Origin of the sequence: Lentzea sp. NPDC051208, assembly GCF_040682435.1 — a bacterium.
GTDB classification, from domain to species: Bacteria; Actinomycetota; Actinomycetes; order Mycobacteriales; family Pseudonocardiaceae; genus Lentzea; species Lentzea kristufekii.
The window spans coordinates 115344-168344 of record NZ_JBFBAW010000018.1 but is presented as its reverse complement, the minus strand read 5'-3'; the positions used below and the strand labels follow the sequence as shown (position 1 = coordinate 168344).

The following is a 53001-nucleotide window of genomic DNA, read 5'->3' as shown; positions in this document are numbered from 1 at the left end:
GATCCACGGCGGCGACTGACCCCTCCTCACGACCAAACATGATCCACATCGGACGCGCTGCCCGCCAGCAAGTTGATCATTCTGTTAGGACCTCTAAGCCAGAAGGCGTTGCAACTGACGGGTTTCGGCGCTGTCGAGGCGCGGATCGGACGTCAGGATCGCGTGCTGCAGTGACTGCAGGCGCGACGAGGGCTCGACGCCGAGCTCCTCGATCAGGGTGTTGCGCAGGGCTTTGAACGAGTCGAGCGCCTGCCACTGCCGGCCCGCGCGGAACAGCGAGATCATGTACTGCGCGCACAGGTTCTCGTTCATCGGGTTCTGCACGGTCAGCACGGACAGCTCGCTGAGCAACGCCTTGTGCTTGCCCATCCGCAGCTCGGCGTCGATGCGTGCTTCGAGCACGCCCAGCCGTGCTTCCTCCAGGCGCACGATCTCGATGCCGAGTGGCATGCCGGGCCGCACGTCCACGACCGCGGCGCCGCGCCACATCTCCAGCGCCTGGCGCAGCAGCCGGGAGGCCGAGGCGTAGTCCTCGACGTCGTAGGCCTGCTGGCCCGCGCGGGAGAGACGTTCGAACTCGTGCACGTCGACGGCCTCCGGCGGCACGTCGAGCAGGTAGCCGCCGTACCGGGTGACCAGCACTTCCTTCGCCTCGCCCGCACCGGACGTCGCCAGCGCGTCGCCGATGAGCTTGCGCAGCTGCAGGATGTAGGTCTGCAGGGTGGTGCGGGCGCTGCGCGGCGGGCGGTCGCCCCACAGCTCCTCGATCAGCGTGGGAACGGACACCACCTGACCGGAGTGCAGCGCGAGCAGCGCCAGGATCTGCCGTGGCTTGGCCGCGGTTGGCGTCACCGAGCGACCGTTCACCTTGGCCTCGACGGGCCCCAGGACCTTGATCTGCATCGCGACCCCTCCTTCGGTTCCAAGCACGGGATTAGTCTGCTCGGCCCAACGGCGCCGCGTTAGTGCACAGGCCATCGATGTCAGGTGAGTTCTGCCCGTGCCGGGTATGAAAACTTCATACGAAGGCGCATTAGCCGGTAACTACCGATCCATTAGCGCTGGTCCGCATCATTACCCACAACAAATCACACGCAAACATCGGAGCTGAACATGTACCCCACCGTCACCGTGGAGCACTTGTCTTCCGTCACCACCACCCTCGACGACTCCGACGACATGAAGATCTACCAGTTCGACCGTGAGGCCTCGGCGGACTTCGCGATCGACTTCGCCTGGACCTCGTGCCGCCCCGGCACGTTCTGCGAGTCCACCGAGGCTCTCGCGGCATGAGACCCGAACTGGCCGAACCGGACGAGCGACGCATCGGTTTCCGGCGCCACCTCAGACCGCAGATCGTGCGCGGCGAGGCCGTGTACCTGATCGGCGAGTCCGGGGTCACCGCGATCCAGGGCACGCACGTCGAGTCGCTGGCTCCGCTGCTCGACGGCACACGTGATCTCGCCGCCGTGCTGCGCGACCTGCCCGCCGGGCTGACCGAGGACACGGTCAGCCGCATGCTCACCAAACTCGCCGCGGCCGGCCTGATCGGCCGGCGCTGCGAGGAGGACGGTTCGGCCACGACCGAGGCCACGCTCGCGTACTGGGACGCGGCCGGCCTCGACCCCGCGGACGCGGTGTCGGCGACAACGACGTCGCTGATCTCCGTCGCCGCGATCGGGGACATCGACCGGGACGCGCTGGTCGACGCCCTGCACCGCAACGAACTCACGGTCACCTCGGGGAGTGGCGACCTGACGGTCGTGGCGTGTGCCGACTACCTGGCGCCCGAGCTCCGCGACATCGACGACGCCCACCGCAGCGCCGGCAAGCCCTGGCTGCTGGTCAAGCCCGTGGGTGCGGAGGTGTCGGTCGGTCCCTTCTTCACGCCGGGCGACGGCCCGTGCTGGCGTTGTCTCGCGGCCAGGCTGTCCGCCAACCGCAAGGCGGAGGCGCACGTGCGACGCAGGTGCGGGCAGCAGGGTCCCGCGCCGCGGCCGCTCATCGGACTGCCGTCGCTCACCGCGATGGCACTGGAGATCGCGTCCGTGGAGACCGCCAAGTGGCTCGCCGGCATCAGGCAGGACACGCAGGGCTCCATCTGGAACTACGACAGCCTGACCATGAAGGTCACGCAGCACGAGGTGCGGGTCCGCCCGCAGTGCCCGGGCTGCGGCGACCCCGGCACCGTCGCGCGCAGGGCGTTCGAGCCGGTCGAACTCGCCAGTCGCGTGAAACACTCCTGCGACGGCGGCGGCCACCGGTCGTCGCCGCCGCAGGAAGTGCTCGACACCTACCAGCACCTGATCGGCCCGGTCACCGGGATCGTGAAGGAGATCCGCCGCAACGACAGCGGTCCCGACTTCTTCAACTCGTTCCGGTCCGGCTCGAACATCGCCGCCGGCGAGGGCATCGAGGGGCTGCGGTCGGCGTTGCGCGCGGACACCGGCGGTAAGGGCGTGTCACCGCTAGATGCCCAGGTCGGGGCCCTGTGCGAGGCCGTGGAACGACGCAGCGGCGCGTTCGTCGGCGAGGAGGCGCGGGTCTCCGGCAGCTACCGGTCGCTGACGGACCGGGCGATCCACCCCGACACCGTGCAGCAGTACCACCCGCGCCAGTTCGCGGGCCGTGCCGGGTGGAACGCGGCGCACTCGAACTTCCAGCACGTCACCACTCCGTTCGACGAGGACGAGGTGATGGACTGGACGCCGCTGTGGTCGCTCACCGAACGACGGCACAAGCTCCTGCCCACCGGCATGCTGTACTTCGGCGCCCCCTGCCCGCCGAGCGTCACGGCCAACTCCAACGGGTGCGCGGCCGGCAGCAGCCTCGAAGACGCTGTGCTGCAAGGGCTCCTGGAACTCGTCGAACGCGACGCGGTCGCCATCTGGTGGTACAACCGCACTCCGTTGCCGGGCATGGACCTGGACTCGTTCCGCGACCCGTGGATCACCCAGAACCGCGACGTGCACGCGGGCCTCGGCCGCGAGGTGTGGCTGCTCGACGTCACGGCGGACCTCGGCGTGCCGGTGATGGTCGCGGTGTCGCACCGCACCGGCGGGCCGCGGGAGGACATCATGCTCGGCTGCGGGGCGCACCTGGACCCGCGGATCGCCGCACGGCGAGCGCTCACCGAGCTCAACCAGTGCATGCCGATGGTGTGCGGGGCCTCCGACCTGAACGGCCTCGACGTCGACGTCCGGAACTGGTTCGAGAACACCAGGATCGCCGACCACCCGTGGCTCGCTCCCGACCCCTCACGCCCGGCGCGCGACGTCCTGCACCACGGCTACACCCACCGGGCGGACCTCGTGGACGACGTCCGCGCCATCCAGGGCACTCTCGAAGCCAAGGGGATGGAGGTGCTCGTCCTCGACCAGACCAGGCCGGACATCGGGCTTCCCGTCGTCCGGGTGGTCGTCCCGGGACTGCGGCACTTCTGGTCGAGGTTCGCTCAAGGGCGCCTCTACGACGTACCTGTACAACTGGGGAGACTGCCAAGGCCGCACAGGTTCGACGAGCTCAACCCCATCCCACTGTTCATGTGACTGCCCAGAGCGGAGGCGCTGTGGTGCCCACCCAGTCGCACATCCCGGCCGGCCGGCCGCTGTGGTCGTTGCTGGAGGACACGTTCGTCGACGAGGGGACCGAGCACCTCACCGTGTACGGGAGGTGGGGCGCGATCGAGATCGCGGACACCAGCCCTCTCGTGCGCGAGGCGTTGCACCGCATGAGCCTGGGCCCGGTGGCGCTGGAGAACATCTCCGCGCTGCACGAGAACTTCGTGCGCTGGAAGACGGGCTCCGGGCCGTGCCTGATCTGGCGCAAGCTGAAGAGCACCCTCGACCAGCTGGGTGGCTGCGTCGTGCCGTCGCTCGGCCTCAACGACGGCGCCGGGCCGATCCTGTCGGTCGTGGCGGTCACCCGTGACGCCGTGTTCGCGTTGCCGCGCATCGAGGACGACGAGGTCGTCACCATGCGGCCGCGCACCGAGATCGAGCGGCTCAACGGGGACCAGGCGCTCGCCTGTCCCGGACTCGCCTACCAGGCGATCCTGCACAGCGCCCCGGCGACGGAGATAGCGAAGTCGTTGCTGCACACCGAGACCACGGTCACCCAGGTCGCGGATGCGTTGCAGGTGGAGAAGACCCTGGTGGGAGATGTCGTCGCCTACCTCGCCGGAGCCGGGCTCGCCGTCGTCCAGAGGCGTTGAGCCGCCGCCATGTTGCTCCGATCGAGGATCGCAAAACACGAGACTTCCCAGGAAGCGCCCGTATCATGGCCGCGTCCCGACCCTCGTGTGGGAGCTGCCGCTGTGACGCTACGACAGGAACACTCGTCCGTGTCCCGTCGGTTGGCATACGTCGTCATCAGCGTGGTCTTCGCCAACTACCTCGGCAACGCCTTCTCGTACGTGCTGCAGGCCGGCGCGACCCCCGTGCGCATCGCGACCTCGCTCGCCTGCCTGATCACGATCGGGTTCCTCCAGCTGGGGGTCTTCAGCCGGCCGGGGGCGGACCTGCGCTCCGGCCGGGCGTACCTGGCGCTGGGCGTGATGGCCGGACTGGTCTACGTGCCGTTCTCCTTCTTCCCGAACGCCTGGCACGGCATGCCGGGGTTCCTGGCGGGCAGCGCCTTGCTCGTCCTGCCGGGCCGCGTGCGGTGGTTCGTGTTCGCGGCGGTGGCCCTCAGCAACGGCCTGATCAGGGCGCAGTACGTCGACGACCCCGCCCAGCTGGCCTACTACGTGGTGTCGGCGATGGTCGCCGGCATGGTCGTCTACGGCCTGTCGCGGCTCCCGTCGCTGGTCAAACAGCTGGAGACGGCCCGTTCGGAACTCGCCGACCTCGCGGTGTCGCAGGAACGGCTGCGGTTCGCCCGCGACCTGCACGACCTGCTCGGCTTCAGCCTGTCGGCGATCACGCTGAAGGTCGAACTGGCCATCAGGATGCTCGGCACCCAGACCGAACGCGCCACGCGGGAGCTGGTCGAGATCCTCGGCATCGCGCGCGAGGCCCTGGCGGACGTGCGCGCGGTGGCGTCGAGCTACCGCGAGCTGTCGCTGACCGACGAGATCGAGTCGGCGCGGTCGGTGCTGACCGCCGCGGGCGTGCGGACCACGATCGAGGCGGACCAGCTCGACCTCTCACCCCGGTCCCGCACGGTGCTCGCGACCGTGCTGCGCGAAGGCGTGACGAACCTGCTGCGGCACAGCGACGCGACCCGCTGCACGATCACGATCTCCGGCACCGACCGGCTGGCGTCGATCGACATCGTCAACGACGGCGCCCCCGCCGAAGCCGGTGCCGAGCGCGGCAGCGGCCTGACCAACCTGGCCACCCGCGCCACCGCCATCGGCGGATCCCTGCTCGCTCAGACGACCTCGGGCGGCGGCTACCGGCTGCACGCCGAGGTGCCGGTCGACCCGGCACCGGAGAAGCCGGCGAAACCACCGCGCTTCGCGGGACCGCTGATCGCGACGCGGTTCGCCCAGGTGCTGCTCACGGCCGTGGTCATCGGGTACGCGGCGATGGCGATGACGCTCGTGACGTACTACCCGATCGGTGTCGCCGGCATCGAGGCCGCGGCGGCCGGCATCGTCGGCACCGTCGCGCTCGTGCTGGGCGTGGTGGTCCGCCCGCACCTGCGGCTGAGCCTGCCGCTGCGCGTCGGGGTGCTCGCCGGGCTGGCGGTGTGCGTCTACGTGCCCCCGCTGGTGTTCGGCAACCCCTACCTCGCGGGCGTGCCCGGATTCCTCGCCGGAGCGGGACTGCTGCTGCTCCCCCGCCTGGCCGGGTGGATCGCGTTCTTCTCCGTCGTCGTCCTGCAGGGGACGATCTACAGCCTGCTCGGTGAGAACACCGTGGCCATCTTCTACGCCGTGATCGCGACGACGAACCACGGCCTCGTGCTGTACGCGCTGACCCGGCTGCGGTCCATGGTGAACCAGCTGCACGAGGCGCGCGAGGAGCTGGCGACGGCGGCGGTGACGCAGGAACGCCTGCGGTTCGCCCGCGACCTGCACGACCTGCTCGGCTACAGCCTCTCGGCCATCACGCTCAAGAGCGAGCTCACGCACCGGCTGGCCACGATCGACCCCGGCCGGGCACGTCAGGAGCTCACCGAGGTCCTGGAGATCTCCCGGCAGGCGCTCGCGGACGTCCGCTCGGTGGCCCTGAGCTACCGCGAACTGTCCTTCGACGAGGAGACCCAGTCGGCGCAGGCGCTGCTGTCCGCGGCCGACATCGACGTCACCGTGCGGATCGACGCGTGCGACCAGTTGCCCACGGAGGTGAAGGTGACGCTCGCGACCGTGCTGCGCGAAGGCGTCACGAACCTCCTGCGGCACAGCAAGGCCGAGCACTGCGAGATCGTGCTCTCCAGCTCGCGGCACCTCGTCACGATGGACATCACCAACGACGGGATCCCCACGATCGAGCGGAAGTCCCGTGACGGCAGCGGAATCGGCAACCTGACCACCCGCGTCCGCGCGCTCGGCGGCGACCTGCAGGCCGGGCTCACGCCCGAGCACACCTACCGGCTGCGCGCCGAGATCCCGTTGCCGCTCAACTGAGGTCCGCGAGCGCCACCTGAGTGCCATCATGCGCACTCGTGGGGGCGGCGGAGGTGACGCGACGACAGGGACACTCGTCGGTGTCCCGCCGTTTGGCGTACGCCGTCATCAGCGTGGTGTTCGTCAACTACCTCGGCAACGCGTTCATCTACGTCCTGGAGGCCGGCGCCACGCCCGCGCGGATCGCCGGCTCGCTCGCCTGCCTGGTCGCGATCGGCTACCTGCAGCTGGGGGTGTTCTCCCGGCCGGGCACCGGCCTGCGGTCTCCCAGGGCGTACCTGGCGCTGGGCGGGCTGGCGCTGCTGGTGTTCGTGCCGGTGCCGTTCTTCCCCACCGCCTGGGGCGGTATGCCCGGCTTCCTCGCGGGCAGCTCGCTGCTGGTGCTGCGCGGCCGCGTGCGGTGGGTCGTGTTCGCCGCGGTGGCGCTGGCCAACCCCGCGACCAAGCTCGGGTACGGCATCCCGCCCGGCGTGCTGGCCTACTACGTGGCGTCCTCCGCGACCGCGGGCCTGGCCGTCTACGGCCTGTCGCGGTTGCCCTCGCTGGTGGGGCAGCTCGAGGCCGCCCGCTCCGGGCTCGCCGACCTCGCGGTGGCGCAGGAGAGGCTGGGGTTCGCCCGTGACGTGCAGGACCTGCTCGGCGTCAGCCTCGCCGCGATCACGATGAAGGCGGGCCTGGCCCGCGGGATGATCGGTGAGCACACCGGCAGGGCGTTGCGGGAGCTCACGCGGATCCTCGGCATCTCCCGCAAGGCCCTGGCGGACGTGCGCGCGGTGGCGTCGAGCTACCGCGAGCTGTCGCTGGCCGACGAGATCGACTCGGCGCGGTCCGTGCTGACGGCGGCGGGCGTCGCGACCACGATCGAGGTGGAGGACGGCGACCTGTCCCCCGGGACGCGGACCGCGCTCGCGAAGGTGCTGCGCGAGGGCGTCACGACCCTCCTGCGGCACAGCCGGCCGACCCGCTGCTCGATCACCGTCCGCAACACCGGCCGGCTCGTGTCGATCGACGTCGTCCACGACGGCGCACCCGCCGAGGTCTCTGCGGACGGCACGTTCCGGCTGCACGCCGAGGTGCCGGTCTTCCCGGCGGAACCACCGCGGCTCTCCGGTCCCCCGATCGCCACGCGGTTGCTGCTCACGGCGGTGGTGATCGGGTACGCCGTCATGGCGACGCTGCTGGCGTCGTACGACCTGACGACCGGTCTCGGCGAGCTCGCTGTCTGCGCGGCGAGTGGTGTGGTGATCGCGGCCCTGGTGCTGGGCGTCGTGAGCCGCCCGCGCGTCCGGCCGGTGCCCGGTCACGCGGCACTCGCCGGGATCGCCGTCTGCGTGTACGTCCCGCAGTTCGCGTTCCAGGACCCCTTCCTGGGCGGTGTCCCCGGCTTCCTCGCGGGTTCCGCGCTGCTGGTCCTGCCCCGGTGGCCCGGCTGGGCCGCGTTCGCCGCCGTCGTCGCGGGGCAGGGCGTCCTGCAGGCCGTGTGGGGCTTCCCGTCGACCGACGTCGTGTGGGGCGTGATGGCGGCGATGAACCACGGGCTCGTGCTGTACGCGCTGACCAGGTTGCTGTCGATGGTGAGCGAGCTGCAGGATGCGCGCGAGGAGCTCGCGACGGCGGCGGTGACGCGGGAACGGCTGCGGTTCGCCCGCGACCTGCACGACCTGCTCGGCTACAGCCTGTCCGCGATCACGTTGAAGAGCGAGCTCGCGCACCGGCTGGCCACCGTCGACCCCGGCCGGGCACGCCGGGAGCTCACCGAGGTCCTGGAGATCTCCCGGCAGGCACTCGCGGACGTCCGCTCGGTGGCCCTGAGCTACCGCGAGCTCTCGTTCGACGAGGAGACCCGGTCCGCGCAGGCGTTGCTGTCCGCGGCCGACATCGAGGTGACGGTCCGGATCGAGACCTGTGACGAGTTGCCCACGGAGGTGAAGGTGACGCTCGCGACCGTGCTGCGCGAAGGCGTCACGAACCTCCTGCGGCACAGCAAGGCCGAACACTGCGAGATCGCGCTTTCCGCCTCCGCGCACCTCGTCACGATGGACATCACCAACGACGGGATCCCCGCCGCTGAACGGAAATCCCGCGACGGCAGCGGAATCGGCAACCTCACCGTGCGCGTCCGGGACCTCGGCGGCGACCTGCACGCCGGGCTCACGCCCGAGCACACCTACCGGCTGCGCGCCGAGATCCCGCTGGCCGTCACAGCATCTCGATGACCGCGCAACCCCAGCTGTACCCGGCGCCCACGCCGAACATCACGATCCGCTGACCGGACTTCGCCTTGCCGGTCTGCACGAGGTGGTCGAAGCTCGCGAACTGGTCGCCGGCGCCGAGGTGCCCGACCGTGCGGCTCCACGCCCACGTCGTGCGCTCCGGCTCGATGTCGTACGGGCGCAGGTAGTTCACGTCCAGCCGGCGGCGGCCGAAGTGCGGCAGGATGATCCAGTCCGCGTCACCGATCTTCATGTCGGCGTCGGACAGCGCCTGCTCGACGGCGAGCGCCTGGCCCGCGTTGGCCTTGTTGATGCCGTAGGAGAGCCCGAACTCGCGGCTGAACGTGTGCTTGGCCTCCTCGAAGTCCACCGGGATGCGGTGCGAGAACGGCGCGAGGCCGAACGGCACGTCGCCGCGGTGCAGCGGCTCCAGGTCGGAATCCGCATTGATGGCCAGCGAAAGCAGTTTCGCGTAACCGCCGCGAGTGGACAGCACGAGAGCCGACGCGCCGTCGCCGTAGGGCGTTCCGGGGTCGGTCCTCCAGCGGTCGATCCCTGGCAGGCAGAAGCGGTCCGAGGACGTGAGGAGGGCGTCCCTGCCGGGACGGGCGATCAGGTAGGACACCGCGAGGTCCATCGCGGCCAGGCCGCCGTTGGACATCTGCCGGATCTCCAGCGCCAGGCACGAGTTCCGCACCGTCTCGCGCTGGATGTAGGAACCGACCGGCCACAGGTCCTGGCCCTGGTGGTAAGTGGTGGCGTGCAGGATCAGGTCGACGTCGTCGGGCGCGGATCCCGCCCGTGCCAACGCGACCCGTGCCGCCTCGACCGCCATCTCGGCCGCCGACTCGTGCGGGGACACGGACACGGACTCGACGTCCGTCCGCGCGACGAGCTTCGGCTCGCAGTCCCCCGACGCGATCGCGTCCGCGACGTTCAGCGTCGAGGGCAGGCGCACGCCGCTGCCGTTGACGAAAACATCCTTCACTCGCACCGCGGTCAGACCTCCTTCAGCGCGCGTGCCACGCGCACGACGCGTTCCGCCTGGATCTGGGCCGCCTGCAACGCGATCTCGTCGACCGGCACGTTGCCCGCGCCCAGGACGTGAGAGGTGCCGTAGGGATTCAGGTCTCCTCCCGGCGGCACGATGATCCCGCCGAAGTGGCAGACCATGTTGTAGATCGACACGAGAGTGGTCTCCATGCCCCCGTGCAGGCTGCCGCCGGAGGTGAAGGCGCTGTACACCTTGTCGGCGAGCAGGCCGCTGAACCAGGCGGGCCCCAGCGTGTCGATGAACTGCTTGAGCTGCGCGGACACGTTGCCGAAGCGGGTCGGCGTGCCGAAGACGACGGCGTCGGCCCACAGCACGTCGTCGACCGAGGCGACCGGGACGTCCGCGGTCTCCTCCAGGTGCGCCGCCCAGGCAGGCCTGGACCGCCACGCCGCCTCGGGCGCCAGCTCCGCAGCCCGTACCAGCCGCACCTCGGCGCCGTGCTTCTCGGCCGTCTCGGAGATCTCCGTGGCGATCCGGTGAATCGTTCCCGTCGAGGAGTAGTACACGACTGTCACGTTGACGCTGCGTTCCATGACGCATCCCTTCGCGAGGCAGCTCGGTTCACCCTTGCCGGGCCACCTTGATGTGGCGTGGAGCGCGACATGAACGTTGGGAGATATGGTGTCGCGCGGAGGGGCGCGATGATCAGGGTTCTGCTCGCGGAGGACATGCACATGGTGCGCGGTGCTCTCATCGCGCTGCTCAACCTCGAACCGGACATCGAGGTCGTGGCCGAGGTGAGCTCGGGCGACAAGATCGTGCCGGCGGCGCGCCAGCACGGTCCCGACGTCTGCGTGATCGACATCGACCTGCCGATCCTCGACGGGCTGAGTGCCGCGACGACGATCCGCGAGACGATGCCGCAGATCAGGACGTTGATGCTGACGTCGCTCGGCCGTCCGGGGACGTTGCGCAGGGCGCTGGCGGCCCGCGTGGACGGGTTCCTGCTCAAGGACGCGCCGCCGACGGAGCTCGCCGACGCGATCCGCCGGGTCGCCGCCGGCGAACGGGTCGTGGACAGCCAGCTCGCCCTGGCCGCGTGGGACCGCGGCGAGTGCCCGCTGACCGACCGCGAGCTGGAGGTCCTCCGGCTCGCGGCGAACGGCTCCGACGCACCTGACATCGCTGTCGCGCTGTCGCTTTCGGTCGGTACCGTCCGCAACTACACGACGACGATCATGACCAAGCTCAACGGGCGCAACCGGGTGGACGCCATCCGCATCGCCGAGGAAGCCGGCTGGTTGTAGCCCGGCTTCCCGCGTCGCGGACGGCATCGGTCAGGCCGCCTTCTGCTGGCTGGCGCGCAGGTCGAAGCCCGGCTGGGCGACGATCTCCGGGGTGAGCGAGTTGCCGCCCTCCAGGATCCGGCGCCCCATCAGGAAGTCGATCGGCCGGTTGTAGGCCTCGATTCCAATCAACCTGTCATTTTTGAAGCAGAACACCGAGAACCGGCCCTCGGCCGGGTCGCCGACGGTGACCGTGCGGTCGTGGCCGTTGGTGAGACCCGCGGTCTGCAGCTTCACGTCGTACTGGTCGCTCCAGAACCACGGCAGGGCGGTGTAGGGCTCCGCGCTGCCCATGATGGCCGCCGCGACCGTGGTGCCCTGGTCCGTGGCGTTCTGCACCGATTCAAGGCGGATCAGGCCGCCGGCGTGCGTGCTGGCGAACCGCGCGCAGTCGCCGACCGCGTAGACGCGCGGGTCGGCCGTGCCGAGGTGGGCGTCGACGACGATGCCGTTGTCGACGGTGAGCCCGGCGCGCTGGGCGACCTCGGTGTTCGGGATGACGCCGATGCCCGCGACCACGAGGTCCGCGACGAGCACCGTGCCGTCCGTCAGTTCCACCAGGCCCTCCCTGACCGCGGCGACGCCCGTTCCGGTGAGGATCTGGACGCCTTCGCTGCGGTGGCGGCTGACGAGGTGCTGGGCCGTCTCCGCGGACACCGCCCGTTGCATCACCTGCGGCTGCGCCTCGACGACGGTCACCTCGTGGCGCAGTTTCCGGACCACGGCGGCGAATTCGAGGCCGATGAACCCGCCGCCGATGACGACGACGTCGAGCCCGATCTGGCCGTCGAGCCGCTGCCGGATGGCGTCCGCGTCGGCGACCGTGCGCAGGTTCAGCACGTGCTCGGCGCCGGGGATGGGCAACGGCCGCGGCCGCGCGCCCGTCGCGAACACCAGGTGGTCGTAGCTGACCGTCCGGGCACAACCCAGCACGGCGACCCGCGCCTGGCGGTCGACCCCGATCACCCGCTCGTTGCGCACGAGCTTGATGCCGTGGTCCTCGTAGTAGGAGTCCTGCCTGAGCACCAGCCCGGCGAGGTCGGTCTCCCCCGCCAGGTAGGCCTTGGTGAGCGGTGGCCGCTGGTACGGCGCCGCCTGCTCGTCACCGATGAGCGTGATGGGGCCGCGGTGTCCCTGTTCGCGCAGGGACACCGCGACCTGGCAGCCCGCCTGCCCGGCCCCGACGACGACTACCGACTCGCCGCGCATGTCAGTAGTTGCCCAGCCCGCCGCAGACGTTGAGCGCCTGTGCGGTGATCGAGGACGCGGTGTCCGTCGTCAGGTACGTCACGAGACCGGCGACCTCTTCCGGCGTGCTGTACCGACCCAGCGGGATCTTGGCGTTGAACTTCTCGAGGACCTCTTCCTCGGTGACACCCCAGTGGTTCGCGTACCCCTGGCGCACCCGGCCGGCCATCGGCGTCTCGACGTAGCCGGGGCACACCGCGTTGACGGTGATGCCGGACTTCGCGAGCTCGATGCCGACGGCCTTGGTGAAGCCGACGACCCCGTGCTTGGACGCCGAGTAGGGCGCGGCGAACACCACGCCCTGCTTGCCGCCGGTGGAGGCGATGTTGATGATCCGGCCCCAGGACTGCTCGACCATCTTGCCGGTCGACAGCACCTCCTTGGTGAACCGGAAGACACCGTTGAGGTTGGTGTCGATGACGTCCAGCCAGAGGTCCTCGTCCAGCTCGGCGGTGATGCCGCCGCCACCGCGCCCGGCGTTGTTCACGAGGATCTCGATGGGCCCGAAGACCTCGACGGCCTTCTGGACCGCGGTGCGGATGTCCTCTGTGGACGTCACGTCGGACGCCGCACCGTCCGCCTCGATGCCCTCTTCACGCAGCTGCTTCACCGTGGTCTGGACGTTCTCGGCGTTGCGGGCCACGACGAAGACCGCGTGCCCCTCCTTGCCGAGGCTGCGCGCGACCTCGAGACCGATTCCACTGGTGGCGCCCGTGACCAGGGCGACCCGTCGCTGGCTCATGCTTCTTCTCTCCCTCAGAGTTGCTTCTCAGGCATGTGCACGACGAGCCCGTCCTGCTCCTCGGTCACGGGGATCTGGCAGCTCAGCCGGCTGTTCTCCTTGCGCTCACAGGCCGTGAAGTACAGGAGCTCGTCCTCGACCTGGTGCATCTGCGACAGCGGCTTGGTGTTCTCGGGGTCGACGTACACATGGCACGTTCCGCACGAGGCGCCACCGCCGCACTGGGCGACGATTCCCTTGATGCCGTTGAGAACCGCGCCGCGCATCACGGTGTCGTCCTGGGCAACGTCGACGACGGTCTCAACCCCGTCGTGCGCTACGTAAGTGATCTTTGGCATGGCAGTTCTCCCACGGATCTGCGGCTCGCCGGACGAGGTTCACCTTGAACGCCTGCGCTTTGCACGTGGTGGAGACCACCTTGAGCGTCGTGCCCGTGCTGCTCCGCTGGCATTCGAGCCCGCCTTGCGACTCTGCGGTGTCGGCGTACACCCACACGCGGAGGTTCCACCGTGCCCCTCAAGGAGTTCTACGACCAGCAGGTGAACTGGTCACCGCCGTTCGAGGACGGCCTTGAACGCGCGACGGTCGTCGTGCCACGCGACTATTCCGACCCGGACGGTCCGAAGCTCACCATCGCCGTCGCCCGCCTGAAGGCGACGGACCAGTCGAAGCGGCGTGGCGTCCTGCTGGCCGTCAACGGCGGGCCCGGCGGCGACGGTGGCGACGGCCTCGGGCTGATCAAGCGCCTCGGCAAGCGGGTGCGCACCGCCTACGACCTCATCGGGTTCGACCCGCGCGGCTACGGCGAGTCCACCAAGCTGTACAGCGAGGTGACGATTCCCAAGGCGCCCTTCGACTCCCGGCCGCCGGACTCCTTGTTCGACCAGCTGGCCGAGGACATGCGCCTGCGCGAGCTCGGCTGCCAGAAGGGCGGCGGTGAGCTGCGCCCGCACATCACGACGCGCAACACCGCGCGTGACATGGACCTGATCCGCGTCGTGCTGGGCGAGGAGAAGATCTCGTTCGTCGGGTACGCGTACGGCACGTACGTCGGCGCCGTCTACGGCACGATGTTCCCGGAGAACCTCGACCGCACGGTCCTCGACTCGTGCATCAATCCACAGTGGACGTGGCGCGAGCAGTTCGTCACACAGGCCGAGGCGGTCTACCGCAACGTCGCGCTGTGGGCGGAGTGGACCGCGGAGCGCGACGGGCACTTCCACCTCGGCAGCACCTCCGACGCCGTCATCGCCGAGATCGAGGCCGTCGTCGAGAAGCTCGAGGAGGGCGACCAGATCCAGCTCCGCACGCTGTTCGACGGCGCGGTCGGCACGCGGTCGACGGACCGGGCCCAGTGGGACTCGCTGGGCTACCTCATCGGCGACCTCCGCACCACGTTGCAGGACGCCAACTACGACAAGGCGCGTTCGCTGATCGTCGGGCAGGGCACGTGGCGGCCGCAGGACTCCGAGGGCGACCTGCGGGTCGGCGTGCTGGAGGCCATCACGCTGGAGACCTACTGGCCGCAGGACCTGGAGGTCTACTACGCCGACGTCCGCAAGCACCGCGCCCAGCACCCGTACGGCTACGGCGTGCTGCGGGCCCAGCCGTGGGTCGGCGCGTTCCGGACATTCGAGAGCCTGGAGCCGCCGACGAAGCTCGCGCAGCCGGGGTACCCCAAGGGGCTCGTGGTGCAGGCGGACGGCGACCCGATGGACCGCGTCGAGGGCGGCATCGAGCTGGCCGCGCTGCTGGACCACCCGCTCGTCCTCATCGAGGACTCCGGCGACCACGAGGTGTACGGGTTGGCGGGCAACGAGGTTCTCGACTCGCTGGTCGACGACTACCTCGTCGACGGTGTGCTGCCCGCGAGCAAGCACACCAGGGTTCCCGGGCACGTGCAGCGCCCGAACATCCCGAAGGACTAAGAGCAGCAACGCAAAGGGGGCCCCGCACCGAAGTGCGGGGCCCTTTTCGTGGATCTCAGTCCTCCGCGGGGAGGTCCCAGGTGACCGGCAGCTCCCAGAGGCCGTAGATCACGGCGCCCTCCTTGCGCGGGATCTCCAGGAACGGCTTGGCGAGCCGCAGCGACGGGATGCGCTGGAACAGCGTCGACCACACGAGCTGCATCTCCAGGCGCGCGAGGTCGGCACCGATGCAGTGGTGCAGGCCGTGCCCGAACCCGAGGTGCTTGCGGGTGCCGCGCTCCAGGATCAGCTTCTCCGGCTCCGGGAAGATCTCCGGGTCGCGGTTGCCGTTGAGGCCCAGGCACAGGATGCCGTCGCCGGCCTTGATGGTCTTGCCGCCGATCTCGATGTCCTCCAGCGCGACGCGCGGGATGGCGGTGTCACCGATGGTCGCGAGGCGCACGAGCTCCTCGACGGCGGGCTCGATCATGCCCTCCGGGTCGTCCAGCAGCAGCTTGAGCTGGTCGGGGTTCTCCAGCAGCGCGGCGGTGCCGAGCGACAGCATCGAGGCCGTGGTCTCGTGGCCGCCGTTCATCAGCAGGCGGATCATGTTGAACAGGTCGCGGCGCGTGTACTCCTCGCCGGACGCGGCGTACTCGGCCATCGCGCGGCTGAGCAGGTCCTCGCCGGGCTCCTGCTCCTTCTGCGTGATCAGCTTGTCGACGTAGGCGTTCACCTCGACGATCGCGGCCTGGCGCTGCTCGGGCGTCGAGTGGCCGCCGAGCAGACACGTGCCGTGCTCGATGAAGAAGTCGTGCTCGTCCTGCGGGATGCCGAGCAGCTCGCAGATGACCGTCATCGGCACGGCGAGCGAGAACTCGCGGTGGAAGTCGATCGGCGGCGTCATCGTGAGGATCTTGTCGATGTACTCGTCGACGATCTCCTGGATGCGCGGGCGCAGACGCTTCACCTGGCGGTTGGTGAACGTCACCGCCGCCTTGCGCCGGGTCTTGGTGTGCTCCGGGTTGTCGTAGCCGATGAACGACGTCTCGGTGCGGAACTCCGGCGGCGCGATGAAGTAGAACGGGAAGTTGTCGTGCTTGCGCGACGCGCTGATCCGCGGGTCCGTCAGGAGCTGCTTGATCGTGTGGTAGCCGCTGATCGTCCAGATCCGCAGACCGGAGCCGGTCAGCGTCACCTCGACGACGTCCTCCTCGGCCATCTGCGTGTACTGCGCGGGCGGCGTGAACGGGCATGTGCGCTTGTACGGGAACGTGTCCACACCTGGCTCGGTGGCGCTGCTGGTCATCTGGGTCTTCCTCCTAGTCGAGAAGTTGGCTCACGCCAGGTCAGCGCCGCCATCGAGCGTGATGACTTGACCGGTGACCCACGAGCTCGCGGGCTCGGCGAAGCGGGTGATCCACGGAACGACGTCGTCGACCTCGCCGGTGCGTCCCAGCGGCGTCTGCGAGGCCTGGAAGCCGAAGTAGCCCTCGACCTCCTCGGGGCTCAAACCGTTGGCCGCGTAGACCTCCGTGCGCACCGCGGCAGGGGCGACCGCGTTGACGCGGATGCCCTGCGGGGCCAGTTCGAGGGCCCAGCTGCGCACGAGGCTGTCCACGGCCGCCTTGCTGGCGCCGTACACGCCGCCGCCCGGCACCGCGATGTGCCCGGCGTTGCTGGAGACGAACACGATGCTGCCGCCGGGCGAAGTCAGCTGCGGCAGCAGCTTGGCGGTCAGCACCAGCGGGCCGACCAGGTTGGTCTCCAGCACGTCGCGCGCGGTGGCGAGGTCGAAACCGGCGACCGGCGTGAAGCGGAAGATGCCGGCGTTGTGCACCAGCACGTCCACCTTGCCGCCGCCCAGTTTCACGGCGTCGGCGACCTTCTGCGCGCCTTCGTCCGTCGTCACGTCCGCGACGACGGCGGTGATCGCGGGGTGCAGGGCGACGACCTCGGTCAGCCGGCTCTCGCGACGACCTGTGATGATCACGTTCGCGGCGCCGAGGTCGGCGAACGCCAGCGCCGCCGCGCGGCCGATGCCGGTTCCCCCACCCGTCACGACGACCTGCTGTCCGGCAAATGGTGCGTCCGACATGACGCCTCCAGCTTCTTTCCACTCGGTAGGGCAGTCTGGGACAACCCTGCTCGGTGAACCTTGAGTCCAGGTCTAGCTGGGGCGGAAACCCTGGGGAGCATGGGAATTCTCGCGGTGGGCAGGTGGCGCGCACGGGTCGGCAGACCCGGCGGCCACACGGAGAGCGAATTCGAGTTCGCCCGTGACGGCACGGCGATGCTGGTCGTGGGCGGCAGGGGATCCGGAACGTGGACCCAGACGGGGCCTGACACGTTCAGCTACCGGATCGACGAAGAACTGACCGAGGCACCGGGCACGATCGAGATCGCGCAGGACGCCGTGCTGCGCGGCGACGAGTTCGTCAGCAACGGCAACGCGGTGGTGCGCCTCGCGAACGGGACGACAGCACGCGAGGCCGCGATCCGGATCACGGCACAAAGGCTCGGATGACCTCGAAGGGGGCGCCAGGAAAGGCGCCCCCTTCTACAACACGCGCGTCAGGAGAACTTGACCGTCACGTTGCCGGTGTACTTGCCCGCCAGCAGCGACAGCAGCGCCTGCGGCGCGGTCTTGACCCCGCCCTCGTCGACGATCGTGTGCGGGAAGACGAACTTGCCCTCCTGCAACCACTGTCCGAAGTGGACCACCCAGTCCTGGATCTGCTCCGGCAGGTGGTAGCAGGCGAACGGGCGGATCTCCAGGTGCTTCGTGATCGCCGTCATCAGGTCGATCCGCGGGTGCTCGGCCGTGCCGTCGTTCTGGTTGGCGAGCGCGCCGCACAACGCGAAGCGGGCGTGCGGGCGGGCCGCCTGGATCGCGGCCTCGAACTGCTCGCCGCCCACGTTGTCGAAGAACACGCTGATGCCGTCGGGAGCGAGCTCGCGCAGCCGGTCGGCCACGGGGCCGTCCTTGTAGTTGAACGCGGCGTCGAACCCGAGCTCGTTGACGAGCCAGTCGACCTTCTCCTGGCTGCCGGCCGAGCCGATCACCTTGGCGCCACGGGCCTTCGCGATCTGCCCGGCGAGCGACCCGACGCCACCGGCGGCACCGGTGACGAACACGACGTCACCCTCGCCCGCCTGTGCGATGGTCGCCATGCCGTAGTAGGCCGTCGGCCCCTGCGACAGGAAGTAGACCGGCGAGGGCACGTAGTGCGGGTTCTGCTTGATGAACTGCTGCGCCGGTCCGGACCAGTACTCCTGCCACGGCCCGAACGACTGCACCAGGTCCCCGACCTCCAGGTCGGGGCTGTTCGACTTGACCACGGTGCCCACACCACCGGCACCGGCCGGCTCGCCGACCTTCCACGGCGGCACACCGGGGATCTGGCAGTCGGACCTCATGAACTCCTTGAAGGCGGCGGCCACCGACACGTAGTCGACGCGCACCAACACCTCGCCGTCGCCGGGCTCGGGGACGGCCACCTCGACGACGTCGAAGTGCTCGAGGGTCAGGTCGTTCTCGACGTGCTTGGCGAGCCTGACCTCCCACTGCTTCTCGGGGATGCTCATGGCTCTCCTTCTATCTATCCCCAGGTGACGGGGAGGGTGACGAGTGAGTGGTTGATTTCGCCCTGGTGCCACGACAGGTCCTCGTAGGGCACCGCGAGCCGGAGGTCCGGGAAACGGCGGGTCAGACCTTCGATGGCGATCGCCATCTCCATGCGCCCCAGCTGCTTGCCGAGGCAGTAGTGCACGCCGTGCCCGAACGCGATGTGCGGGTTCGAGGCGCGGTCGATGTCGAGCTGCTGCGGGTTCTCGAAGACGTCCTCGTCGCGGTTCGCCGACGACAGCACGAAGAACACCGCGTCACCCTTGGCGATCTTCTGCCCGCCGAGCTCCAGGTCCTCCGCCGCGATGCGGTGGAAACCCGTGGTGTCGGTGGCGAAGAGGTTGACGTGCCGCAGGAGTTCCTCGACGGCCGCGGGGATCAGCGACGGGTCGGCGACGAGCCGCCGCCACGTGTCCGGGTGGTCGTGCAGCAACGCCAGCACGGAGTTGGAGATCTGGTTCGCGGCGGTGTCGAAGCCGGCGCCGATGAGGGTGAACGCGAACGTCACCAGTTCCTGCTCGCTCAGCTTGTCGTCGTTGTCCCGCGCGGAGATCAGGTCGGACAGCATGTCCTGGCCGGGCTTCTCGCGCTTCTGCGCGATCAGGCCCATGACGTACCCGGCGAGCCGCCCGAACGCCCGCATCGGCGCCTCGGGGTCGTTCTCGTCGAACGTCGCGAACGCCCGCGCGTCGGTCTCGAAGATCTTCAGGTCCTCGGTCGGCACGCCGAGCAGATCGCCGATGATCGTGAGCGGCAGCGGGACGCACAGCGCTTCGACGAGGTTGACCGGCGCGCCCTTGAGCTCGATGGCGTCGAGCAGTTCGTCGGCCACCTTCTGCACGCCCGCGCGCATGGCCTCGACCTTGCGGACGGTGAACGCGCCCATGACCAGCTTGCGCAGGCGCGAGTGCTCGGAGCCGTCCAGCGAGATGATCATCTCGGGGGTGGTGGTCATGGCGCCGCCGACCTGGGGAGCACCCTCGACGCACGTCAACGCGCGGCTCAGCCTGGAGTCGGCGAGCCCGGCGCGGACGTCCTCGTACTTGGTGATCACCCAGGTCGGCGTGCCGGAATTGGTAGGCACCTTGGCCACCGGGCACTCGGCCCGCAGCCGGTCGTACTTGGGGTCCGGGCCGCGGTAGGAGGAGCCGGTGAACGGGAACTCCTCGTCCAGTTCAAGGGGCTGCACGCAGAACACCTCCGGGGTAACTTCGGCCTGGCCTCGCGCCGAACCTTGCTACGCGGACCTCGAAGGCGGCTCGAAACCTGGATGTCGACCGGGATTTGAGCCCTCGTACCTACCTTCGCGCCATGGACACTGCACTCGTGCCGTTCCGGGTCGAGGTTCCCGACTCCGAACTGGCGGACCTCACCCGGCGGCTGGCAGCGACCAGGTGGCCGGACGCGGAGACCGTGGACGACTGGTCGCAGGGCATGCCGCTGGCCTATGCCAAGGAACTGGCCGAGTACTGGGGAAGCGTCTACGACTGGCGCGCCACCGAGGCGCGGTTGAACGCCATCCCCCAGTTCAAGACCGAGATCGACGGCGTCGGCATCCACTTCCTGCACGCGAGGTCGCCGCACCCCGACGCGAAGCCGTTGCTCCTCACGCACGGCTGGCCCGGTTCGGTCGCGGAGTTCCTCGACGTCATCGAGCCGCTGACCAACCCGCCGGACCCGGCCGACGCCTTCCACGTCGTCGCGCCCTCGTTGCCCGGCTACGGTTTCAGCGACAAGCCGACCGGAACCGGCTGGACGCTGGAACGCATCGCCCAGTCGTTCGTCACGCTGATGGGCCGCATCGGCTACGACAGGTTCTACGCGCACGGCAACGACTGGGGCTCGTTCATCACGGGCATCCTCGGCCACATCGCGCCGGACCACGTCGAGGCGATCCACCTCGTCATGCCGTTCGCTGCGGCACCCGAGGCGGAAGTCCAGCTGACGCAGGAGGACTACAAGGGTCTCGGTGCGCTCAAGGAGTTCGCCGCCAAGGAGTCCGCGTACGCGGCGGTGATGAACACCAAGCCGCAGTCGCTGGCTTACGGGCTGACCGACTCGCCCGTCGGCCAGCTGGGCTGGGCCGGCGAGAAGTACTGGTCGTGGAGCGACCACGACGGCGACGCGGAGAAGATCATCTCCCGTGACCGGATCCTCGACATGGTCTCGGTGTGCTGGTTCACCGCCACGGCCGCGTCGTCGGGCCGGTTGTACTGGGAGAGCTACAACAAGTCGCCCCTGACCCAGGTCGGCGTGCCGACGGGATTCTCGGTGTTCCCCGCCGACGCGCGCATGCCCAAGGTGTGGGCCGAGCACCGGTTCACCGATCTGCGCTACTGGAAGGAGATGCCGTCCGGCGGCCACTTCCCCGCGCTGGAGAACCCCGTCGTCCTCGTCGAGGAGCTGCGGACGTTCTTCCGGATGGTGCGCTGATGACGGCCACTCTCGACAGGCCGGGCACGAAGCTCGGCCTGGTGCTGGCCGTGTGCTGCCTGGCGCAGTTCATGAACGTGCTCGACGCGTCGGTCATGAACGTCGCGCTCCCCTCGATCTTCGAGGAGCTGCACTTCGAGCGGCACGACCTGCAGTGGGTCAACAGCGCGTACACGATCGCGGTGTGCGGCTTCCTGCTGCTGGGCGGCCGGCTCGCCGACCTCTTCGGGCAGCGCCGGGTGTTCCTCTTCGGTGCCGCCCTGTTCACGGTCGCGAGCGCGGTCGGTGGCATGGCGACCTCGCCCGGTGCCCTGATCGCGGCCCGCGGGTTCCAGGGCCTGGGCGCCGCGGTGATGGCACCGGCGTCGCTGACGGTGCTCGGCACCACGTTCCGCGATCCCACCGCCCGCGCGAAGGCCTTCGGCTGGTGGAGTGCGGTGTCCGGCACGGGCGGGGCGGTCGGCGTGCTGCTCGGCGGCATCGTCACCGAGTCGCTCGGCTGGCGCTGGGTGCTGCTGATCAACGTGCCGCTCGGCATCGCGCTGGTGGCCATGATCCGCGGCGCCGTGCCGGAGACCCCGAGCAACGGCGGGCGCAAGGCCCTCGACGTGCCCGGCGCGTTCACCGTGACGCTCGGCCTGATGGCGCTGGTCTACGGCATCGCGCAGTCGCACGAGCTCGGCTGGGGTTCCTGGCAGGTCGCCGGTTCGCTGACGCTGGCGCTGGTCCTGTTCGCCGTCTTCCTGCGCCAGCAGACGGTGTCCGACCACCCGCTGATGCCGCTCGGCATCTTCCGCAACCGCGCGGTGACGGCGACGAACATCGTGGCGTTCTTCGCGATCGCGGCCCTGTTCAGCACCTTCTACTTCCTGACCCTGGTGCTGCAGCAGGTGATGGGCTTCAGCGCGCTCCAGACCGGCCTCGGGTACCTGCCGTTGTCGATCGGCATCGCGCTGGGCGGGTTCGGCGTGGCGCGGATCGTGCCGAAGATCGGCCCGCGGCCGGTGCTGATCGGCGGCCTGCTCACGGCGACCGTCGGCCTGCTGTGGGTGTCCACAGCGGACGAGACGTCGACGTTCCTGGGCTCGATCCTGGTGCCGACCACGTTGCTGGGGCTGGGAATGGGCGCGGTGCTCAACGCGACCACGAACGCCGCCACGTCCGGTGTGCCGCGCGAGCAGGCGGGCCTCGCGTCCGGTCTGCTCAACACGATCCGCCAGATGGGCAGCGCGATCGGCCTGGTCGTCCTCGCGACGATGTCGTCGGCCCGCGCGGACTCCCTGCTGGCTCAGGGCGAACCGCTGCGGCACTCGCTCGGGTCCGGCTACGGGCTCGCGTTGCTCGGCGCCGCCGCCTTCACGTTCTGCGGCGCGCTGGCCGCGCTCGCCGTGCCCCGCAAGAAGTAGTCCGCACAGCGAAAAGGCCCCCGGTCGTCCCGGGGGCCTTTTCGCGTTTCAGAAACCCTTGCCGTGCAGGTCGACCGGCAGCGCGACGAGCCGGTGGTTCATGTCGGCCTTCTGCCACTCCAAGTCCTCCTCGGCGACGGCGAGCCGCGCGGCCGGGAAGCGCCGGGTCAGTTCCTCGAACGCCGTGGTCAGCTCGATGCGGGCGAGCGGAGCACCGAGGCACCGGTGGATCCCGTACCCGAACGCGAGGTGCGCGTTGTCGGTCCGCGCGAAGTCGAGCGCGTCGGGGTCGGTGAACAGCGTCTCGTCCCGGTTCGCCGAGTTGGTCGACACGAACACCGCGTCGCCCTTGGGGATCGTGACCCCGAACAGCGTCACGTCCTCCGTCGCGATCCGCGGCAGGCCGGTCGTGTCGTTGGTGGACAACGTGATCCAGCGCAGCAGTTCCTCGACCGCCGCCGGCACCTCGTCCGGCCGCTCCCCCAGCCGCACCCAGACGTCGCGGTGGTGCCCCAGCAGCGTCAAGACCGAGCTGGCCAGGTGACACGCCGTGGAGTCGCCGCCGGCGCCCAGCAACGTGTATCCGAGTCCGATGAGTTCGCCGACCTCCAGCCTGTCGTCACCGATCCGCGCCTCGGTCAGCGCCGACAGCACGTCGTCGCCGGGCGCGGCCATCTTCCCGAACACCAGCCCGGCCATGAACTCGCCGAGCTGCTCGCCCGCCGCGGCCGCCAGTTCCGGCGCGTCGACGGCGGCGAACTCGCGGATCAGCCGTGCGAACGTGTCGCGGTCGCCGGCGGGCACACCCAACAGGTCGCTGATCGCGATGATGGCCAGGGGGAACGTGAACTCGCCGAGCAGGTCGACCGGCCCTTCCAGGGCTGCCTCGTCCGCTCGGTCGAGCAACTCTGTCACGAGCTGCTGGATTCTCGGTCGCATGGACTCGATCCGGTCGGCCGAGAACGCCTGCGAGGCGAGGTCGCGCAGCCGGGTGTGCGCGGGCGGGTCGAGCGAGATGATCATTCCGGGCGGCGCCTGGAACAGTCCTGGGAAGGTCGGCGCCGTCGGTTCGTAAGACGCCGCACGGGAGAACCGGACGTCGTCGAGCACGACGCGGACCGAGTCCTGGGTCGTGGCGATCCAGCAGTGACCGCCGCCGTTCGCGGGCAGGCGCACGACAGGACTCGACGCGCGGAACCCGGCGAACTCCGGCGCCGGACCGCGGTAGCTGGATCCGGGAACGGGAAAGGAAACCACCGTGCGCTCCTCGCGACTCTGGGGATTGTTTCCGCAGGTTAGGAGCCTTGGCCTGAAGCCCGATCTAGTGCCGTTCGAGTGACCGGGTGAACGCTGAGCGTGATCGGCCATCCAGGCGAACCACCCAGTACGGGAGATCCACATGACCATCCTCGTCACGGGGGCGCGCGGCAACGTCGGCCGCCGCGTGCTTCAGCGGCTTTACGCGGCGGGTCACAGCCTCCGCGCGTCCGGCCGAAATCCCGCGGAACTCGACGTCCCAGAAGGTGTGGAGACCGTCGCGCTCGACCTCAACGACCCGGAGACGTTCGTCGCGGCCCTCGCCGGTGTCTCCAAGGTGCTGCTCTACGCGGAGCCGGACGGCATCGTGAAGTTCCTGGACGAGGCCGAGAAGGCCGGCGTCGAGCAGATCGTGCTGCTGTCGTCGAACACCGTGGGCCTGCCGGGTGCCGACCAGGACCCGCTGGCACACCACCACCTGCTCGTCGAGGAGGCGGTGGCCGGCTCCGGGCTGAACTACACGATCCTGCGGCCCGGCGCTTTCATGAGCAACGCGTTCGGCTGGAGCTACTCGCTGCAGCAGGGCGACACGATCGACCAGGTCTTCCCCGAAGCGCAGGTGGCCCCTGTGCACGAGGACGACATCGCCGACGTGGCCGTGGTCGCGTTGACGGAGAAGAAGCTGCAGGACGAGATCGTCGACCTCACCGGTCCCGAGTCGCTGACGTTCCGCCAGGAGCTGGAGATCGTCGGCGAGGTGCTCGGGCGCAAGCTCGTGATCAACGGGCTGACGCGCGAGGAGGGCGAGGCGCAGATGAGCAACTTCGTGCCGCCGCCCGTGCTGACCTCGCTGCTCAACCAGTGGGAGGCCGCGGTCGGTGTCGTCGCGGACACCAGCGCCACGGCCGAGCGGATCACCGGCAAGCCGGCCCGCACGTTCCGCCAGTGGGTGGAAGAGCACGCCTCGTACCTGGCGTGACGTGCACAGTCGCGGAGTCGGGACGAGGGCGGCGGACCCGTCCCGACTCCGTCCGCGCGCGAGCTACCCGCGAGCCATCGTGAACGTGATGTTCGAGGTGCCCAGGTTCGTGCCGTCCGCGAGGAAGAACGTGGACGGGCCGGAGCTGGTGAAGTTGTCCGGTCCACTTTGGACGGCGTCCTGGTCGAAGTCGACGTAGGCGAAGTAGGCGCCGTTCTCGTCGTAGACCTTCTCCCCGCGGAACTTGTAGTGGAACGTGTTGACGCCGGTCGGCCACCAGGTGCCCTGCGTGGTCGTGTTCTGCTCGTTGGTGACGAACACCTTGCCGTTGGCCTTGAACTGAAGCTTGGTCGGGTGGTCACCGTCCGTCCGGGTCACGTGGCCGGTCCAGTTGCCGACCGGTGTGCAGGTCGCGTGCGCCGCGGTCGCCGTGCCCGACAAAGCAAGCAGGACCACGGCTGTGATGGCTCCTGTTCGTGCGAGGAAGGTCGAACGTTTCGGAGTGAACGTCTGCATCTGTGTGGCTCCCGATCCGGTTGCGTGCGACGGACGCGCGCTACCGTGGACGATCGCCCTCGGCTCAAACTCCAGAACGGCTCGAAAGCGCGGGTTTCCGTTGCGGCTAAAGCTCATCTCGACTCGGGTAACGCAAAATTTTCGTTACTCATGAGCTGACAGGGAGGACGCCGTGGCCGAACGCGAGACAGAGCTCTGCGATCTGTTCGGGGAGGTGCTCGGGGTACCGGGGATCGAGCCTGACGACCACTTCTTCGATCTGGGAGGCCATTCGCTGCTTGCGTCGAAGCTGGTCAAGCAGGTCCACGAGCGGTACGGCGTCCGCGTCCCGTTGCGCAGCTTCTACGAGGACCCGACGGCGCGCGCCGTCGCCAAGCAGCTGGACCAGGCAGCCTAGGAGTTCGAGATGCGATGGAATGACCTGTACATCGCCGGTGTGGGCACATATCTGCCCGAGCAGGTCGAGACGGTGGACGACGCCATCGCGGCCGGCCGGTACACAGAAGAGAAGAAGGCCATGAACGGCTATCGGGAGCTGCGGGTCGCCGCCCCCGGTGAGACCGGTCCCGTCATGGCCGCGAAGGCCGGTCTGGAAGCGGTGGAGCGCTCCGGCCTGAGCCCGCTCGACTTCGGCCTGACCGTGCACGCCTCCCTGTCCCACCAAGGACTGGACCTGTGGACGCCGGCGAGCTACGTGCAGGCCAACACGGTCGGCGGCACCGGCCCCGCCTTCGAGGTGAAGCAGGGCTGCAACGGCTTCATGGCCGCGGTGGACCTGGCTGCCTCCTACCTCTCCTCGCACCGGGACCTGCCGGCGGCGCTGGTGACCGCGGGCGATGCGTTCCACCTGCCCTACTTCGACCGGTGGGCCTCGGAGGAGCAGAACGTCAACGGCGACGGCGCGGGGGCGTTCGTCCTGTCGAACCGTTCCGGCTTCGCCCGCATCCGCTCGATCCACTCGCACGCCGACTCGACGCTCGAGCAGATGTCGCGCGGCTACCAGGAGTGGACCACGGGACCGTTCGCGGACGGCAAGACCCTGCAGCTCAACAGCGGCGTCGAGGACTTCCTCCAGAACGCCGACGTCGACCTCGACGACATGATCGCGCGCATCGGCGGCGGAGTGCGGCACTCGCTCAAGATGGCGCTGTACGAGGCGGAGATCGAACTCGCCGACGCGCGCTTCTTCCTGCACCAGCAGCTCGCGGAGACCATCGTCACGCACGGCATCTGCGGACTCCTGGGCGTCGACCGCAGCTCCACCACCTACGACTGGGCCAAGCAGTACAGCATGGTCGGCACCGCGGACATCGCCCTCGGGCTGGACCACGTGCTGGCCGAACGCGACCCGCAGCCCGGCGACCTGATCGTCCTGCAGTCCTCCGGCGCGGGGTACGTGTGGACCGCGGCCGTGATCGAGATCCTCGAAGTTCCCTCCTGGGTCTAGCGAAACGCGAAAGGGGCGGGCTCCTCGCGAGCCCGCCCCTTTCGCATGGGGTCAGATGTAGAGCGACTTCGAGTTCCAGTCCGGTTCCGGCAGCGCCTTGCGATCGGTCTTGCCGTTGTTCGTGATCGGCAGTTCGTCCACGACGACGAACCCGGCCGGCACCATGTGTTCGGGCATGGCCGCGCGCATGTGGGCCTTCAGCGCTCGCTTGTCCAGCTCCTCGCCGGACTTCACGACCCACGCGATCAGCCTGCGGTCACCGCTGGGGTGCGCGCGGAGGCTGACCGCGGCCGTGCGGACCTGCGGGTGCTCGGTCAGCGCGTTCTCGACCTCGCCCGGTTCGATCCGGAACCCGCGGAGCTTGAACTGGTCGTCGATCCGGCCCAGGAACTCCACGACGCCGTCGGCGCGCTTTCGCGCCTGGTCGCCGGTGCGGTAGTAACGCTCGCCGTTCCAGCTGCCGCGCACGAACTTCTCGTCCGTGAGGTCCGGCCGCTTCCAGTAGCCGCGCGCCACCTGCGCGCCGCCGATCCACAACTCACCCGCCGTGCCCGCCGGTGCGGGCTTGCCCTCCGCGTCGACGACCACGACCTCGACGTTCTGCAGTGGCATGCCGATCGGCACGGCGCCGCCCAGGTCCTCCTCCGCGCCGATGCGGTGGCAGGTGGCGAACGTCGTGGTCTCAGTGGGCCCGTAGCCGTTGACGATCTGCAGCTCCGGCACGGCTTCGCGCAGCTGCCGCACGTGCGCGACGGACACGACGTCCCCGCCGGTCATCACGGTGTGCAGGCCCTTGAACGCGGCCACGTCGACGTCGATCTGCCGGTGGAACAGCGCCGCGGTCAGCCACAGGACGCTGACCTCGTGGGAGCGCAACAGGTCGCCGAGCTCCTCCGCCTGCACCACGCCGGGCGGGGCGAGCACGACGCGGGCGCCGTTGAGCAGCGCGCCCCAGATCTCGAACGTGGCGGCGTCGAACGCGACCGGCGCGAGCTGCAGGATCCGGTCCTCCGGCGTGATGTCGACGTAGTTCGCGCCGGTGACGAGGTTCGTGATGTTGCGGTGCTCGACCATCACCGACTTCGGCCTGCCCGTGGACCCCGAGGTGTACATGAGGTAGGCGAGGTCCTCCGGCGCGACCGCCGGAAGCTCCACAGTGGACCGGCCGGCGGAGGGTGGCACCCTGATCGTCGTGAAGCCGGCGAAGAACTGGCCGATCACCAGCGACACGTCGGCGTCCGCCAGCATCATCGAGACCCGTGACTCGGGGTCCTCCGGGTCGATCGGCACGTACGCCGCGCCGGCCTTGAGCACTCCCAGCAGAGCCACGACGAGCTGCGGGGACCGTTCCAGGCACACCGCCACCCGGTCACCGGGCCGCACCCCGGACTCGACGAGCTCGCCGGCCAGGGCGTCCGACCACCTGTCCAGCTCGGCGTAGCTCAGGGACCCCTGTTCCGCGGACAGCGCCACCGCTTCAGGCGTTCTGGCCGCCCGGCAGCGGAACGCGTCGGTCACCGTTGCAGACATGCGCCAGCTCCTCTCATTTCGCCCATCCTCCGCAACCCGCCTCGAAGCCAGCTCGGGTCACAACTGGCGCTACAGGGGTGCTTGAGCTGCCCGAACAACACTCAGCGCGTCCGCTGCCCACCTCACCGGAGGCGCATCCCCCATGAACGTCCGCAAGAAGGCAATCGCCGCCGTGGCCGCCTGCGTGCTGGCCGCCCCCGTCGTCGCCGCCGCTGGTGCCACCGCGAAGCCCGACTACGACACGGCACTCGTCGGCCGCTGGGACCTCACCGTCACCATCCACATCGAGGAACCCCCGCTGCTCACACCACTGTTCTGCGACTTCACCGCCGACTACCAGCTGCACTGCGTGACCAAGCCGGATTACCCCGACCAGCTGGAGGGCCGGGGAATCTGGACCATGGCCAAGGACGGCCAGTTCAGCTTCTGGATCACGCACCACGCCCACCGCGACGCGAACGGCAACCCGGTCGGCTCGATCAACGCGAGCCACCTCGGCAAGATCAGCACCAACAAGAAGAAGTTCAGCACCAAGGCGCACACCTACATCGACATGAACGACGGCACCCCGTGGCAGGGCCCCGTCGACATCGAGGGCGCCGCGTTCCGCATCTGAGCCCGCTACCCCCAGAAGGCCCCTCGCAGTCCGCGAGGGGCCTTCTGACGTACCGGGAACACGCACCGAGGCCCCAGGCGGATCGCCTGGGGCCTCGGGGTTTCCAGCTGGGAGGAACTACGCCTTCGCGGTCTCCTCGGAACCCTCCTCAGAGGCCTCCTCGGCCGGCGCGCCCCACTCCTCCTGCTTCAGCCAGCGAGGCAGGAAGGAGGCGAGCAGCAGTGCCAGGGCGGCGAAGCCGAAGCCGACGTACAGCGTGGTGCGGAACGCGTCCGTGAAGGACTGGCCCGCGGCCTGGTGCGTGTACTTGTCGGCGATCGCCTTGGCCTGCGCGTCGTTCTGGACCGTCGCGCACGCCGCAGCCTCGGGCTTGCCGGCGAACGTGGTGGCGGCACAGGACTGGAAGGCACCCGCGAGCTCGGTGGCCTTGGCGTCGGCGACACCGGCGGCCACCAGTTCCTGGCGGACCTGCGGGGCCAGCGACTCCGCGTTGGTCGCGCCGTTGGATGCCAGCGGAGCGAAGAACGCCAGGGTCACGAGCGAGATGCCGACCGCGAAACCGAGCTGCTGCTTGGTGTTGATCAGGCCGGATGCCGCACCCGCGTCCTCGTGCGGCACCTCCTGCAGCGCGAACAGCGCGATCGGCGTGGCCGTCATGCCGAAGCCGAGGCCGATCAGCAGCAGCCCGGGCACCAGGCCCCAGCTGGTGCTGTCGGGGCTGACCGTCAGCAGCATCACCGCGACACCGATGGCGATCACGACGGCACCGACCTGCAGGACGGCGCGGCCGAACTTCGGCACCAGCGCGATGACCGAGGCCGACGCGGTGATGAACGCACCGATGCAGAACGCCAGCAGCGTGACACCGGTCCGCAGCGGCGAGAAGCCCAGACCCTCCTGCAGGAACAGGTAGAGCGCCAGCATGAACATGCCGGTGAAGCTGAACATGCCCAGCATCAGCGCGAGGGCCGCGGAGAAGCTGCGGGACTTGAACAGGCTCAGCGGCACGAGCGGCATGCCGTCCTTGCGCTGCTTGGCACGCTCGTAGGCGACGAAGCCGATGAAACCGACGACGGAGGCGGCCATCAGCACGAAGCCCCACGCCGGCCAGTCCATCTCACGGCCGAAGGTCAGCGGGAACAGCAGGGCCGTGAGGCTCAGCGTCGCGATGACGACACCGATCAGGTCGAGCCTGATGCGGCTCGGCGCCTTCGACTCGTTGATGTACTTCCAGCCGAGGACGTAGCCGATGATGCCGATCGGGACGTTGACCAGGAAGATCGTCCGCCAGCCCCAGTCGAAGACGTTCGCGGCGACGAGCACGCCACCGACGAGCGGTGCGATCGTGGCCGCGAGACCACCGATGGTGCCCTGGATGGCGAAGACCGCGCCCTTCTCCTTGTCGGGGAAGGTGACGTGGATGATCGACATGACCTGCGGGACCATCAGACCGGCCGCGAGACCCTGCGCGAGGCGGGAGACGACGAGCATCTCCGGGTTGGTGGCGATGCCGCACAGGAACGACGTGACCACGAAGCCGAGCACGCCGAGCTGGAACATCTTGCGACGCCCGTAGATGTCGCCGAGACGGCCGCCGGTGATCAGCGTGAGCGCGAACGCGAACACGTAACCGGCGGTGATCCACTGCAGCTGCACGAAGCTCGCGCCCATGCCGTGCTGGATCGCGGGCAGTGCGACGTTGACGATGCTGCCGTCCAGCATGTCCATGAACGTCGCGACGGTCATGATGATGAACGCGATCCAGCGACGCGGATCGGCCGCCGGCGCGTCAACGACCGGAGCCGCCTGCGCGCCGGCAGTCGCCGACGGCGACTCCAGGTCGTGGTTGGTGTTGGTGGAGGTCACGATTTCTCCTCAGAGGACTTGATTTCGCTGCGCACGACAGGCGATGGCTCAGGACTACTCGTGGTGGCGAAGTGCCGGTCGAGTTGAACGAGGTCCCACCTCCTGCCTGAAAACGACTGCCGGTCGATGACCTTCAGGGTGGTCCCCTCCGCTTGAGTCCCGGTCAGGTCGCGACGGAGCGTTTCGGGCGCATGCCGAAGACCCTGGTGCCGGGGAGGTGGGCACCAGGGCCGATCGGATCCGGGTCAGCCGTACAGCGACGCCGGATAGGTGCGCACGGACGCGGTTTCGTACCGCAGCGCGACGTGGCTGGAGCAGCTCACCACGTCACGCCAGAACCGTTGCAGCGCACCGCCTTCCGCGAGTCCGCTGGTGCCGGCGGCCCGCACCAGGCCGCCGACCGCGTCGACCAGGACCTCGGCCGCGTAGGCGACGTTGCGCTCGTTGCGCGCCATCGCGGCCGGGGTGAACTCGCGGTCGTCGAGCACCTTGGCGTTCTGCTCCACGAGCAGCTTCGCCGACTCGACCTGGCCCGACGCGCGAACCAGGTCGACCGCGGACGTCACGGACTGCTTCTTCCCCGACAGCACCGCGGCGCACGCGTCAAGTGCCCCCATCGCCGCTCCCACGGCCGGAGCGGCGAACGTGAGGCCGCCGACCGCCTGGAACGGGACGTTGTGGCTCGGCACCGGGGACCAGCTGGTGCCGGTGATGAGATCCGCCCGGTCGAACGAGAGGTGGGACGGCACGAAGACGTCGTCCACCACGACGGAATGGCTGCTGGTGGCCTTCATCCCGACGCTGTCCCACGTTTCGAGGACGGTGAAGTCCTTGCGCGGCAGCGCGAAGAAGCGGCCTTCGTCGCCGATCATCCCGCACAGCAACGCCCAGTCGGCGAAGTCCACGCCGCTGACGTAGGCCCACCGGCCGCTGAGCCGGTGCCCTCCGTCCACGACGGTGCCCTTGCCCATGGGCGGCTGGCCGGTCACGACGAACGTGTCCGGGCCGTCCGCCCAGATCTCGTCGTGGCCCTGCTGCGGCAACAACCCCGCGAACCGCGACGACAACGCCGACAGCGACGCGCACCACGCCGTGGCCGAACAGCCCTGGCCCACGGTGAGGACGGCCTCGGTCAGTTCCGCGAACGTCCCTTCCGAACCACCGCGTGCGGCTGCGACGAAGTGCCGCGCGAACCCGGCTTCGCGCAGTGCCTCCACGACCTCGGGAGCCAGCCGGCGGGTGGCGTCGGCATCGGCCGCGTGGTCCGCGGCGATCAGCTTCACCTTCTCCGCGGCTGCTGCCAGCCCGGTGTTCTGAGCAGTCACCTCGTCACCTCCTGATGAACTTCACGCAGCCTGAACAGGCAGGTCGCGGTGAATCGTGCGGGACTTGGTGTAGAGCTTCCCGTCGATGCGCACGAGCACGTCCTCGATGGAGAAGGTCGGCTCGAAGCTGACCACCCCCTCGGCGGTCGTGCGGGTGACGAGCGACGCGTAGCTGACGTTCAGGGTGTTCTCGTCGACCTCTTCGATCAGGTAGTGGTCGTTCCAGTGCCGCACGGCGACGCCCTTGTAACGGGGCAGCGCCGCGCTGGCGCCGGCGATCAGGGCCGCCCGGCCCTCGACCTTCTCGCTCCGGTGGGCGTGGTCGGTGACCCCGTCCTCGGTGAACGTCTGGGCGTAGCCCTCCACGTCCAGCGCGTCGAGCAGCCGCATCTGCTGCGCGTAGAACGTCTGGACCTCGATGTGGACCGCAACATTGACTGGGGACACGACGACTCCTCGGTCTGCCGGTTTCGCTACCGGGAATATGGGTGCGGCCGCTGGACATCCGGTCGAGCCGTCCTGGTTCGACCCCGGTTCCAGGTGGCTTTGAGACGAACCGGGCACGGTCTGGGGCGACATCAACCCTTTTATTCGCGAGGAGGGCCACATGGCCTCAACTCCCGATGTCGCCAAGTCGGTGACGGTCGAGGCGACGATCGAGCAGGCGTTCGCGATCTTCGCGTCGAAGCCGATCGAGTGGTGGCCGGAGTCGCACGTGTTCGTCAAGGACCGGCAGGCCATCACGATCGAACCGTTCGTCGGCGGGCGCTACTTCGAGCGCGGTGCGGACGGCGAGGAGATCGCCTGGGGCACCATCACCGAGTGGGACCCGCCGAAGCGCCTCGTGATGACGTGGCGGGTCGGCCCCTACTGGCAGCCGATCTTCGACGACGAGAAGGCCTCGTTCATCAAGGTGGACTTCGAGGTCGTCGGCCCGACGACGACGAAGGTCACGCTGACCCACGCCGACCTGCACCGCCACGGCGACATCGCCGAGGGCATCCACAAGGCGCTGGACGGTCCCTCGCCCGGCGAGACGCTGGAGACGTACGCGCGCGTCATCGAGAAGCACATCCCGAAGGCTGCCTGAGCAACCCCGGAAGTTCCTCAGGCACAACGAGAATCGGCCGCCCCAAGCCTCCGGGGCGGCCGATTCTTCGTCTGGTTCCTAAGCTCCGAGTTCGAGCGCCTCGTCCTGCGTGCGTTCGACGACGTTCTTGACGTCCACGACACGGCCGAGCTGCTTGATCAGCTGGACGACGGTGCGACCCGGTTGCAGGTCGACGACGACGTCGAGGCGGGAGAGGTCACCCCGTTCGGCCGGCGCGAGGCTCAGCGACTCGACGTCGACACCCCGGCTGGAGAACAGCACCACGATTCGCGACAGCGCGCCGGGCTCGTTGCGCAGCAGCAGGGAAAGCGAATGTCTGGTCATCACTCCACCTCGTCGAACAGGGGCCGGATGCCCCGTGCGGCCATGATCTCGTCGTTGCCCGTGCCCGCGGCGACCATCGGCCAGACCTGGGCGTCCTGCCCCACCACGAAGTCGACGACGACGGGCCGGTCGTGGACCGCCATCGCCTGCAGAACGGTGTCGTCCACTTCGGACTGGCTCTCGCACCGCAGCCCGACGCAGCCGAGCGCGTCGGCCAGCTTCACGAAGTCGGGGTGGCGCTGGTGGGTGCCGAGCCGGGTGTTGGAGTAGCGGCCCTCGTAGAACAGGGTCTGCCACTGGCGCACCATGCCGAGGTTGCCGTTGTTGATGATCGCGACCTTGATCGGGATGCCCTCGGCGGCGCAGGTCGCGAGTTCCTGGTTGGTCATCTGGAAGCAGCCGTCGCCGTCGATGGCCCACACCGTGCGGTCCGGTGCGCCCGCCTGCGCGCCCATCGCCGCCGGCACCGCGAAGCCCATCGTGCCCGCGCCGCCGGAGTTGATGAACGAGCCGGGGCGTTCGTACTTCACGTACTGCGCCGCCCACATCTGGTGCTGCCCGACACCGGCGGTGTAGATGGCCTCGGGACCGGCGAGCTTGCTGATGCGTTCGATCACGTACTGCGGTGCGAGCATGCCGTCCGCCGGCCAGTCGTAGCCGAGCGGGTAGGTGGTGAGCAGGCCGCCGAGGTAGTTCCACCAGTCCGTGAGATCGGTTTTCCGCGTCATCACCGCTGAGAGCGCGGCCATGACGTCGCGGCAGTCGCCGACGATGCCGACGTCCGCCTTGCGGTTCTTGGAGATCTCGGCGGGGTCGATGTCGGCGTGGATCACCGCGGCGTGCGGGGCGAACTCCGGCAGCAGACCGGTGACCCGGTCGTCGAACCGGGTCCCGAGCGCGATCAGCAGGTCGGCCCGTTGCAGCGCGGCGACGGCGGGCACCGTGCCGTGCATGCCGGGCATCCCCAGGTGCAGCGGGTGCGAGTCGGGGAACGCGCCGCGGGCCATGAGCGTGGTGACGACCGGGATCCCGGTCTTCTCCGCGAGTTTCCGGAGCTCCTGTGCCGCGCCGCTGCGGATCACGCCGCCACCGACGTAGAACACCGGCCGCTTGGACGAACCGATGAGCTGGGCGGCGTTGCGGATCTGCACCGGCGAGAGCACAGGACGCGACGGCGTCGTGAGCTTCGGCGGCGTGTAGGTTGTGGCGGTGGCCAGCACGTCTTTGGGCAGGTCCACCAGCACCGGGCCCGGCCGCCCCGAGGACGCGAGTGTGAACGCCTCGGCGATCACCCGCGGAATGTCGGCCGGGTCGTGCACCTGGAAGCTGTGCTTGGTGATCGGCAGCGTGATGCTGCGGATGTCCGCCTCCTGGAAGGCGTCCGTCCCGATCATCGACCTGGCGACCTGGCCGGTGATCGCCACGATCGGCACCGAGTCCATGTAGGCGTCCGCGAGCGGCGTCACCAGGTTCGTCGCCCCCGGCCCCGATGTCGCCATGCAGACGCCCACTCGTCCGGTCGCCTGCGCGTACCCCTGGGCGGCGTGCCCGGCACCCTGTTCGTGGCGCACCAGCACGTGCCGGATCTTCGAGTCGTACAGCGGGTCGTACGCGGGCAGGATCGCCCCGCCCGGCATCCCGAAGATCACTTCGCAGCCGACGTCCTCGAGCGCCTTGATCAACGCACCTGCACCGGTGGTATCCACGGTTGCTCCCGAACGGATCTCAGCCCGCGAGCTGGCGCTCCAGCTGGCGTGGCGACAACGGCTTGTCGAGCGACGGCTCGGAGCTCAGGATCGCCCGCTGCAACTGACGCAGCCTTTCGGACGGCTCAAGCCCCAGCTCCTCGATCAGCGTGTCGCGCAGCGACTGGTAGGCCTCCAGCGACTTCCACTGCCGTCCCGCCCGGTAGAGCGCGAGCATGTACTGCGCACAGAGGTTCTCGTGCATCGGGTGCTGCGCGGTGAGCACCGACAGTTCGGACAGCAGCGACTGGTGCTTGCCCAGCTGCAGGTCGGCCTCGATGCGGGTCTCCAGCACGCCGAGGCGGCTTTCCTGCAACCGGGTGACCTCCATGCCGAGCCGGACGCCGATCTGCACGTCCACGAGCACCGGTCCACGCCACACCTCGGCGGCGCTGCGCAGCAACCTGCTGGCGGACTCCAGGTCGCCGATCTCGAACGCGCGCTGACCGGCACTCGCGAGCCGCTCGTAGCTGCGCACGTCGACGCTCTCCGGCGGAACGTCCAGCATGTAGCCGCCGTACCGGGTCACCAGAACGTTCTTCGCCACACCGGGACCCTCGCCCGGCATGGCCGCCTCGATGCGCCGGCGGACCTGCAGCACGTACGTCTGCAAAGTCGTGAGTGCGCTGCGTGGCGGTGTCATTCCCCAAAGCTCTTCGATCAACGTCGGAACCGTGACGACGTGTCCTGCCTGCAGTCCGAGCAGCGAGAGCACCTGCCTGGGCTTCACCGCGCTCGGCGCGATCGAAACGCCGTTCTCCCGTGCCTCCAGCGGTCCAAGAACCTTGATCTCCATTGGAGCCTCCCCTGCTCAGCGGCGGTCGACTTGGTCGTGCCACCAAGTTCACCTGAGCGGGGCTATCGAACGCCACGTATGCGGCCATGACTCTCGGATGGCGAACTACTGCGCGCGGCGTGAGATATTCATATACTCGGACGAACCCAAACCGTCCCGGCCGGTAATCGCGTGACCACAAGCCGTGACTGTTACTCATAAATACTCGTCCATTGGCGTGACATTGAGCGGCGAGTCAATGCGAGTTCACATTCTGAACCGATTCAGTTGTCGTCCCGAACTGCCTTCGCATGTCTAGTATTCGGCCTTGGGCGCGCGCCGTGCGAGATCTTTGACCGGCGTTGACTCTCAGACTTTGCTCTGGAGCAGTTGCTCTTGGGGGGCACGTGAATGCTTCGCCTGCGATACCGAGATACCGCGCGATCATCGTCGCGGTCTTCGCCGCGGTCTGCCTGACCGACCTGACCCGCGCGCTGCTTCTCACCGGCGAAGTCACCGAATTGGCGGTGTCGGTCATTGATTTAGCGGTACTTGTCCTGCTGCAAGTGTCGTATTTCCGGCATCCGAGCGCACTGCGCCGGCACCTCGCACTGGCGGCCCAAGCGGCACTGCTGGTCCTGCCCTACGTCCTCTTCGGCCATTCCTGGGCGGGCGTCGCGGGCCTGGTCGCCGGCAACGCCCTGCTGGTCCTGCGCCCGGTTTTCGGCTGGTCGGTCTTCGTGCTGACCGTGGTCGCCACAGGCCTCGCGCAAACCGTCCACGACGAGGCGATGATGGCCACCGCGGCCACCGCCCTGCTCCTCGCGGGCCTGGCCACGAGCTTCGCGACCCACCGCGACTGGCCCGCCGCCCTCGAACCCCAGCCGGCCGCCCTGGAAACCGCCACCACCCCGGACACCGCGGTCACCACGACCGCCGCCGTGACCGCCGAGCGCGTCCGCGTGGCCCGCGACCTGCACGACCTGCTCGGCTACAGCCTCAGCGCCATCAAGCTCAAGAGCGAGCTGGCCCACCGGATCGTCGCCGACCGCCCGGACCACGGCTGGGAGTTCATGCAGGAGCACATCACCGACATCTTGGACATCACCCACCACGCCCTGGCCGACGTGCGCTCCATCGCCCGCGCCTACCGCCCGCTGTCCCTGGCGGACACCTCGGACTCGGCCAAGGCGATGCTGGCGGCGTCGAACATCGACGTCCGCGTCGAACTGGCGCACGACCCGCTCCCGGAGCCGGTCGAGACCGTCCTGGCCGCCGTCCTGTGCGAGGCCGTCACGAACGTCCTGCGCCACAGCGACGCCAGCACCTGCACCATCGGCGTGCACCAGCGCGGCACCACGATCCTGCTCGACGTCATCAACGACGGTGCCGCCGACCGACCGGTCTCAGCCGACTGCAACGGCGTCCGCAACCAGGCCGAACGCGTCAAGGCGGCCGGCGGCACGTTCACGGCCCGCCACATCGGCGACGGCTCGTTCCACGTGCACGCCGCCATCCCGGCCGCCGTCCCGAAGCCCTAGCTCCAGAGCTCTCGCGGCCGCCGGCCAGCCAATGTATTGCTTTTAGTTCGCCTTCTCTCGAACCTTCCAGCGCACCCTCGCCACGGCCGTTCACCCCGAAGACGATCTTCACGCAACGCCCTGACCTGGCCCCTTGCAATGACTCTTTGGACTTCGTCGGCAAAAGAGTCGTTGCAAGGGCCTAGGTGAAGATCAGGACGGGCAGCGCGAGGGAGGTCAGAACCAGCCGGACTTGCGGGCGATGCGGACCGCGTCGACCCGGTTGCGGGCGTCGAGCTTGGCCGTCGCCGCCGTCAGGTAGTTGCGGACCGTGCCGACCGACAGGAACAGCGTCGTGGCGATTTCCATGGCGTCCGCGCCGTCCGAGGCGAGCCTCAGCACTTCCAGTTCGCGGGGCGTCAGCGGGCACTCATCGGTGTCCCACGCGGAAAGCGCGAGCTGCGAGTCGATCACGCGCCGACCAATTGAGACACCGCGAATGGCGTCAGCGAGTTCTCCAACCGGAGCATCCTTGAGGATGAACCCGTTGACGCGTGCGTTGAGCGCGCGGCGCAGAGTTCCCGGCCGGCCGAGGCTGGTGAGAATGAGAGTGCGCGTCTCCGGCGCGGTGTCGTGGATGACGGTGGCAGCGGAAAGGCCGTCCATACCGGGCAGGTCGATGTCGAGCACCGCCACGTCCGGTTTGTTCTTCTCCACTGCGGAGATGATTTCGTCACCCGTCGCGACGGACGCGACGACCTCAATATCCGGTTCGAGATTCAACAAGGCGACCAAAGCACCGCGGACCATTTGCACGTCCTCGGCTAGTAGCACTCTGATCATCCGACCCCCTTGCTTGCCCCCAGGTCACCATTTTGAGTCTTACACTCGGTGACCATGCAGGACAAGCATTGAGTCCGGGTGCGCCGAGCGTTACTCCAAATGCGCTAGGAGCAATTAATAAGGGTAATCGGCGGATGACTTGGGGTCACCGTTCGCTCACAGATCGCTCAGGGCCGAATCGCGAACCGGGACGGCTCGAGCGGTGCCCGAGCACAAAGCGGTACAAGCGATTCGGCCCTGGAGCGAGCCCGGAGCACGTGCGATGACGGCGACTCAGCGCGTCTCGCCCCACCGCTCCAGCAGTTCGAGTCCACCGTCGACGGTGATCACCTGACCCTGGATCCACGCGGCTTCGTCGGTGCAGAGCAACGAAACGGCGTTCGCGATGTCCTGGGGCAGCGTGACGCGGCCCGACGGGCTCTTGATCGCGAGCCGGTCCACCAGGTCCGGGTCGATGTTCATGGGGCCGTTGTCGACGACGGTGGTGACGACGGCGTTCACGGCGACCTTGTACCAAGCCATTTCCAGGGCCAGCGTCCGGATCACGCCGTGGACCGGCGTCACCGTGTAGCCGGCGATGACCACGCGGCCACCGTCGACGAGCGCCTTGGCGAGCGGCTCCACGATGTTGAGCAACGGCGTGAGGTCCGGCGACACGGCGTGGTGGACGAACACGTCCAGCTGGCCGCGTTCCTCCTTGACCCGGTCGAGCAGCAGCCGGACCGAGTGCTCGTCGTGGATGTCGAGCTTGGTGACCGTCACCGAGCCGGGCTTGCCCGCGAGCACGGTCTTCGCGCGCTCCAGGTCGACGTTGTCCTCGTCGGAGGTCGTGAGGATGACGTGGGCGCCGTTGTCGCAGAGCTTGCTCGCGATGGCGAGACCGAGCCCGTGCGTTCCCGACGTGACAACTGCGATCTTGCCGTCGAGGCCCAGGCGCGTGTTGACAGGTTCGATCATGATGCCGACCACCTCTGTTGTCCGCGTGGTGATCGACGTTGCGCCCGGCCGCTAGGGCCGAACTCGACTACTTCTTGCGCAAACCTTCCAGAACACGCAGGATCGCCCCTTCGACCTCGCGGCCGGTGCGCTTCGGATCGGACGAACTCGCGATGGTGCTGGCACCCGCGGACAGCGCCCCGAACAGCAGCCGAGCCATGATCTCGACCGGCGCCTCCTCGATCTCGCCGGCGTCCACCAGCAACTGCACGGCCGTGCGGAGCAGACCGAAGCTGAACTGCTCTTCTGCCTCACGCCAGCGTTCCCAGCCCATCACCACCGGCGCCTCGTGGACGATGATCCGCTGGTACTCCGGCTCCAGGCACTTGCGGACGTACGCGCGCAGGCCTCCCACGGCGGTCTCCCACGGGTCGCCGTCCGCCGTGATCAGCGCGGTCAGCGAGGAGATCGACTGGGTCTCGACCTGGGTGAAGGCCGCCTCGAACAACGCCTGCTTGCCGCTGAAGTGGTGGTAGAGCGCGCCTTTTGTCACGCGGGCTCGCTTGACGACCTCGTCGAGCGAGGTGCCGGCGTAGCCGCGCTTGGTGAACAGGTGCACCGCGCTGTCTACGAGCGCCTGCCTGGTCGACTCCGAGTACTCGGCGCGTCGTGTTCGCACACACGAAACGTATCTCACATACCACCGGTACGTACCGGTGGTATGGTCGTGTCATACCGACAGTATGCGAGAGACCGGGGGTACGAGACATGGGCTGGGCAGACCACTACCGCCGCCGTGACGCGCTCGACGCCGTGCTGAGCGACGCTCGCCGCGACCCGTCCGCACCGCTGATCGTGGATCCGGACGTCTTCGGCTCACTGCACGAACTGCTGCTGGCGCTCGACCACCGCTGGCAGAACAAGCTGACCGCACGCATGGAGAGCGCCAGGCTCGACGGCCAGGTGGACGAGGACCGCGTCGCCGCGGAACTCGCCGCCGAGGAGCCGGTGTTGCGAGCAGTACTGGACGCACACCTATCGCTCGGCAGTTACCGGACGGTAGGAATGACTCCATGAGTCGTTGGACCGAAGCAGACATCCCCGACCAGACCGGCCGCACAGTCCTGGTGACCGGTGCGAACTCCGGTCTGGGCCTGCGCACCGCCCAGGTGCTCGCGGCCAAGGGGGCCCACGTGATCATGGGCTGTCGCTCGGTCCAGCGCGGCGAGGCCGCGCGACGCACGGTCGAGGGCTCGGCCGAGGTGCTCGAACTCGACCTCGCCGACCTCTCCTCCGTGCGCGCCGCCGCGGAGCAGGTCGAAGCACTCGACGTCCTCGTCAACAACGCCGGCATCATGGCCGTCCCGAACGGCCGGACCGTCGACGGCTTCGAGCGCCAGTTCGGCACGAACCACCTGGGCCATGCCGCTCTGACGTGGTTGCTGCTGCCCGCACTGAGGCAGCGCCCCGGCGCCCGCGTGGTCACCGTCTCGTCGCTGATGCACCGGGCCGGCCGCATCGACTTCGAGGACCCCAACTGGGATCGGCGCCCGTACAGCCTCCAGGGCTCCTACGGGCAGTCGAAGCTCGCCAACCTCCTGTTCGCGCGAGAGCTGGAACGCCGCTCGCCGGACGTGACGTCCATCGCGGCGCACCCCGGCATGACCGCCACCGAACTCACGAACAACATGGCCGACGCGCACAAGTCCGCGATCATGAAGATCGGCGGCAGGATCGGCACCCTGATCTCGCAGTCGGTGGAGATGGGCGCGCTGCCGCAGCTCTACGCGGCGACGGCACCCGAGGCACGCGGCGGCGAGTACTACGGCCCGGGCGGCTTCAAGGGCCTGCGCGGCCACCCCGCCGTCGCGCCGATGACCGCCGCGGCCCGCGACGACCTCGCCGCGAACCGCCTCTGGGAGCTCACGATCAAGCTGACCGGAATCGCTCCAGATCTTCCGTAGGGGTGTCGGCGCCCTCGGCCTGGAAGGCGCCGACGGGCCCGGTCGTCACCTCCGGGCCGGGAACATCCTGCGCCCGGCGGGGTTGTTCATGTTCGACGGACCTGCGTCAACAACAGATCGTGAACAACGAGCGCTCCACTGGGAGCCCGGTTTCGGCACTCGGCCTGACCTGGGAGTGCGTGACCCCGGACACTTGAGCGCGCAGCGTAGGGTGATGATGTGACTGTGGTACCTGAGGGTCGGAAGCTGCTGCGGCTCGAGGTCCGCAACAGCGAAACGCCGATCGAGAAGAAGCCCTCGTGGATCAAGACCAGGGCGAAGATGGGCCCCGAGTACCGGGAGCTCAAGAGCCTGGTCAAACGCGAAGGCCTGCACACGGTCTGCGAAGAGGCCGGCTGTCCCAACATCTACGAGTGCTGGGAAGACCGCGAGGCCACGTTCCTGATCGGCGGCGAGCAGTGCACCAGGCGCTGCGACTTCTGCCAGATCGACACGGGCAAGCCCGCCGACCTCGACCGCGACGAACCCCGCCGCGTCGCCGAGTCGGTCCAGGCGATGGGCCTGCGCTACTCCACGGTCACCGGCGTCGCCCGTGACGACCTGGAGGACGGCGGCGCGTGGCTCTACGCCGAGACCGTGCGCCAGATCCACGAGATGAACCCCGGCACGGGCGTCGAGCTGCTGATCCCGGACTTCAACGCGGTCCCGGAGCAGCTGGCCGAGGTCTTCGAGTCCCGTCCCGAGGTGCTCGCGCACAACCTGGAGACCGTCCCGCGGATCTTCAAGCGCATCCGCCCGGCGTTCCGCTACGAGCGGTCCCTCGAGGTCATCACCAAGGCCCGCGAGTTCGGCCTGGTCACCAAGTCGAACCTGATCCTCGGCATGGGCGAGACCCCCGAGGAGGTCACGGAGGCGCTCGCCGACCTCCACGACGCGGGCTGCGACATCATCACCATCACCCAGTACCTGCGCCCGTCGCCGCGGCACCACCCGGTCGAGCGCTGGGTGAAGCCGGAGGAGTTCGTCCAGCACAAGGAGACGGCCGAGGAGATCGGATTCCTCGGTGTGATGGCGGGCCCGCTCGTCCGCTCCTCCTACCGCGCCGGCCGCCTCTACGCGCAGGCGAAGCAGAAGCGCGGCGAGGACCTGCCGGAGAGCCTCCAGCACCTGCTGACGGTCTCGGCGTCCCAGGAGATCACGAGCCTGCTCGCCCCGCGCTAGGCGGCGTGAACGGCGGAGCAACCGATATATCAGCTGGTCACCCACTCCGGGTGACCAGCTGTTTTGCATCCGGATGCAAAAAACGTTTGCGGGCGTCCGCAAACGTTCTTTGCACAACCGATATATCAGTGCGCTCGGGCGTCGGCCCTGGAAGCCGACATCCGGAACTCCACGATGGCCTGGAGGTCGGGTGTGCCGAGCGCCTGGCGGAGACGAGGCAGGCCCTCGTCGTCGATGCGGCGGCGGATCCCCCGCAGATCGGCGTCGCCGTGGGCGCGGACGACGAGGGCCAGGCGTGGAGCGGCGTGCGGACCGGTCAGCGCGGCCTCGACCTTGCGCACACCGGGGTAGGAAGTGATCTCTTCGGCGAACGGCGCGGCGGCCGTCGTCGTGGTGATGCGGGTGGTGCCGGTCTCGTCGGCCCAGCGCCAGTCCGCGACCTTGCGGCGCGGGATCTGGGCGGCGAGCCAGCGCAGGCACAGGAGCGCGACGACGACCGCCGCGGCCGCGACCACCCACAGCACCCACGTCGGGGGCAACGCCGTGCCGGGCAGCACCGCGGCGTTGCGGTCCAGTCGGGGCACGCGACCCAGGTGGGCGGCGATCGCGGAACCACCCGCGACCAGCAGGACGAGGCCCAGCAGGCCCAGCGAGAACCGGTTCATGACGTGCTCCTGGGGGCCTTGACCCGCACCACGACCTGCGGCGGCCGGGCGAGGGCGAACTCTCCGACGCGGCTTTCCAGCGCGGTGCGGACCGCGTCACCGAGGCCGTCCGCCACGGAGCGCCGGGTGCGCACGACCGCGCGGACCCGGCTGCGGCGCACCTTCACCGCAGCGGACTCGACGCCGTCCACCTGGGCGGCGGACCGCAGCGCGTTGCGCAGGCCGCGCACCGACACGGCGGTGTGCTCGTCCAGTACCGCGGTCCGCGCTTTTCCGGGCACCACCGCGACGAGGAGCAGCAGCAGTCCGATGGCCGCGACGACCCCGCCCGCCACGGCCACCTGCCGCGCCGACCACGTCGTGTCGTGCAACGAGCCGGCGAGCGAGTCGTAGGGCAGCAACGGTCGTTCGCCCAGCGCGAGCTGGATCGCGCACACCGCGACGAGCACCGACGCGGCCAGCAGGACGAACGCCGTGAGCGTGGCGGGCAGGGCCCGGCGCGAGCGGCGGGTCACTGGACCCTCCTCACCGGGGCCGTGTCCGCGCGCAGCACGCCGATCGACACGTCCACCACGGAGACTCGCAGACCGGTCAGGGCGGCCACCCGTTCGACCAGGTGAGCACGCACACGAGCGGCGGTCGACGCGACCGGCGCCGGGTAGCGCAGGTCGACGCGGGCGTCGAGCGTCGTCACTCCCCCGGTCACCCGTGCGGTGACGGCGCAGTCGAGCACGTCCGGGACCTCCATGGCGGCACGTCCGGCGATGCGGCCCACCGCGCGGTCGGCGACGGTGGTCAATCCTGGCTGTGCGGTGAGCGTCGTCGTCATGGTCAGTCCCGATCCCTGCCCAGCAACTGCGCGAGGTCGAGCTTGCCCTCGGCGACCCGGCCCGCGACCAGGCCGAGCGCGCCGAAGACGAGCACGAGCAGGAACGCGCTGAAGCCCCCGAACGCGGCGGCCAGGCCGAGCGCGAGCCCGGTCAGCAGGCCCAGTGCGGTGGTGCTCATGGCGGTTCCCCTCACTGCACGCGGGCGGTTTCGGGCTCTTCGCCCTCGGAGTCGCTCGGGATGTGCACGTCGTTGACGTTGATGTTGACCTCGACGACCTCGAGGCCGGTGATCTGCTCGATCGCGGTGATCACGTTGGTGCGCACCGACTTCGCGAGGTCTGCGATCGGCACGCCGTACTCGACCACGAGCTCCAGATCGACGGCGGCCTGCTTCTCGCCGACCTCGACCGACACGCCCTGGCCCGCGCTCGCGGTGGCGCCGGGGATGCGGTCGCGCAACGCGCTCAGCGCACGCGTCGCGCCGCCACCCAGCGCGTGCACGCCACGGATCTCCCGCGCCGCGAGGCCCGCGACCTTCTGGACCACGACGTCCGCGATCGTGGTGGATCCCTTGTCGGTCACCAGCTTCCCGCCCGTGACACCGTTCTTCTCCGCAGTCTGCGTGCTCATCGCAATTCCTTCCTTCGAAGCGTTCACAACAGAGAGACATCGACTGCGGACGAAACGTCACGACCCGTTCAGGTGATCGAGGGCACGTTTGTCCACATCGGTCACAACGATGCGCACGACGGCGCTTTCCCATTGCGTGCCAAGGAGAACGGACCGCAGCGCAGCGCCCGCCTCCGCGAGCGCCAAGGGAAGCCGCGTGGCGACGACCCGGACGCACACCAGGCCGTCCTCGACGTCGACGGCCAACGTGTCGACGTCCCAGGCGATCCAGGAACGCGCGGGCTCGGGCACCGACGGCCGCAGTCCGTCGACCTTCTCCAGCGCCTTCAACAACTCCGTCACGATCACCATGCGACGTCCACCACCGTGACCACCACGGACTCCACCGCGACACCGGTCAGTTCCGGCACGAGCGCGCACACCGACCGTTGCACGGCACGAGCCACGGCCGCGGCCTGGTCCTGGCCCGAGATCACCACGTCCACCTCCAGCAGCGCGACGGCACCGGACCACCGCACCCGCACGCCCTCCACCGGCGCCGGCTGCAACCCCTTGATCTGCTGCCGCGCCGCGCGCACCACCGAACCCACCAGGCCCGCCACGCCGGGCTGCACCCGCACGCCCGCGACCTTCTCGGCCGCGTGCACCGCGACCGCCGCCACCGCCGGAGCGGACACGACTGTTTCGATCACTCGCTCATCCTTCGAGAACGTCGGCCACGACGAGGTCCAGGCGGGCGAGCCGCACACCGATCCGCGCGGAGGCCGCCGCCAGCACCCGGCGCCGCACCTCGTCGTACACCTCGTGCGTGACGAGTTCCGCGGTGATCGCGATGCTGAGGTCGACCTCGATCACCGGGTCCGACACGGTCGACTCCGGCGCTTCCGTGACACGGCACGCGCGCGCTCGCACGCCGTCCACGCCGTCCGCCGCGTACCGCAGCACCGCCGCGACGGCGCGCGTGCTGATCCGTGCCAGGCCGTCGCCGGGCAACGGCACGACGTCGGACCTCCGCACATCGGCGCGCACCGCGGACATCACCCGGCTGACCAGGTCGAACGGTGGCTCGACCTCTTCACGGACCATCTCGTCGGTGGCCGCGCGCAACACCAGAAGGCTCTCTTTCACGGCCGCGCAGTGCGGGCACGAGCGCGTGTGCTCGTCAGAGAGGTCGATCGCCTCCCAGACTTCTTCGACGTCCCGACCGCATGGCAGGACGTAGTCGGACGTCACCGCCACGGCGCCATCACCTCCGCGAGTTGTGCACGTGCCCGCGCGAGCCTGCCGCGCACCGACTGCTGGGTCGTGCCGATCGCCTCGGCGATCTCGTCGTAGGACCGGCCGTGGACCTCGCGCAGCACCCAGCACGCCCGCTGTTCCGGCGTGAGATCGCGCAGTGCGGCCTGCAGCGCGTCGAGTTGCGCGTTCACCTCCACCGCGCGTTCGGGCCGGGTGCGCGGTGCCGCCGACTCCTGCTCGTCGAGATCCGTGTCGGCGTGCGGCTTGCGCTTGCGCAGCACGTTCAGGCACTGGTTGGTGGTGGTGCGGTAGAGCCAGCCGAGGAACGCCCCGTCGTCGTTGAGCTGCCCGAGCCGCCTCCACGCGGTCAGGAACACGTCCTGCACCGCGTCCTCGGCGTCACCGCTGCTGCCCACGATGCGCAACGCCAGCCGGTACATCGGCCTCTGATAACGACGGACAAGCTGCTCGTAGGCACGCATGTCGCCGTCACGAGACCTCGCCACCAGCGTGGCATCGTCGAGTGCGGCTGCCTCAGCCACGCCCATGCGCACACCCCCGCCCAATTTGCTTCGTCGCCCGATGGACACGTTCGATCGCGGAACGTCACGCGGTTCCCGGATTTCCCGCCGGTGACCACACTCACCCGGTTTTCACCCGACCGTGGCGTGACGAAGGGACTGCGGCGCGTATCGAACAGACGTCAGACGTACTCAAGCCCAGGAGGACGCGATGTCGCTGTCGGACAAGATCGGCAACAAGGCGGAAGAGCTCGGCGGCAAGGCCAAGGAGACCGCGGGCGAGGTCACCGGCGACGAGAAGCTCGCCGACGAGGGCCGTGCGGATCAGGCGAAGGCGGCCGTGAAGGACGGCGTGGAGAAGGTGAAGGACGCTGTCGGCGGAGTCGTCGACAGCGTCGCCAAGCACCTCAAGAAGTGAAGCGGACCTCACTCGCGACGACGCCGTCGAGCTCGCGCACGAAGTCGGCGCCGAACGCGCTGGACGGCGTGTGCGAGCCGGGCGCGACGCCGTCGATCTTCGCGACGGCGCGGAGCACGGAGTCCGCGGTGAGGCTGTAGGCGTTCGGGGTGGTGATCGCGCATTCGACCTTCGTCTGCGCGTCCCACGCCTCGCCGAACACCTCGGCCCTGGTGTTCGCGCGCTTGCGTTCGTCAGGGCCCTTGACCTTGCCGGCGAGTTTCGTCGCGACGTTCTGCACGAGCGATGTCCGCAGCACGGGCGCGAACACGTGCTGCAGCTGACCGAGCAGGCCCGGCACGGTGGTGAACGTGGTGATGTTCGGGATGCCGGTCGAACGGTAGGCGGTGCTCACGTCGCCCCACGGGATGCTGCCGACCTCGCGCGGCCCCGACCGGAAGTGCGCGGTGCGCCTGCGGTGGCCGATGCGGACGCTCCTCAGTTCGCCGTTCACCCGGATCCGCCCACCCACCGCGGCGCCCTCGACGGACGTCTTGGTCGTGCCCGCGCTCGCCCCTCCTCCGACGACGAACGCGAGGTCGAGGTGCGTGGCGGACGGCAGGGCGTCCTTCAGGATCGCGGCGAGGCAGTCCGTGGGCACGACGTCGAACCCCGCACCGGGCAACAGCACGATGCCCGCCTCGCGCGCGTCGGCGTCCCTCAGTGCGATGGACTCGAAGACGTCGATCTCGCCGGTGATGTCGAGGTAGTGCGTGCGGGTCTGCAGACAGGCGTCGACCATCGCGCTGGACGTGCGCGAGAACGGTCCCGCGCAGTGCACGACGGCCTCGACGTCCTCTAGGTTCGTCCGCGCCTGTTCCAGGCCGAACGCCCGGTGCTCCAGCCCCAGCGCGGCGGCGATCGGCTCGACCTTCTCGGGCGAGCGCCCGGCGAGGATCGGCCGCTCCCCGCGCTGGACCGCGAGCTCGGCGATGAGACGTCCGGTGTAGCCGTTGGCGCCGTAGACCATCCACGTCATGCCACGACCTTACCGGCGAGTAGCCCGTCGGGAACCGACCACAGAGCCGATCAGCAGCACCGCGCCGAGCCCGGTCACGGGCAACCCCCACAGCAACCGGCGGTGCCGCAGGTCGGCGCAGATGTCCACATAGGCCGGACCGGCCGCGGACGCCACCGGCTCCTCGAACCCGATGCCCAGGCTGTTGCCGCACGGGACCAGTGCCCCGCTCGGAGCCTCGACGGCCAGCATCACGAGCAGGATCGCACCCCCACCGAGCAAGAACGCGAGACCGACCACGACGGCGAAGGTGCGCACTGACATGAGCAAAAGTTACGTCTCAAATGGACTCAGGGATAGCCCTGGTCAGACGCATTGGGGTTGATCCCCTAATCCCCCGCTGAACGCCCTCACGCCCCTAAATCCCACGATGCGGGCGAAAACGCGTAGCGCTGCTCCACCCGGCCGTCACGCGGATGCGGCACGGGGTCGCCGACCTTGGTCCAGCCGAGGCGTTCGTAGAGCCGCACGCCCCGGACGTTGTCGACGTAGACCATCAACTCGGCCTTCTCGAATCCATTCTTGATCAACACTTCGGGCAGCGCCCGCAACAGCGCCTCACCGACGCCCTTTCCCCACGCGTCGGGGTGCACGCCGACGTAGTTGACGAAGGCGGTGTCCGTCCCTTGTGGACCCCCGGCGAGGAAACCCACCGCCCGGCCGCCTTCCCAGGCGAGCAGCAACAACGAGGGTTCCTTCGCGAGAGCGCTCTCCAGGCCCGGCCGTGCCAGTTCGAGCGACGGAACCTCGTCGTAGCCGTCCCTCTCGGCGACCGCGTGCGCCCAGAGCAACGCCGCCGTGTCGACGTGCTCGGGTCCCCCTTGAATGATCTCCATGCCGGCCAGCCTGTCAGCGCCGGAGCACGACCGGTAGCGATTTGAGGCTGGCCATGATGTCGCTGTGCGTCACCTCGGGCCGGCCGTCGCCCGCGTGGACGGTGCCCGGGAACCGGCTCGTCAGCTGCCGCAACACGGTCTCGGCCTCCAGCCGCGCGAGCGCCGACCCGAGGCAGAAGTGCGGGCCGTACCCGAACGTCGCGTGCCCGGTCGTCTCACGGTCCAGCCGGTACTCGCCGGCCTTGTCGTGTGCCCGCGGGCAGCGTCCGGCGGCGCCGAGGTTGATCAGCAGCAGCGTGTTCTCCGGGACGGTCGTGCCACCGATCTCGACCGGTTCGACGGCGATGCGATGCGTGGCGCTGCGGACAGGCGAGTTGTGGCGCAGCGTCTCCTCCACGAGCCGCGGCACCAGTTCGGGATCTTCAGCAACCTTCTGCCACAGACCGTTGTCCAACGCGTCGTGCACAACGTTCGCGATGAGGCCCGCCGACGTCTCGTGGCCGGCGACCACGAGGAGGAACGCCATCGCCATCAGTTCGTCGTGGCTGAGGTGGTCACCATCGTCATCGACGGCGTTGGTCAGCACACCGAACAACGACCGGGGATCCAGACCGTTGCCCGTGAGCAGCGCGTGGAAGTAGCCGCCCAACTCGTCACTCGCCGGCTGCGACACCTCGGGTTCCATCGACATCATCGTCTCGATCAACGTGCGGACGTGCGCGCGATCCTGCGCCGGCAGTCCGAGGACCTCACCGATGACGTGCATGGGCATCGGCACGGTCAGCTCTTCGGCGAGGTCGATCTCCGCGTTCTCGGGAAGCCCGCCGATCAGCTCCGCGCTGATCTCCTCGATGCGCGGGGCGAGCTGCTGCACCGCCTTGCCGTTGAACGCCTTCACCGCCAGCGCCCTCAGCCGGGCGTGCTGCGGGTTGTCGCTGTTGAGCATGCTCGGCCCGAACAACCCGGCAAGGTTCTCCTGCGCACTCCCCCGTTCCGCGAGCTGCCGCTTGATCTCGCGTTGCAGCTTCGCGCTGTCCTTGGAGAGCCGCTGGTCGGCGAGCAGCTGACGGGTGAGCTCCAGCCCGACCGTGACCACCTGCATCCTCACGCCGTTGGGCAACGTCACGGGATGCAGCGGCCCCTCTTCGCGTGCGTCGTCCTCAATCCGGTGGTGGTCACGCGCGCGCAAGTCGCCGCCGAGCAAAAGGTTCGACATGGCCGGTCTCCGCCTCCGTTTGGATTCGACTAAGACCGTTCTACCGGGCTACTGCAGCGCGTCCAACGCCCTGATCGTCTCGACCGACGGCAACCGAGGCGGCTCCGCGGCGATGGCCTTCCGCCCGAGCACCCACTCCGGCAGGTGGTGCCGCAGCGCGGCCCTTCCCGAGGCCGTGATGTCGACCGGCGCCGCCATCCCGTGGTCCATGTCCCGCTCGGGCCTGACCCACGTGATCCAGTCCCTGACGTGGAGGATCTCCAGGTCGTCCGCATCCCACTGCTTGGCGGGCCGGTGCTCCAGGTACCAGCTGGTGGCGCCGCGGTGCACGCCTCCCTGTTCCACCAGGGCGAGCAGCTTGATCTGCTCCTGCGTGATGGTGGTGGTGTCGCGCTTCGCGGCCTTGGCCTTGCGTCTCACAGGTGGGCGTCCTTCGGAGCTGGCGGGTCCACACGTCCCCGACGAACTCGAACAAGGTACGGCACCACACTGCCGGACGACATCACCACGAGAGGTGATGAAGCAGCTCCGGCACGCGTCGGCGCCGTGTCGACTGGTGGGGGCAGTTGAGGCCCTTTCAAACCCCTCCACCGCTGTTCAGCGGCTTCTTGATCTTGCGAAGACCTGGACGGATACGCCAAACGGCGCAGGCCTCGCCCCGCCGCCCAAACCCTTCAAGACCCTCCGCAAGCTCAAGCCTGCGGAGCTCGATGAGCTCGTCGATCGCTACCAAGCCGGCTCCAGCGTCTACCAATTAGCTAAGCACTACGGCATCCACCGCATCACCATCGGCAGACACCTCCGCTCCCGCGGCATCGACACTACAGCCCCAGCACTCACCGACGAGCAGGCGAGGGAAGCAGCTCAGTTGTACACCGACGGTTGGAGTTGCAAGAAGATTGCAAAGCACTTCGGTGTCGGAGCCGAGACTATCCGCGAGCGGCTACACGAAGCGGGCATACCGATGCGCGGGCCGCATGAGCGGACATAGAGGCGACAAGGAGTACGGCTCGTAGCTACTGCTGCTTCACCAGGCGAGACGCAAGATCCTGTCGGACACTTCATCGCATGCCGGATCCGAACGATGACGTCAAGGCCAGCCGTGCGTCAGCCGAACCCATCCCGCAGGGACGAACTGAAAAGCAGCCGCTACGGGTGAACCTACCCGCCGAGCTACCCGAACTCACCCCAGAAGTTTCAAGAATTCTACTTAATATTCTAATCGAACTTAGAGACAATAAAATACAACAAATGCGCATCAGCAAGGAGCGTCGAACTGAGTATGAAGACGGCATCAACTAGCCCAGCCACCGAGGGGTAGTGACTACGGTTGCAGTACTTAACCTCGCGCCCATTGCACCGGGACGCAACGGGCTTCAGCTCGACAAACAAAAGCCGCCCGCGGATCACTCACGCGGGCGGCTTGAAGAGAGCGGCACCTGCTACCACAGCTCCCGAGGCTCCGTTCCAGATAAACTCGAACACCTGTGCCGCCCAGGGGACGACCCAACCTCCACGCTTATCACTCATGGAACCTCCTTCACTATTCAGTTGTACTTGCGTCATGACCCACTGCCGTGCACTTGCGAAAAATACAACGCCCAGGAGTGCAAGGAGTTGAACCTGCCAGGTGCCGAAACCTGCGCGCCGAAGCGCTACGCTGAGCGTAGCGGGCAGGTCGGATCTTTCAACCACTGAATGGCCCATCTCAATCTGTACTGAGCTCGATACATAGCGTGATCCACGGTGCCACTATCTCGCTCGCAGCCCTCGACGCTCACGCTGGCGGCTCAATGAACTTGCTTCTTTCAGTTCATCTCAGATATAGAGAAAGCCGCTCAACCACGAGGCGCATCTGCTCAGCCGTGCGGATGAACTTTTCATGGTGGTCATGATGATAGATGTCGTCAGGTTCAGCGTGCACGATAGAACCGTCACACGGAAGAACCATTGCAGTTCGCTGGACTATATAGCCATTCGAACCATAATCGCTCGGCGGAGTCCACCGGAAGTCCAGCTCTCCAACGCTCCAACCCTTACCGATCTCCACTCTCTTCAGCTTCGTCGCAGAGGTGAAGTAGTGCTTCGGCGGATAGGTGTTCCGGTAACGCGTCTCCACGCCAGGGAGCCCAGCCTCGCGGAGTTCAGTTAGCACCTTGCGAAGCTCATCCTCCGCAAGCGCAAGCTGCTCCGCCTTCTGTTGTTTCCTACGCTCCGCCGCAGTGGCCTTATCAGCCTCTCGCTGGTGCCGTTGCTCCTCTGGAACATCTCGGCAGGCCGAGCAGAGATCGATGTAGGCAACTCTTACATACGGCTCGAAGGTGAGCGCTCGGTGAGATCCACAGTACGCGCGTTCACATGCGCTGCACCGGCCTGCTGCGATCACCCCGCAAGGTTCGCCGGAATTAAGTGGAAGCTGGCATTCAGCGGCCACAATTGTTGCCCCCTTGACTCGCGAACCTTGGCTCTCACGCAACTGCGTGTTGGTGCACGTGTATCGCCTGGTTTCTACCGTGAGTTACACATCAAGCTGCTCCAGCTCACACTTAGCCATCCGTCTGGCCTATTGCCGCAGCTCTGAACCGCTGCAAACATGGCCGAGTCGCCGCACTTCGGGGAGAAGTACGGCTCAGCTCTAAGAGGGGGAAATGCACAAGCGCACCTACGCGGCCTTCGTGGCCGCGGTCATTGGCATGCTCACGTTCACGTCACTTCCGGCTAGTGCGGCTGGTGAGTACCGCACCATCATCTCGTTCGGTGCAGAAAGCCCAGCGGCGCGAGCCAAGGCGCTGGCTGACCCAGAGATCGTCACCGGCGGATCGAGCGAGTTCCTCGCTGACAAGCCGAACGCCCAGCAGGCGCTCCAGGACTACATCAAGGGACCGAAGCCGGCGAAGCAGGTGAGCCAGGCACACGAGCTCCTGCAGCAGCCAGCCGAGGTCAGTGCTGCCGCCGACGCCATCACGCCGAGCCCGGTGTCGGTCAACGACTGCCGGGCGAAGTTTGGCGAGGAACCTGGCGCTCCGAAGTACTGGTACCGCGACCGGTTCAACTCGTGCATGGGCGCCTCGATCGAGATCAAGAACGTCTACTGTCCAAGCCCCACTACGTGCATCAACATGG

Annotated in this window: 60 protein-coding genes (1 of these 60 cut by a window edge); 23 read left to right on the top strand and 37 right to left on the bottom strand. The window is 68.6% G+C overall.

Annotated features, from left to right (window positions below):
* Nucleotides 1-93: 93 nt before the first annotated feature.
* Nucleotides 94-903: an AfsR/SARP family transcriptional regulator gene (locus AB0M48_RS35560; protein ID WP_363850304.1), complete on the bottom strand. Its 810-nt coding sequence runs from the start codon at nucleotides 901-903 to the stop codon at nucleotides 94-96.
* Between the two features lie 210 nt (nucleotides 904-1113).
* On the opposite strand from AB0M48_RS35560, the gene AB0M48_RS35555 reads away from it, so the two are divergent.
* The 5 genes from AB0M48_RS35555 to AB0M48_RS35535 all read left to right on the top strand — a co-directional run bounded on the left by AB0M48_RS35555 (nucleotide 1114) and on the right by AB0M48_RS35535 (nucleotide 8790).
* Nucleotides 1114-1293 (top strand): hypothetical protein, encoded by a 180-nt coding sequence (locus tag AB0M48_RS35555; RefSeq protein ID WP_363850301.1) that lies wholly within the window; start codon nucleotides 1114-1116, stop codon nucleotides 1291-1293.
* Complete coding sequence (locus AB0M48_RS35550) at nucleotides 1290-3548, top strand: TOMM precursor leader peptide-binding protein (protein ID WP_363850298.1); 2259 nt, start codon at nucleotides 1290-1292, stop codon at nucleotides 3546-3548. The genes AB0M48_RS35555 and AB0M48_RS35550 overlap by 4 nt, the downstream gene beginning before the upstream one ends.
* A 20-nt stretch (nucleotides 3549-3568) precedes the next feature.
* Nucleotides 3569-4213: a hypothetical protein gene (locus AB0M48_RS35545; protein ID WP_363850295.1), complete on the top strand. Its 645-nt coding sequence runs from the start codon at nucleotides 3569-3571 to the stop codon at nucleotides 4211-4213.
* Nucleotides 4214-4342: 129 nt separating this feature from the next.
* A complete protein-coding gene (locus tag AB0M48_RS35540; protein WP_363850293.1) occupies nucleotides 4343-6574 on the top strand; it encodes a histidine kinase in 2232 nt (743 codons plus the stop codon).
* Nucleotides 6575-6654: 80 nt separating this feature from the next.
* Nucleotides 6655-8790, top strand: coding sequence for a histidine kinase (locus tag AB0M48_RS35535; protein ID WP_363850290.1), 2136 nt, complete (start codon nucleotides 6655-6657; stop codon nucleotides 8788-8790).
* Here AB0M48_RS35535 and AB0M48_RS35530 read toward each other — a convergent pair.
* Nucleotides 8774-9781: a ketoacyl-ACP synthase III family protein gene (locus tag AB0M48_RS35530; RefSeq protein WP_363850287.1), complete on the bottom strand. Its 1008-nt coding sequence runs from the start codon at nucleotides 9779-9781 to the stop codon at nucleotides 8774-8776. The genes AB0M48_RS35535 and AB0M48_RS35530 overlap by 17 nt on opposite strands.
* 5 nt (nucleotides 9782-9786) lie before the next feature.
* Nucleotides 9787-10374, bottom strand: a complete 588-nt coding sequence (locus tag AB0M48_RS35525; protein WP_266043471.1) for an NAD(P)H-dependent oxidoreductase — start codon at nucleotides 10372-10374, stop codon at nucleotides 9787-9789.
* A gap of 108 nt (nucleotides 10375-10482) precedes the next feature.
* Here AB0M48_RS35525 and AB0M48_RS35520 point away from each other — a divergent pair, with 108 nt between their 5' ends.
* On the top strand, nucleotides 10483-11088 hold the full coding sequence (locus AB0M48_RS35520) for a response regulator transcription factor (RefSeq protein WP_363850283.1): 606 nt from the start codon (nucleotides 10483-10485) through the stop codon (nucleotides 11086-11088).
* 30 nt (nucleotides 11089-11118) lie between these two features.
* Here the strand turns inward: AB0M48_RS35520 and AB0M48_RS35515 are convergent, their stop codons facing one another.
* Genes AB0M48_RS35515 through AB0M48_RS35505 form a run of 3 tightly spaced genes read right to left on the bottom strand, consistent with a single transcriptional unit; the run spans nucleotide 11119 to nucleotide 13455 of the window.
* Nucleotides 11119-12336, bottom strand: coding sequence for an FAD-dependent oxidoreductase (locus AB0M48_RS35515; protein WP_363850280.1), 1218 nt, complete (start codon nucleotides 12334-12336; stop codon nucleotides 11119-11121).
* Nucleotide 12337: 1 nt separating this feature from the next.
* Complete coding sequence (locus AB0M48_RS35510) at nucleotides 12338-13117, bottom strand: SDR family NAD(P)-dependent oxidoreductase (protein WP_363850277.1); 780 nt, start codon at nucleotides 13115-13117, stop codon at nucleotides 12338-12340.
* Between the two features lie 14 nt (nucleotides 13118-13131).
* On the bottom strand, nucleotides 13132-13455 hold the full coding sequence (locus tag AB0M48_RS35505; RefSeq protein WP_030474564.1) for a 2Fe-2S iron-sulfur cluster-binding protein: 324 nt from the start codon (nucleotides 13453-13455) through the stop codon (nucleotides 13132-13134).
* A 171-nt stretch (nucleotides 13456-13626) separates the two neighbouring features.
* Between AB0M48_RS35505 and AB0M48_RS35500 the strand changes: the two genes are divergently transcribed.
* Complete coding sequence (locus AB0M48_RS35500; RefSeq protein ID WP_363850273.1) at nucleotides 13627-15045, top strand: alpha/beta fold hydrolase; 1419 nt, start codon at nucleotides 13627-13629, stop codon at nucleotides 15043-15045.
* 55 nt (nucleotides 15046-15100) lie between these two features.
* Here the strand turns inward: AB0M48_RS35500 and AB0M48_RS35495 are convergent, their stop codons facing one another.
* The gene (locus tag AB0M48_RS35495) at nucleotides 15101-16333 is read right to left on the bottom strand and encodes a cytochrome P450 (protein WP_363850270.1); all 1233 of its coding nucleotides are present in this window, start codon (nucleotides 16331-16333) and stop codon (nucleotides 15101-15103) included.
* Nucleotides 16334-16363: 30 nt separating this feature from the next.
* Complete coding sequence (locus AB0M48_RS35490; protein ID WP_266043478.1) at nucleotides 16364-17122, bottom strand: SDR family oxidoreductase; 759 nt, start codon at nucleotides 17120-17122, stop codon at nucleotides 16364-16366.
* Between the two features lie 99 nt (nucleotides 17123-17221).
* Between AB0M48_RS35490 and AB0M48_RS35485 the strand changes: the two genes are divergently transcribed.
* Nucleotides 17222-17551, top strand: a complete 330-nt coding sequence (locus AB0M48_RS35485) for a hypothetical protein (protein WP_363850267.1) — start codon at nucleotides 17222-17224, stop codon at nucleotides 17549-17551.
* A gap of 47 nt (nucleotides 17552-17598) precedes the next feature.
* Here the strand turns inward: AB0M48_RS35485 and AB0M48_RS35480 are convergent, their stop codons facing one another.
* Both AB0M48_RS35480 and AB0M48_RS35475 read right to left on the bottom strand, forming a co-directional pair.
* A complete protein-coding gene (locus tag AB0M48_RS35480; protein WP_319984198.1) occupies nucleotides 17599-18612 on the bottom strand; it encodes an NADP-dependent oxidoreductase in 1014 nt (337 codons plus the stop codon).
* Between the two features lie 14 nt (nucleotides 18613-18626).
* A complete protein-coding gene (locus AB0M48_RS35475; RefSeq protein ID WP_363850264.1) occupies nucleotides 18627-19841 on the bottom strand; it encodes a cytochrome P450 in 1215 nt (404 codons plus the stop codon).
* Between the two features lie 122 nt (nucleotides 19842-19963).
* Here AB0M48_RS35475 and AB0M48_RS35470 point away from each other — a divergent pair, with 122 nt between their 5' ends.
* Nucleotides 19964-21085: an epoxide hydrolase family protein gene (locus AB0M48_RS35470; RefSeq protein ID WP_363850261.1), complete on the top strand. Its 1122-nt coding sequence runs from the start codon at nucleotides 19964-19966 to the stop codon at nucleotides 21083-21085.
* Nucleotides 21085-22491 (top strand): MFS transporter, encoded by a 1407-nt coding sequence (locus AB0M48_RS35465; RefSeq protein WP_363850258.1) that lies wholly within the window; start codon nucleotides 21085-21087, stop codon nucleotides 22489-22491. The genes AB0M48_RS35470 and AB0M48_RS35465 overlap by 1 nt, the downstream gene beginning before the upstream one ends.
* Nucleotides 22492-22539: 48 nt before the next feature.
* On the opposite strand, the gene AB0M48_RS35460 is transcribed toward AB0M48_RS35465, so the two are convergent.
* Nucleotides 22540-23748: a cytochrome P450 gene (locus tag AB0M48_RS35460; RefSeq protein WP_363850255.1), complete on the bottom strand. Its 1209-nt coding sequence runs from the start codon at nucleotides 23746-23748 to the stop codon at nucleotides 22540-22542.
* Nucleotides 23749-23890: 142 nt separating this feature from the next.
* Between AB0M48_RS35460 and AB0M48_RS35455 the strand changes: the two genes are divergently transcribed.
* Nucleotides 23891-24727 (top strand): NAD(P)H-binding protein, encoded by an 837-nt coding sequence (locus AB0M48_RS35455; protein ID WP_363850252.1) that lies wholly within the window; start codon nucleotides 23891-23893, stop codon nucleotides 24725-24727.
* 63 nt (nucleotides 24728-24790) lie between these two features.
* Here the strand turns inward: AB0M48_RS35455 and AB0M48_RS35450 are convergent, their stop codons facing one another.
* Entirely contained in the window at nucleotides 24791-25183 is a 393-nt protein-coding gene (locus tag AB0M48_RS35450) for a hypothetical protein (protein ID WP_363850249.1), read from the bottom strand.
* 232 nt (nucleotides 25184-25415) lie between these two features.
* Here AB0M48_RS35450 and AB0M48_RS35445 point away from each other — a divergent pair, with 232 nt between their 5' ends.
* Nucleotides 25416-25640: an acyl carrier protein gene (locus AB0M48_RS35445; protein ID WP_090070905.1), complete on the top strand. Its 225-nt coding sequence runs from the start codon at nucleotides 25416-25418 to the stop codon at nucleotides 25638-25640.
* Nucleotides 25641-25649: 9 nt separating this feature from the next.
* Nucleotides 25650-26690 carry a ketoacyl-ACP synthase III family protein gene (locus AB0M48_RS35440; protein ID WP_363850245.1) on the top strand — a complete coding sequence of 347 codons (1041 nt, stop codon included), beginning with the start codon at nucleotides 25650-25652 and terminating at the stop codon, nucleotides 26688-26690.
* 51 nt (nucleotides 26691-26741) lie between these two features.
* Here AB0M48_RS35440 and AB0M48_RS35435 read toward each other — a convergent pair whose 3' ends face one another.
* On the bottom strand, nucleotides 26742-28220 hold the full coding sequence (locus tag AB0M48_RS35435; protein WP_363850242.1) for an amino acid adenylation domain-containing protein: 1479 nt from the start codon (nucleotides 28218-28220) through the stop codon (nucleotides 26742-26744).
* 142 nt (nucleotides 28221-28362) lie between these two features.
* Here AB0M48_RS35435 and AB0M48_RS35430 point away from each other — a divergent pair, with 142 nt between their 5' ends.
* Nucleotides 28363-28836 (top strand): hypothetical protein, encoded by a 474-nt coding sequence (locus AB0M48_RS35430; protein WP_363850239.1) that lies wholly within the window; start codon nucleotides 28363-28365, stop codon nucleotides 28834-28836.
* A 117-nt stretch (nucleotides 28837-28953) separates the two neighbouring features.
* Here the strand turns inward: AB0M48_RS35430 and AB0M48_RS35425 are convergent, their stop codons facing one another.
* The 3 genes from AB0M48_RS35425 to AB0M48_RS35415 all read right to left on the bottom strand — a co-directional run bounded on the left by AB0M48_RS35425 (nucleotide 28954) and on the right by AB0M48_RS35415 (nucleotide 32474).
* A complete protein-coding gene (locus tag AB0M48_RS35425) occupies nucleotides 28954-30702 on the bottom strand; it encodes a DHA2 family efflux MFS transporter permease subunit (RefSeq protein WP_363850236.1) in 1749 nt (582 codons plus the stop codon).
* Between the two features lie 245 nt (nucleotides 30703-30947).
* Nucleotides 30948-32027 carry a hydrolase gene (locus tag AB0M48_RS35420; RefSeq protein ID WP_363850233.1) on the bottom strand — a complete coding sequence of 360 codons (1080 nt, stop codon included), beginning with the start codon at nucleotides 32025-32027 and terminating at the stop codon, nucleotides 30948-30950.
* A gap of 21 nt (nucleotides 32028-32048) precedes the next feature.
* Nucleotides 32049-32474, bottom strand: coding sequence for a nuclear transport factor 2 family protein (locus AB0M48_RS35415; RefSeq protein WP_036013177.1), 426 nt, complete (start codon nucleotides 32472-32474; stop codon nucleotides 32049-32051).
* Nucleotides 32475-32634: 160 nt separating this feature from the next.
* On the opposite strand from AB0M48_RS35415, the gene AB0M48_RS35410 reads away from it, so the two are divergent.
* A complete protein-coding gene (locus AB0M48_RS35410) occupies nucleotides 32635-33117 on the top strand; it encodes an SRPBCC domain-containing protein (protein WP_051768599.1) in 483 nt (160 codons plus the stop codon).
* Nucleotides 33118-33195: 78 nt separating this feature from the next.
* Here the strand turns inward: AB0M48_RS35410 and ilvN are convergent, their stop codons facing one another.
* From ilvN to AB0M48_RS35395, 3 genes are read right to left on the bottom strand one after another with little or no spacing between them, the layout of a single operon-like run.
* Nucleotides 33196-33462: an acetolactate synthase small subunit gene (gene ilvN, locus AB0M48_RS35405; protein WP_363850228.1), complete on the bottom strand. Its 267-nt coding sequence runs from the start codon at nucleotides 33460-33462 to the stop codon at nucleotides 33196-33198.
* Nucleotides 33462-35168 carry an acetolactate synthase large subunit gene (locus AB0M48_RS35400; protein WP_363850226.1) on the bottom strand — a complete coding sequence of 569 codons (1707 nt, stop codon included), beginning with the start codon at nucleotides 35166-35168 and terminating at the stop codon, nucleotides 33462-33464. The genes ilvN and AB0M48_RS35400 overlap by 1 nt, the downstream gene beginning before the upstream one ends.
* Nucleotides 35169-35187: 19 nt before the next feature.
* Nucleotides 35188-36003 (bottom strand): AfsR/SARP family transcriptional regulator, encoded by an 816-nt coding sequence (locus AB0M48_RS35395; RefSeq protein WP_030474542.1) that lies wholly within the window; start codon nucleotides 36001-36003, stop codon nucleotides 35188-35190.
* 386 nt (nucleotides 36004-36389) lie between these two features.
* Between AB0M48_RS35395 and AB0M48_RS35390 the strand changes: the two genes are divergently transcribed.
* A complete protein-coding gene (locus AB0M48_RS35390; RefSeq protein ID WP_363850222.1) occupies nucleotides 36390-37523 on the top strand; it encodes a histidine kinase in 1134 nt (377 codons plus the stop codon).
* A 216-nt stretch (nucleotides 37524-37739) separates the two neighbouring features.
* Here AB0M48_RS35390 and AB0M48_RS35385 read toward each other — a convergent pair whose 3' ends face one another.
* The 3 genes from AB0M48_RS35385 to AB0M48_RS35375 form a co-directional block, all read right to left on the bottom strand.
* Complete coding sequence (locus AB0M48_RS35385; protein WP_030474540.1) at nucleotides 37740-38345, bottom strand: response regulator transcription factor; 606 nt, start codon at nucleotides 38343-38345, stop codon at nucleotides 37740-37742.
* 273 nt (nucleotides 38346-38618) lie between these two features.
* Complete coding sequence (locus AB0M48_RS35380; RefSeq protein WP_363850218.1) at nucleotides 38619-39302, bottom strand: SDR family oxidoreductase; 684 nt, start codon at nucleotides 39300-39302, stop codon at nucleotides 38619-38621.
* 67 nt (nucleotides 39303-39369) lie between these two features.
* Nucleotides 39370-39960: a TetR/AcrR family transcriptional regulator gene (locus AB0M48_RS35375; RefSeq protein WP_319984181.1), complete on the bottom strand. Its 591-nt coding sequence runs from the start codon at nucleotides 39958-39960 to the stop codon at nucleotides 39370-39372.
* Nucleotides 39961-40049: 89 nt separating this feature from the next.
* Between AB0M48_RS35375 and AB0M48_RS35370 the strand changes: the two genes are divergently transcribed.
* The 3 genes from AB0M48_RS35370 to lipA all read left to right on the top strand — a co-directional run bounded on the left by AB0M48_RS35370 (nucleotide 40050) and on the right by lipA (nucleotide 42466).
* Nucleotides 40050-40358 carry a hypothetical protein gene (locus AB0M48_RS35370; RefSeq protein ID WP_363850214.1) on the top strand — a complete coding sequence of 103 codons (309 nt, stop codon included), beginning with the start codon at nucleotides 40050-40052 and terminating at the stop codon, nucleotides 40356-40358.
* Nucleotides 40355-41245 carry an oxidoreductase gene (locus AB0M48_RS35365; protein WP_363850211.1) on the top strand — a complete coding sequence of 297 codons (891 nt, stop codon included), beginning with the start codon at nucleotides 40355-40357 and terminating at the stop codon, nucleotides 41243-41245. Before AB0M48_RS35370 ends, AB0M48_RS35365 begins: the two co-directional genes overlap by 4 nt.
* 219 nt (nucleotides 41246-41464) lie before the next feature.
* Nucleotides 41465-42466, top strand: coding sequence for a lipoyl synthase (lipA, locus tag AB0M48_RS35360; protein WP_363850208.1), 1002 nt, complete (start codon nucleotides 41465-41467; stop codon nucleotides 42464-42466).
* A 125-nt stretch (nucleotides 42467-42591) separates the two neighbouring features.
* Here the strand turns inward: lipA and AB0M48_RS35355 are convergent, their stop codons facing one another.
* From AB0M48_RS35355 to AB0M48_RS35315, 9 genes are read right to left on the bottom strand one after another with little or no spacing between them, the layout of a single operon-like run.
* The gene (locus AB0M48_RS35355; protein ID WP_363850206.1) at nucleotides 42592-43131 is read right to left on the bottom strand and encodes an alkaline shock response membrane anchor protein AmaP; all 540 of its coding nucleotides are present in this window, start codon (nucleotides 43129-43131) and stop codon (nucleotides 42592-42594) included.
* Nucleotides 43128-43646 (bottom strand): DUF6286 domain-containing protein, encoded by a 519-nt coding sequence (locus AB0M48_RS35350; RefSeq protein ID WP_363850203.1) that lies wholly within the window; start codon nucleotides 43644-43646, stop codon nucleotides 43128-43130. Before AB0M48_RS35350 ends, AB0M48_RS35355 begins: the two co-directional genes overlap by 4 nt.
* Nucleotides 43643-43960 (bottom strand): Asp23/Gls24 family envelope stress response protein, encoded by a 318-nt coding sequence (locus AB0M48_RS35345; protein ID WP_363850200.1) that lies wholly within the window; start codon nucleotides 43958-43960, stop codon nucleotides 43643-43645. The genes AB0M48_RS35350 and AB0M48_RS35345 overlap by 4 nt, the downstream gene beginning before the upstream one ends.
* A gap of 2 nt (nucleotides 43961-43962) precedes the next feature.
* Nucleotides 43963-44139, bottom strand: coding sequence for a hypothetical protein (locus tag AB0M48_RS35340; protein WP_093600157.1), 177 nt, complete (start codon nucleotides 44137-44139; stop codon nucleotides 43963-43965).
* A gap of 11 nt (nucleotides 44140-44150) precedes the next feature.
* Nucleotides 44151-44591 (bottom strand): Asp23/Gls24 family envelope stress response protein, encoded by a 441-nt coding sequence (locus AB0M48_RS35335; RefSeq protein WP_363850196.1) that lies wholly within the window; start codon nucleotides 44589-44591, stop codon nucleotides 44151-44153.
* Between the two features lie 57 nt (nucleotides 44592-44648).
* Nucleotides 44649-44933, bottom strand: a complete 285-nt coding sequence (locus AB0M48_RS35330; RefSeq protein ID WP_363850193.1) for a hypothetical protein — start codon at nucleotides 44931-44933, stop codon at nucleotides 44649-44651.
* A gap of 2 nt (nucleotides 44934-44935) precedes the next feature.
* The gene (locus AB0M48_RS35325; RefSeq protein WP_363850190.1) at nucleotides 44936-45283 is read right to left on the bottom strand and encodes an Asp23/Gls24 family envelope stress response protein; all 348 of its coding nucleotides are present in this window, start codon (nucleotides 45281-45283) and stop codon (nucleotides 44936-44938) included.
* Between the two features lie 4 nt (nucleotides 45284-45287).
* Nucleotides 45288-45830 (bottom strand): Asp23/Gls24 family envelope stress response protein, encoded by a 543-nt coding sequence (locus AB0M48_RS35320; RefSeq protein WP_363850187.1) that lies wholly within the window; start codon nucleotides 45828-45830, stop codon nucleotides 45288-45290.
* Nucleotides 45821-46378: a sigma-70 family RNA polymerase sigma factor gene (locus tag AB0M48_RS35315; RefSeq protein WP_363850184.1), complete on the bottom strand. Its 558-nt coding sequence runs from the start codon at nucleotides 46376-46378 to the stop codon at nucleotides 45821-45823. The genes AB0M48_RS35320 and AB0M48_RS35315 overlap by 10 nt, the downstream gene beginning before the upstream one ends.
* A gap of 184 nt (nucleotides 46379-46562) precedes the next feature.
* Between AB0M48_RS35315 and AB0M48_RS35310 the strand changes: the two genes are divergently transcribed.
* A complete protein-coding gene (locus tag AB0M48_RS35310; protein ID WP_363850182.1) occupies nucleotides 46563-46769 on the top strand; it encodes a CsbD family protein in 207 nt (68 codons plus the stop codon).
* Here AB0M48_RS35310 and AB0M48_RS35305 read toward each other — a convergent pair.
* The 5 genes from AB0M48_RS35305 to AB0M48_RS35285 all read right to left on the bottom strand — a co-directional run bounded on the left by AB0M48_RS35305 (nucleotide 46759) and on the right by AB0M48_RS35285 (nucleotide 50298).
* Nucleotides 46759-47787: a saccharopine dehydrogenase NADP-binding domain-containing protein gene (locus AB0M48_RS35305; RefSeq protein ID WP_363850179.1), complete on the bottom strand. Its 1029-nt coding sequence runs from the start codon at nucleotides 47785-47787 to the stop codon at nucleotides 46759-46761. The two genes, AB0M48_RS35310 and AB0M48_RS35305, sit on opposite strands and share 11 nt — an antisense overlap.
* 9 nt (nucleotides 47788-47796) lie before the next feature.
* Nucleotides 47797-48090 (bottom strand): hypothetical protein, encoded by a 294-nt coding sequence (locus AB0M48_RS35300; RefSeq protein WP_363850176.1) that lies wholly within the window; start codon nucleotides 48088-48090, stop codon nucleotides 47797-47799.
* A gap of 86 nt (nucleotides 48091-48176) precedes the next feature.
* Nucleotides 48177-48662, bottom strand: a complete 486-nt coding sequence (locus tag AB0M48_RS35295; protein ID WP_363850174.1) for a GNAT family N-acetyltransferase — start codon at nucleotides 48660-48662, stop codon at nucleotides 48177-48179.
* A 13-nt stretch (nucleotides 48663-48675) separates the two neighbouring features.
* Complete coding sequence (locus tag AB0M48_RS35290) at nucleotides 48676-49878, bottom strand: cytochrome P450 (RefSeq protein ID WP_363850171.1); 1203 nt, start codon at nucleotides 49876-49878, stop codon at nucleotides 48676-48678.
* Between the two features lie 48 nt (nucleotides 49879-49926).
* Nucleotides 49927-50298, bottom strand: a complete 372-nt coding sequence (locus AB0M48_RS35285) for a hypothetical protein (RefSeq protein WP_363850169.1) — start codon at nucleotides 50296-50298, stop codon at nucleotides 49927-49929.
* Between the two features lie 97 nt (nucleotides 50299-50395).
* On the opposite strand from AB0M48_RS35285, the gene AB0M48_RS35280 reads away from it, so the two are divergent.
* Entirely contained in the window at nucleotides 50396-50869 is a 474-nt protein-coding gene (locus AB0M48_RS35280; RefSeq protein WP_363850166.1) for a hypothetical protein, read from the top strand.
* A 77-nt stretch (nucleotides 50870-50946) separates the two neighbouring features.
* A complete protein-coding gene (locus tag AB0M48_RS35275; RefSeq protein ID WP_363850163.1) occupies nucleotides 50947-51180 on the top strand; it encodes a hypothetical protein in 234 nt (77 codons plus the stop codon).
* 511 nt (nucleotides 51181-51691) lie between these two features.
* On the opposite strand, the gene AB0M48_RS35270 is transcribed toward AB0M48_RS35275, so the two are convergent.
* Nucleotides 51692-52264, bottom strand: a complete 573-nt coding sequence (locus AB0M48_RS35270) for a hypothetical protein (protein WP_363850161.1) — start codon at nucleotides 52262-52264, stop codon at nucleotides 51692-51694.
* A gap of 262 nt (nucleotides 52265-52526) precedes the next feature.
* Between AB0M48_RS35270 and AB0M48_RS35265 the strand changes: the two genes are divergently transcribed.
* Nucleotides 52527-53001: the 5' portion of a hypothetical protein gene (locus AB0M48_RS35265; protein ID WP_363850159.1), read on the top strand. Its footprint extends 905 nt past the window's final position; 475 of the gene's 1380 nt are visible here — the first part of the coding sequence; its start codon is at nucleotides 52527-52529; the stop codon falls past the right edge of the window.

Coding starts and splice junctions, on each gene's coding strand:
- AB0M48_RS35355 (WP_363850206.1), bottom strand. CDS start 43,131: ATGAACCGGTTCTCGCTGGGCCTGCTGGGCCTCGTCCTGCTGGTCGCG.
- AB0M48_RS35465 (WP_363850258.1), top strand. CDS start 21,085: ATGACGGCCACTCTCGACAGGCCGGGCACGAAGCTCGGCCTGGTGCTG.
- AB0M48_RS35470 (WP_363850261.1), top strand. CDS start 19,964: ATGGACACTGCACTCGTGCCGTTCCGGGTCGAGGTTCCCGACTCCGAA.
- AB0M48_RS35370 (WP_363850214.1), top strand. CDS start 40,050: ATGGGCTGGGCAGACCACTACCGCCGCCGTGACGCGCTCGACGCCGTG.
- ilvN (WP_363850228.1), bottom strand. CDS start 33,462: ATGACCAGACATTCGCTTTCCCTGCTGCTGCGCAACGAGCCCGGCGCG.
- AB0M48_RS35505 (WP_030474564.1), bottom strand. CDS start 13,455: ATGCCAAAGATCACTTACGTAGCGCACGACGGGGTTGAGACCGTCGTC.
- AB0M48_RS35290 (WP_363850171.1), bottom strand. CDS start 49,878: ATGTCGAACCTTTTGCTCGGCGGCGACTTGCGCGCGCGTGACCACCAC.
- AB0M48_RS35335 (WP_363850196.1), bottom strand. CDS start 44,591: ATGAGCACGCAGACTGCGGAGAAGAACGGTGTCACGGGCGGGAAGCTG.
- AB0M48_RS35525 (WP_266043471.1), bottom strand. CDS start 10,374: ATGGAACGCAGCGTCAACGTGACAGTCGTGTACTACTCCTCGACGGGA.
- AB0M48_RS35520 (WP_363850283.1), top strand. CDS start 10,483: ATGATCAGGGTTCTGCTCGCGGAGGACATGCACATGGTGCGCGGTGCT.
- AB0M48_RS35555 (WP_363850301.1), top strand. CDS start 1,114: ATGTACCCCACCGTCACCGTGGAGCACTTGTCTTCCGTCACCACCACC.
- AB0M48_RS35310 (WP_363850182.1), top strand. CDS start 46,563: ATGTCGCTGTCGGACAAGATCGGCAACAAGGCGGAAGAGCTCGGCGGC.
- AB0M48_RS35435 (WP_363850242.1), bottom strand. CDS start 28,220: ATGTCTGCAACGGTGACCGACGCGTTCCGCTGCCGGGCGGCCAGAACG.
- AB0M48_RS35490 (WP_266043478.1), bottom strand. CDS start 17,122: ATGTCGGACGCACCATTTGCCGGACAGCAGGTCGTCGTGACGGGTGGG.
- AB0M48_RS35280 (WP_363850166.1), top strand. CDS start 50,396: ATGAAGCAGCTCCGGCACGCGTCGGCGCCGTGTCGACTGGTGGGGGCA.
- AB0M48_RS35365 (WP_363850211.1), top strand. CDS start 40,355: ATGAGTCGTTGGACCGAAGCAGACATCCCCGACCAGACCGGCCGCACA.
- AB0M48_RS35380 (WP_363850218.1), bottom strand. CDS start 39,302: ATGATCGAACCTGTCAACACGCGCCTGGGCCTCGACGGCAAGATCGCA.
- AB0M48_RS35430 (WP_363850239.1), top strand. CDS start 28,363: ATGAACGTCCGCAAGAAGGCAATCGCCGCCGTGGCCGCCTGCGTGCTG.
- AB0M48_RS35300 (WP_363850176.1), bottom strand. CDS start 48,090: ATGTCAGTGCGCACCTTCGCCGTCGTGGTCGGTCTCGCGTTCTTGCTC.
- AB0M48_RS35340 (WP_093600157.1), bottom strand. CDS start 44,139: ATGAGCACCACCGCACTGGGCCTGCTGACCGGGCTCGCGCTCGGCCTG.
- AB0M48_RS35455 (WP_363850252.1), top strand. CDS start 23,891: ATGACCATCCTCGTCACGGGGGCGCGCGGCAACGTCGGCCGCCGCGTG.
- AB0M48_RS35480 (WP_319984198.1), bottom strand. CDS start 18,612: ATGAGCATCCCCGAGAAGCAGTGGGAGGTCAGGCTCGCCAAGCACGTC.
- AB0M48_RS35395 (WP_030474542.1), bottom strand. CDS start 36,003: ATGGAGATCAAGGTTCTTGGACCGCTGGAGGCACGGGAGAACGGCGTT.
- AB0M48_RS35495 (WP_363850270.1), bottom strand. CDS start 16,333: ATGACCAGCAGCGCCACCGAGCCAGGTGTGGACACGTTCCCGTACAAG.
- AB0M48_RS35515 (WP_363850280.1), bottom strand. CDS start 12,336: ATGCGCGGCGAGTCGGTAGTCGTCGTCGGGGCCGGGCAGGCGGGCTGC.
- AB0M48_RS35305 (WP_363850179.1), bottom strand. CDS start 47,787: ATGACGTGGATGGTCTACGGCGCCAACGGCTACACCGGACGTCTCATC.
- AB0M48_RS35440 (WP_363850245.1), top strand. CDS start 25,650: ATGCGATGGAATGACCTGTACATCGCCGGTGTGGGCACATATCTGCCC.
- AB0M48_RS35345 (WP_363850200.1), bottom strand. CDS start 43,960: ATGACGACGACGCTCACCGCACAGCCAGGATTGACCACCGTCGCCGAC.
- AB0M48_RS35410 (WP_051768599.1), top strand. CDS start 32,635: ATGGCCTCAACTCCCGATGTCGCCAAGTCGGTGACGGTCGAGGCGACG.
- AB0M48_RS35275 (WP_363850163.1), top strand. CDS start 50,947: ATGCCGGATCCGAACGATGACGTCAAGGCCAGCCGTGCGTCAGCCGAA.
- AB0M48_RS35510 (WP_363850277.1), bottom strand. CDS start 13,117: ATGAGCCAGCGACGGGTCGCCCTGGTCACGGGCGCCACCAGTGGAATC.
- AB0M48_RS35485 (WP_363850267.1), top strand. CDS start 17,222: ATGGGAATTCTCGCGGTGGGCAGGTGGCGCGCACGGGTCGGCAGACCC.
- AB0M48_RS35550 (WP_363850298.1), top strand. CDS start 1,290: ATGAGACCCGAACTGGCCGAACCGGACGAGCGACGCATCGGTTTCCGG.
- AB0M48_RS35295 (WP_363850174.1), bottom strand. CDS start 48,662: ATGGAGATCATTCAAGGGGGACCCGAGCACGTCGACACGGCGGCGTTG.
- AB0M48_RS35315 (WP_363850184.1), bottom strand. CDS start 46,378: ATGGGCGTGGCTGAGGCAGCCGCACTCGACGATGCCACGCTGGTGGCG.
- AB0M48_RS35385 (WP_030474540.1), bottom strand. CDS start 38,345: ATGATCAGAGTGCTACTAGCCGAGGACGTGCAAATGGTCCGCGGTGCT.
- AB0M48_RS35560 (WP_363850304.1), bottom strand. CDS start 903: ATGCAGATCAAGGTCCTGGGGCCCGTCGAGGCCAAGGTGAACGGTCGC.